Origin of the sequence: Gordonia sp. 852002-50395_SCH5434458, assembly GCF_001665905.1 — a bacterium.
GTDB lineage: Bacteria > Actinomycetota > Actinomycetes > Mycobacteriales > Mycobacteriaceae > Gordonia > Gordonia jacobaea.
Genome location: NZ_LZTC01000031.1, coordinates 1 through 55451 on the forward strand (window position 1 = coordinate 1; position 55451 = coordinate 55451).

Below are 55451 nucleotides of genomic sequence, written 5' to 3' on the forward strand. Positions count from 1 at the left end.
ATGCGATCGTCGGCAGCGTCAGATGTGTATAAGAGACAGCCCCTGTTTTCGCTGGTCAGAGGCGATGGACCCAAAAACAACGATGGACCCCCCGAAAAAACAGAAAGTCAGGCGTCTGTGGCTCACCCACACGAGCCGCAGACGCTCCACGTCCTCGCGAACACTAAGGCGGCGAAACCGACCGTGAAGAAGACCCGACGATGCGTCGAATGCACCATCGAACTTCCGGCCGCCCGAATCGGTGACCGCTGCGAAGACTGCGCCGACGGACGGCCTCCCGCGCCCGACCCAGAACCACCGAAACGGACCGTCACGATCTACAGCGAGAACCAGCGCGTCGCCCGCGACCGCTCGACCCGCCGCGCCGGAGGGGAGACATCACGATGAGCGACGACCACGATCGCACCCACCAACAGTTGGTCGACGAACACACACGCGTCGACCTCGAGCCCTACGGACTGCCCGGCATCGAGGTCGCCGAGGCCGTCGACCAAGCGGGCCGCAGACACGCATGGCTCGTCGAGACCGACCGACTAGGCGAGCCCGACGTCGACCACGGCGACCCGAACCAAAGCCACGAATGCGTCTGCCCTCTGTCGGACGAGTGGCGCGCCCGCATCGACAACACGCCTCTGCGCTGCAGCCGCCCCACCCGGTCAGGGCGTCCGTGCCGCATCGTCGTGCACCACCCCGGTGACGCGTGCGCAACACACCGCACCCGCGACGACGCCACCCGATGAGATTCCACGGGATCACCGAACGCGCGCGGGTACGCCGCGTCGACGACACCGACCGGCCGGTGCAACTGCGAGTCGGGCCCCACCTGATGAGCATGTCCGACATCGAAGCCCAGGAGCTGGCCGACCAACTGCACGACGCCGTCGAACAAGAGGAGAAATCGCAATGAGCCGTAACCAATCTCGAACTGAACGCCCGCACACGTGCTCGCGGTGTGGTGGCCCGTGCCGCGTGTGGGCCGGATCGACCCACGGGTGGACATGCCGCGCCTGCCTCGAGCAGTACCTGTCGAACCAGCGGGATCAGAAGTGACCGCCGCCGAGCGTGACCCCCGCGAGGTCAGGCGTGAACTCCGCATCCAGCGTGCCGTCGTGGGTCTCGTGCTTCACGGATACCGCGGAGACACCGTCGGATTCAACAGCGCGGCAACCGAACTCGCGCGCGTCGAACAGGCCGCGCCAGATGAACTGTTCCGGCCGCTGCTGTGGGCGCTGTCCCGTCTGCCCCGCAGCCTCGATGAACCTGCCGCACTACACGACCACCTCGCCGCGCTCTATACGGTCCGCGACGCCGACGAGGACGACTGAGCGATGTCGATAGAACCTGTGACGGGCGTCCTCCTGGGCGCCGACGACGCCCGCGAGGTGCTGCGCGTCATCGCAGCCTACGAACGAGCGCTCGCCGAGACCCGCCGCCAACCCTCGCTGCGTCTGACGTCGTTGCGTAACAAGCTCTCTCGCGCCACATCTCGCGTCCCGACCCGCGACACACACGTGGACGCGAGAAAACAGGCAGCTCAACCGGATTCGGGTGTAGACCTCGCTCATGAACTGTTCGACACCGCCCAGGCCGCCGCGGTCCTCGGGATCACATCCGACGCGGTCCGCGACCTTGCGCGCCGGGGGCGTCTACCGGCTCGAAAAGCCGGCGGTCGGTGGCTACTTGCGGCGCGAGCCGTTGTCGACCGCGCCGAACGGCGTCACACCTGACAGCGAGGCCCATCGTGGCTGATACCAGCACCCTGCGCGGTGTCGAACTGGTCAAGGTCGGCACCCACGACATTTCCACTGGCCGGTGGCAGGTCGACACCGACGATCTGCGCTCAGTCGTCGACGCATTCCGCGCTGGCGTGCTCCGCAAACCCGTGGTGAAACTCGGCCACGTCGACGACCGATTCGACGGCACCCCGTCATTCGGGTACGTCGACAACCTCCGCATCGCATCCGCCGGCCGAACCCTGCTTGGGGACCTCGTCCTGCCCCGTTGGCTCGCCGACGCGGCACCCATGCACTGGCCCGACCGCAGTGTCGAAGCGCTGCAAGGGTTCCGCGACACCACCGGCCGCGAATGGCCCCTCGTCCTCACCGGTGTCGCGCTACTCGGCTCCACCAACCCCGGCATCGACGACCTCGCGAGCCTCCAGGAGCTCGTCGCCGCATCCAGCGGACGCGTGACGCTCCGCACCCCTACGCCTGCCAGGAACAACCACTCCACCATCGTGCTCGTCGCGGCCGCCCGCCGACGTCGCGCCCACCGAAAGCTGAGGTAACTCGTGTCCACTGTCCTACCCAATGCGCGCGTCTACGCCCCTGGCGGCGACGTGACCGCCCAACCGACCGCAGCCGTCACCGGCCGCCGCTTCGTCGCGATCTCCGGCAGCCGCACCAGCGACGGCAGCCTGTCCGTCGCCCACCCGGCAGCCGGAGCCCGCGCATTCGGTGTCGCCAAGCACGACGCCGGAGTCGGTGAACTCGTCGGTGTCGCGCGCGACGGCGTCGTGAAGGTTCGCGCTGGCGCTGCGATCGCCGCCGGCGTCGACGTCGAAGTCGGTACCAACGGCCAAGCCGTCACCCGCACCACTGGTGTCGTCGTCGGCTACACCATCACTGCCGCCGCGTCGGGCACCGACGCCGAAATCGCCCTGATCTGACGAGGAGCCACAACCCATGCCCAGCGCACTCATTCCCGAACTGTCCGGCCGGCGACTGTCCGTCGACGTCGCCCTCAAAGACCCCACCAGAATCCTGCGGGAACGCATCGCGAAGCTCGCCGACGACCAGACTCTGCTACCGAAGTTCTTTCACCAGCTCGGCAAGCCCGTCGAAGGTGGCGGCATGCTCTACAGCGTGATCCAGGCGTCCGACTTCTACAGCAGCGACGTCGAAAAGCGTTCACCTGGAGGCGAATACAAGGTTGTCGAGGGTGTCGATCCCGACCCGCAACTCGCAGTCGTCGAGGACTGGGGCGGCAAATTCCAGATCACCGACGAGCAGATCCGCCGCAACGACGTGTCCTACCTCGATCAACAGACCACCCAGCTGGCCAACACCATCGCCCGCAAGATCGACACCCGCGCCTACGCCGAACTCAACGCGAAGGTCACGAGCCCCAACAACAGCGTCGTCATCGACGGCAACTGGGAGAACCTCGTATTCGTCGGACCCGCCGACAGCCTCACCCCATCCGGTGACCGGCCCTCGGCCCACCTGTCCGAAGCGCAACTCGTCGCCGACCTCCAGGAACTCGGCGTGCGCCACGACCTCGTCGCAGTCAACCCCGAGCAAGCCCACGAGCTACGCACCGCCTACGGCGACGGCCTCGACGCCATGCTCAAGAGCGCCGGCGTCACCCTCTACAGCAACCCACGGATCACCGCCGGAACCGTATGGGCACTCGCAGCCGGACAGGTCGGCACCGTCGGATTCGAAGCCCCCCTGACCGTCGAGGTGTACGACGACCGCGCCACCCGATCGAAATGGGTGCAGGCCTACGCCGTACCCGCGTTCGCCGTCGACAAGCCCTACGCGGCCAAGAAGATCAGCCTCACGGCCTGACAGGAGAACAACGCCATGGCACTCACATTCACCAAAGACCAGACGGCCCAACTGTTCGAGCTGCTCGGCATACCCGCCGACACCGACACCAGCGACGTCGACGCGATCCTCGCAGTCATCGAGAACCTCGCCAGCGAAGCAGTCGACGACACCGCCAAACCCAGCGCCGTCGCCGCCGCAGCCAAACGCCTCGGCCTAGAAGCCGTCGACACCGACACCCTCTCGACGCTGCGCGCAGACGCCGCAGAAGGCCGACGACTCACCGCAGCAGCCGCCAAACAACAGGTCGAGACCAAAGTCGACGACGCAATCCGCAAAGGCAAGATCGCCGCATCCCGCCGCGGCCACTGGGTCAACCTCATCAGCGCAGACCCCGGCATGGCCGACGTCCTCGCCTCCGTCCCCGACGAAACAGCCGTACCCATGACCGAGGTCGGCCACGCAACCGAACCCAACCTCGACGAACCAGCCGCCTGGTTCTACTGACTCGGCGTCAAACTCACCGCACCCCCGCACTCCATTCCGGGACACGCGGACAGCATGGCGGCCAGGGCCGGCCACGGGCCACACCTTGAGAGAAGCCCCACGACACCGCCAGCGCCGACACCGACGCCCCCGACCCGCCACTCCGGGCCGGGGGCGTCACCGCTCCACCCACCCCCCCGAAAATCCTAGAAAGGGGGCGGGCACCCCACTCGCCGGTGAGTGGAAATATTTTTTTGCGGGAACCGCGCAGAAACGTGCAGGACAGGCGCTTCGTGCGTGCGATCCTCGTCCGATGAGCGATGAATTCGACATCACGGTCCCCGATGGTGAGCCGATCCCGACGGTCCCGGAGATGGTTGCGCACGAGCTCGATCGGTTGAATGCGAAAGCGAACCCGATCGGCCACACCGTCGAGTACGACGGCGAGTTCTATCGAGTCCGACCCACCGGTTCTGATCCTGGTCATTCGTGCCTGTGCGTCGAACTCGAGGCGGAGCGAGTGGAGGACTACCTCAAGTCGCGTGGCGAACGCTCGGAATGGCATCTGGACATGGAGGACTCGTCGATTCGAGTCGAGCCAGTACACCCCGGGATCAACACGTCCGTTCGGCTCGTCGACGCGAGCAGCGACGAGACCCTCGCAGTTCTTGACGCTGGCGTAACGGGCGACTCTCATACAGGCCTAGTGTCATCGGTGTACGTGGTCGCCGATGTGCCGCCGGCGGTCGGCCGCTGGTACCGCTGACGACCGAGTCAGAAGCTAACGCCGCGGCGAACTGCCGTCAGAAACTCATCCGATTGCTCACGCTCACGAGTGTCGTGAAGACGTCCTTGGTCCGGTAATTCGATCTGCTTTCCGTCATCGAGAATGAGTTTCATTCCAGCGACCCGATACCACTTCTGTCGATCGATCTCGCCAGACACGTCTGCGATCGAGATCTCGCGCACGGAAGCGAGCGGACGTGTCCACGCTTCCGTCAGTGTCATGGCTGGGGCGTTGTACCGGAATTGTTGTTGGGACTCTTCCTCGCGGTCGAAGTGCTCGGCGTCGAACGAGGCTGAGACGCGACAGAGTGCGGTATCCGTGACGAGTACGGACGTCCAGACAGTCGGCCCTGCGAGGTCGACGGTGGTCACTGCTCCGCGGATGGCGTCGGCGTCGACGAGCGATGCGATAGCGAGGATGAATCGTGTCGGGGCGTACGACCGCGTGGTGGCGGTGAGTTGGGTCAGCCGCTCCCACGTCGGCTCGTCGGGTGTCTGCATGTGGTTCTCCTGGTGATAGGAAATGGTGCTCGCACGGTAGCCGTGACCTACGACAGACTGACTGCCGTGGGCACAATTTGGGCACAGTTCGTCAGTGTTGAGCACGGTTGGACTGGTTGATAGTGGTCGAATCTGTGCTGGTGAAAGCGATTCGGGAGGACATCCTTGTCATCTGCGCAGGGTTCAAATCCCTCCGCCACCGCCAAGAAATACCCCCTCACCTACGCGGGTGAGGGGGTATTTCGCTGTCTGGGACCGAGCGGCGCCGCTCGGCTCTCCCGTTTTCAGTCATTTCCGAACAGTCTCGGCGATCCGAACTGGGCTTTTGCCGCCGGGCGCCTCTGAAAATGACTGAAAACGGGAGAGGTCTGGAGCCTCTTCGGATAGAGCACGTCCCCACGCCCTGTCAGGCGGGAAACGACGGCCTCAGTGCTCCGTCGAGAACCCCACGCGCCGACGGTGTGCGTCCAGCGCGAGCGTGACGAGGCGGTCGATGAGGTCGGGGTAGGCGATCCCGGTGGCCTGCCACAGCTTCGGGTACATCGACCCCGGGGTGAATCCGGGGATCGTGTTCACCTCGTTGAGCAGCCAACCGCGGCCGTCCTCCTCGTAGAAGAAGTCGACACGCGCCATGCCCGCGCACCGCATGGCGAGGAACGTCTTCGCTGCGAGCTCGCGGACCTCGCGCACCGCCTCGTCGCTCAGCGGCGCCGGGATCACCAGCTTGGCCGCGCCGGTGATGTATTTGTCCTCGTAGTCGTAGAACTCGCTGCCGGAGATGATCTCGCCCGGCACCGACGTCTCGGGGCTCTCGTTGCCGAGCACAGCAACCTCGACCTCACGCCCGGACACGAACTCCTCGATCACCACGACGTCGTCGTAGCGCAGCGCCAGGTTGATCGCGTCGTCGAGTTCTGTTGCGTTGTGCGCCTTGGTGATTCCCACGGACGATCCGAGGTTGGCAGGCTTGACGAACAGCGGCAGGCCCAGCTCCTCGATGGCGCGGAACGCCACGGTGCGCGGGTCGTCGACGCCGTCGCGGTATTCGATCCACCGGCACTGCGGGATTCCCGCCTGCGCGGCAACGACCTTGGCCATGCCCTTGTCCATGCACGCCGCCGAGCTGAGCACACCGGCGCCGACGTAGGGGAGTTTGAACAGCTCGAGCATCCCCTGGATGGTGCCGTCCTCGCCGTGTGGCCCGTGCAGTAGCGGCAGCACGACGGTGATCGCGCCCTCGGCGTCGGCCTGCAGTTCGCGTAGCGGGTCGATGACGGTGCCCGCGATGTCGAGTGCATCGGGCAGCGGCGTGTTGTCGGCCAGCGAGGCGATCACCTTGTCGTTGCGTACCCAGGTGCCGTTCTTCGCGATACCGATCGGGACGACGCTGTACTTGGCCGGGTCGGCTGCTGCCAGCACGTGCGCCGCGGTCACGCGGGACACATCGTGCTCGGCGGAGACACCGCCGTAGAGAACAACCAGGCGAAGCAGGGGAGTCGACATGGGTCACACGATACGTCGACGCTCCCCCGCGCTCTCCCCGGCGTGCGGGGTGTTTCGCGCGTTCCTCTAGCGTTGAGGCGTGCACATGCAGGCAACTGAGCTGGCGGACGCGGTTGGCGGTCAACTCGTCGGAAACGACGTGACGGTCGACGGCGCGACGATCGACTCGCGCGCGGTGCGGTCCGGGCAACTGTTTGTCCCGATCGTCGCTGCTCGCGACGGACACGACTTCATCAAGGGCGCGGTGTCGGCGGGCGCGGGCGCCTACCTCACCGCGACCGGTCCTGTCGATGGCGTCGACGCTCCGGCCATCACCGTCGACGACACCGCGCTCGCACTCGCCGACCTCGGCCGCGCAGCTCGGCGTCGACTTCCCGAGCGAGTGGTCGGGATCACGGGGTCGGTGGGCAAGACGTCGACCAAGGATCTGCTGGCCGGACTGCTCTCCACCACGTTCCGCACAGCCGCGAGCGAGAAGTCGTTCAACAACGAACTCGGCCTCCCGCTGACGCTCTTCAACGCCCCAGACGACACCGAGGCAGCAGTCGTCGAGATGGGTGCGCGCGGGGTCGGGCACATCGAGCTGCTGTGCTCGATCGCGCGCCCGACCGTCGGCATCATCACCCGGGTCGAGGGTGTACACCTCGAACTCTTCGGCAGCATCGAGGCCGTCGCACGTGCGAAAGGCGAACTGGTCGAAGCACTTCCGGCCGACGGCATCGCCGTGCTCAACGCCGACCACGAGCGCGTCGCGGCAATGGCATCCCGCACGTCCGCCCAGGTGCTGACCTACGGACTCACTCCCTCGGCCGACGTCGTGGCCACCGACATCGTCGTCGACGATCAGCTCCGTGCATCGTTCCGCCTGCACACGCCGTGGGGCAGCACGCAGGTGTCGCTCGCGGCGCGCGGCGAGCATCAGGTGTCCAACGCGCTCGCCGCCGCGGCGGCCGCGGGCGGACTCGGCGTACCCGTCGAGTCGATGCCCGCCGGGTTCCTCGGGGCCGCGCTGTCGGGCCTGCGCATGGAACTCTCCACCACGGCAGACGGCGTCGTCGTGCTCAACGACGCCTACAACGCCAACCCGACGTCGATGTCGGCCGCGCTGCGCTCCCTGGCGGCCCTTGATGCTCGACGACGCTTCGCCGTGCTGGGAACGATGGCAGAACTCGGACACGACTCAGCTGCCGAGCACGAGGCGATCGCGCTCCAGGCAGAGTCGCTCGGCATCGCGGTGATAGCCGTCGACGAGCCCTTCTACGGCTCGACAGCCACCCATGTCGCCGACATCGACGCCGCCGTCGCGGCACTCGCCGGACTCGGCAACGGCGACGCGGTGCTGGTCAAGGGCAGCCGCGTCGCCGCGCTCGAGCGGGTAGCCGAGAAACTGGGCTGAGCTACTTACCGTCGGCGTTCGCGCGGATCACGTCGCGCAAAAACACCGCGAGACCAGGCGCGACGTCGTCGTAGTGCTTGGCGAACCGCGGATCGGCGACGTACATGTCGCCGAGACAGACCTGCATCTCATAGCTGCAGTCGTAGAACTTCTCGATACTCGCCCGATGTTGCTCGGCGAGGTCGTCGGCCTCGGCAGAACCGGGTTCGACGCCGCGCCCCAACGCGTCGGCGAGGCGTGCCTCGAAGGCGTCGGCGTCGGCTTTGATCTGGCGCCAGTCGTCCTTGCTGAACTGCGCCGTTCGCTGCTGGCTCTGCGTCCACTGCTCGGTCTCACCCCAGCGCTGCTGCGCCTCGGCTGAGTACTCCTCGGGTAGCCAATCGTCGCCGAAGATCTCGCTCTGTTCGGCGGCTGACAATTGAATCCCTGACTTCTTCGCGTCCATCATGTCCTCCACTGCTGCAACCATCCGGTGCAAGCGAGCGATCCGCTCATTGAGCAGATCGCGCTGGGTGGTCAAGTGGCCCAGCGCATCTGCGTGCGGATCGTCGAGCAGGGTCGCGATCTGCTCGAGTGGAAAGCCCAACTCCCGGTAGGTCAGCACCTGGTGCAGGCGCTCGACGTCACCGTCGTCGTACACGCGATATCCCGCGGGCGTGCGGCCCGTCGGGGTGACCAGACCGATCTGGTCGTAATGGTGCAACGTCCGCACACTGACACCGACGAGACCGGCGACCACACCGACGGTGAGGTCGCCCGACGACGGGGCATTTCCTTCGCTCACGCCGATGACTCTGCTGCCTGACGTCGCGTGAGGGTCAAGTCGGCGGGGGCCCTACGGCGCGAAGCCAACTCTGTCCGAGCCCTTCTCGCACGCGGCGAGCAGGCCGTTTCCGGTAGCCGGGGCACACGACCAGCCGTCGACGTCCTGCGGCTCACCACTGGAAATCTTGGGTCCGTACGACTTGGCGAGCGTCATGGCGTCGGCACAACTCACGTCGCCGGCGAGAATCTGTACGGTCAGCGCGCCGTCGGGTCCGGAGATCTTGTCGCACTCCTTGGTGCCTGCGGCGGTCTCGGGGGGTAGGGAGGTGGTCGGTGTTCCGGGGCGGGGGCCGCCGACCACGACGGGGCTCGTCGAACTGCTCGCCTGCGTCGCCGCTGTGCTCGACGTGTCGGCTTGTTGTTCGGTGCCACAGCCGGTCAGCACCAGAGACGCAGCTCCGAGGGCGCCGCAGCAGGCCAGCACGATACGGGTGGGTACCTTGAGGTTCGTTCCGCGCGTCATGGACTCACCGTAGCGAATCCGCGCTTCGCGTCAGCACGCCTCGTCGGAAGCTGGTTTGAGCTCAGGCCGCTCGACCTGCGAAGATCGGTCGGTGACCCCGCCCGACATCGACGCTCCCGACACCAACCCGACCGGTCTGCACCTGCGTCCCGACCATTCCTACGCGGTGGGCACGCGACTCGACGGTTCGCTCGGCCGCACCGGAGTCATCACGACGCCGCACGGCGAGATCCACACACCCGCATTCGTGCCGGTCGGAACCAAGGCGACGGTCAAGACGGTCCTACCCGAGGCGGTCGCCGCGCTCGGCGCGCAGGCCGTGCTCGCAAACGCCTATCACCTCTATCTGCAGCCGGGACCCGAGATCGTCGACGCCGCGGGCGGCCTCGGCGCCTTCATGAACTGGTCGGGTCCCACCTATACCGACAGCGGCGGGTTCCAGGTCATGTCGCTCGGCACAGGTTTCAAGAAGGTCATCTCGATGGACGTGACCGGCGAGCAGGACGACGAGAAGATCGCCGAAGGGCGCGAACGACTTTCCCGCGTCGACGACGACGGCGTCACCTTCAAATCGCATCTCGACGGGTCGTCGCATCGGTTCACGCCCGAACTGTCGATGCAGATCCAGCACCAACTCGGTGCCGACATCATCTTCGCGTTCGACGAGCTGACCACGCTGATGAACACCCGTGGCTACCAGGAAAATTCGCTGGAACGCACTCGGCAGTGGGCGATTCGCTGTCTGGCAGAACACAATCGGCTTTCCGTCGAGCGTGGCCATCGACCTCAGCAGTCGCTGTGGGGTGTGCTGCAGGGCGCTCAGTACGAGGACCTGCGACGTAAGGCGGCCCGCGACCTGACCGAACTCTCGCGGCGCGACCAGGATTCCGGCGGAAAGGGCTTCGGCGGCTTCGGAATCGGTGGCGCTTTGGAGAAGGCCAATCTCGGCACGATCGTCGGCTGGGTGAATTCCGAACTGCCAGAAGACAAGCCGAAGCATCTACTGGGCATCAGTGAACCCGACGACATCTTCACCGCGATCGAGAACGGCGCCGATACGTTCGATTGCGTCTCGCCGACGCGGGTCGCGCGCAACGGCGCCATCTACTCGCTCGACGGCCGCTACAACATCACCAACGCGCGATACCGCAGCGACTTCCGATCGCTCGATCCCGAGGTCACCAACTACACCTCGCAGTACTCGCGCGCCTACCTGCACCACCTGTTCAAGGCGAAGGAGGGGCTCGGCGCGACGCTGGCGACACTGCACAACGTCGCCTTCGTCGTGCAGATGGTCGACGGCGCGCGCAGAGCCATCGAGTCCGGCGACTACTACGCCTACCGCGACGAATTCCTCGGCCGGTACTACGCGGGGAATCGCAACGACTGAGCTGCGCGATGGCTAGGTGATCAGGCCGTTTGCGACTCGAGGACCGTGTGTTCCGGCGTGATGCGTTCCCAGAAGACTGCACCGACGCATGCGATGACCACCCATCCGACACCGATCACCCCGCACCACAGGATCAGCGTCATGGCGACCCCGATCGGGCCGAATCCGTTCCAGCCGGAAAGCAGTGCCGGAAACGCTACTCGCGAGGCGAGTGGCAGGACGACACCATCGACGGCAACCCCGGCTAACCCGGCCAGGAGAAGATAGCGCAGACCTCGACCCCCGTCGCGGACCAAGAGCGGTGGGGTCAGCGACCAGAAGATCCACACCGGTAGCAGCCCGACGACGAACATCAGCGCGTGCGTGGTCGTGCCGGTGCCGACGGTGTAGGTCAGCCATTCGCGCGTAGCGAGCATCACGAGGTACAGCAGGAACCAGATGGCGCCGCGGAGGAGACGTTGGCCGATTCCGAATTGTTCCCGACGCCACGCCTTTCCGAAGATGGCGGCGATGGTGATCGACATGGGGATTCCCCAGACCAGGAAACCCGCGACGCCGAATATGGTCCAACTCGATCGCAATCCTGCGGAGTTACCGAAGGCCTCGCGCACCTGGTCGTCGAGCGGGTGATGTAGCCCGGTTTCCCGGATGAACACCGTTCCCGGGCTGGCGTTGGAGGCGAACCCGGAAAAGTATCCGAATCCGAGGATGATCAACGGGATCACCGTGGTGAACAGCTCGACCGACACGAGGGTGCCCGCGGTACCGCCGTCGATCTCGGTGAATCGATCAGCGATCGCGGTCGTGATCCGACCCGACCGGGCCTCATGAAGTCGACGACGGCGCTCCGCGAATCGACTCTGTGGATCGATCCGCTCGCGATCCGTCCGCTCGCGCTGCTCACTCACTGGTGCATATCGATATCACTCCGTACGCAGTCGGTGCTTCCCGTCGGTCGCTACTTCTCGTCCAGCTGTGTCTCTTCGTCCAGTTTTGTCTTGTCGTCCCACTGTGCTTTTTTGTCAGCGGCCAATCGGGCGATCACTGCCGCCCGCGACACCGGGTCGAGTCCGCTCATCGCGTCCTGGATCTCCATGGTGGTCGCATCGACCGTGCGCCGCTTGCTGTTGAAGATCACCGCGCCGACCACGAGTGCGATACCCACGGCAGCGATGACAATTCTATTCATACTCATGATGTCCTTCCAGGAATCCTCAGGCGTCCTTGCCCACCGGGGTGGCTGATGGGTCCGTGAGATCTTTGGCATAGAGCGCGGCGTCGATGGCGTCGAGTACGGCCACCCATGCGTTCTGAATCGCGATCCGTGCAACGCTCACCGAGTCGTCGGCAATGCGTTCGGCTTTATCCGCAGCCTCCTGCGCACGGCGGACGTCACGCTCCTGAGCGCGCTCGGTGATCTGCGCGTCAACCTCAGCCTTCTTGGCCGACAATGCATCTGTGAATGACTGCCAATGCGAGGTCACCGCGGCGGTGGCCGCATCACTCTTCACCTTCAGGTCCCCGGCTACCCTCTCGGTTGCTTCGGCGGCCTCGGCAATGCGGGCTTGCACCTGCTCATGATTCTCCCTCTCGGCTGAGGCCACGGAGTCGAGAAATCTGTTGATGAAATTTCGCAGGTCGTCCAGGCGTACATCAACCAACGTGTCACTGTTGACCTCGCTGGCAGTTGTAGATTCTGAATTCGTTGACATGTCTTACCTTTCGACTTCGCAGGTTGGTCAAAACTCGATCGAACCCCGATCCGGGTTCTCGATCGTCGGTTGCTGTCGTCGGTGAGTGCGTAACTCCCATGCACTAGTGAAACTACGCTCGTCGGACTTTGTCGCGGTAGGTCAAAGGTCCTAAAGATCATCAGATTCCCTTGTCCGCCAATACAAATCACATGCCGACGATCGGCTCATATCACCCATTGCCGACCAAGCGGGTATCTTGCTTGGGGCCGAGTCGGCCGACAAGTATCTGCTCCTACTGCGGTGACTTCGCGGGCCGGTCGTCGACAGGGAAGTGGTACGCCGCCTGAAGCCGGTTTATCTGAGCGCGCACGTTGAACAGCTCGGTGAGCAGTGCCCGCCTCTCGCTCGCCGGCACATCGACGGCGTCGAGTTGCTTGATCAACGCTGCGGCAAGCATTTCGAACTCGCCCAGGAACACTCTCGCTTGCAGGGTGGACGGATTCTCCGACTGTGCATCCATGATCGACAGCCTTTCCGTAGTGCAGATCGCACTTCTTGAATCGATCGTGTCGAGGGTTTCCCCTACGACGGTTCGGTGGTACCAGTCAAGAGCGAATGGCAAGATCATCACCGCCAGCGGAGCCAATACCACTGCAGCAGCAGTCACTTTCAATCGTGCCTTCCGCGGGTCGTGAAAATGTTCGTAGCGCAAGACCGAAACAGAGTTCTCGATTTGTCAGCGCGGCGGCTTTGTCTCAGCAGCCAAGTGCACGCACGCGGAGCGTCGGCTGCCACAGAATGCTAACGACCGCCATCCAGCGTCGTATACGTCCGCGAATCCGAAATCCCTGGATCTATATTGTCTTCAGCCACAACGGAAGATGCAGCTGTCCGCGCCGCGTGGGCACGCCTCGATCGTGCCCGCGACTTCTCGACACGACCGCTCGTATCAGAGTCGGTCCGCAATTTCGAATGCCAGACACAACTCCGTCAATTCCTTTGGCACGCGAAGAGATCTCTGCGTCACCTGCTCGATCCGGCGCAGACGATAACGGACCGTGTTCGGATGACACGAGAGCGCTTCCGCCGCGTCATCAACAGAGCCGTTGGCGAGCATCCATGCGCGGAACGTGGCTGCCAACAACTCCTTGTCGGCGTCCTGAAGCGAGTCGTACTTGCCCAGGACCACCTCGGCGATCTTGCGCGTCACATCCGGTGCGCTGACCGCAGCAACACCGAGCACCGAGTCGTCGAACTCCTTGACCAGCATTCCCGAGGGAACTGACTGCATGGCCAGCCGTGCGTAGCGCATGCTGACGGCGGTGTCGGTGAGATCGTCGAACTGTGGGCTCACCCCCACCGGGGTGTTCGCCACCCGACCGAGTAGTTCGACAACCTTGCGATATGCGTTCCGCGAGCCGACGTGCACCAGCCCGATGTGTACGTCCGGCAGCAGCCTCCACGCCGAGTAGACGTCGACCGTTCGCAGACGTCCGGCAATATCGGGTAGCGGCATCCGGCCCGGCATCGGCGGTTGCGCCGCGACGACGACATACGGTCCCTGCGCCGGGATCGCCAGCATGCGCGCGATGTCCCAGCGTGTGTAATCCGCGAGGTGGTGTCCCTCGAGCAGCGCCTCGACCAGCGCAGCGCGTTCTGCTTCGTCGTCGATCGCACGGGCTGTTGCGTGATCGCGATATGCCCCCGACATCGCTTCCGTGTAGGAGTCCTGGGCAGACCAGATCTTCTCGGTCGCAGCAAGTGCCAAGGCTGCGTCGGCTGACATACCTGCGATCGCTCCACTCAGGGATTGCCAAATCTGGTGAGCGGCAATTCGGAAACTGTCCATCACGGACGCCAACGGCACCCCCTGCTCCGCCCGGAGCCGACCGATCTCGACGGCCGACGACAGATCGGGCCCCGTGGTGCCTTCCAGCGAGCGGAAAACGTGACTCAAATTGTCGCGGGCGGAAGCAAACAGCGAGTCGCCGGAAACGGCGTTGTCTGCGTGATAGAACTCGACCTCAGCGTGGATCGCGGCAACGATGAGTAGGGCAAGGTCATCCACCTGAGCCTGTAGAAGTCCACCGAGTTCGGCGATCTGGTTGTCGATTTCACGCGACGCCACGACACAAACGTTAACGCTGCAGCGCCGCGACTGTAGGAGACCGAAGTGGGATTGGGGCTCGGCCTCGAGGACGGTCCTGCAGACCGGGAACCATCGCGATGTCCGTTTCGTTGACATTGACGTATCCTGAACTCTGACGTTCCAGCTTCGAATCCTCCCGACAGAAAGACACGATGAACCGCGCTCGGCGCAAAAAACGGAAACCTCGACGATCCAGCCCCCACTCGGGGGCATTCACAACTCCTGACACGTCGGTTCATGTTCCGACGGTCCGCGACGAGGTGATCGCATGATGATCCTCCTCGGAATCGTGATCGGAATTCTCGTCGTCTTCGCCATCACCGCGTTGACCGGCTACTTCGTGGCGCAGGAGTTCGCGTACATGGCCGTCGACCGGTCGCGACTCAAGGCCCGCGCCGCAGACGGCGACGCCGCGGCAGCCCGCGCACTCTCGGTGACGCGCAGAACCTCTTTCATGCTCTCGGGTGCACAGCTCGGCATCACCGTGACCGGACTACTCGTCGGCTACGTCGCCGAGCCGCTGATCGGCAGTGGCGTCGGCGAACTGTTGGGCGACGTCGGCATCCCGGTAGCCGTTGGCGTGGCCATCGGCACCGTGCTCGCCGTGCTGTTCTCGACGGTCGTGCAGATGGTGTTCGGCGAACTGTTCCCCAAGAACCTCTCGATCGCGCGCCCCGAGCCGGTTGCGCGTCGACTCGCACTCTCGACGTCGATCTACCTGAAGGTGTTCGGTCCGGTCATCTCGCTGTTCGACGCCGCGTCGAACCTTCTGCTCAAAGCGCTGCGCATCGAGCCGGTGCACGACGTCGAGCACTCCGCGTCGCCGCGCGACCTCGAGCACATCGTCGCCGAGTCGCGCGAGGTCGGGGAGTTGCCTGCCGAACTGTCGACCCTCCTCGATCGTGTCCTCGACTTTCCCACTCGCACAGCGGAGCACGCGATGGTGCCCCGGCCCCTCGTCGACTTCGTCGCAGCAGATACCTCGCTGTCGGAGGTTCGCGACCTGATGGCGGTGGGGCACACGCGATATCCCGTCGTGGGAACGAACCCCGACGACGTCGTCGGGATCGTGCACCTGCACGATCTGCTCGAACGACTCGACGAAACGAGCCTTACCGCAGCCGATCTCGCGCGTCCCGCCGCGATCGTGCCCACCACGCTGCCGCTTCCGGCGGTGCTCGAACGCCTCGACACCAGCTCAGATGACGAGATGGCTGTCGTGATCGACGAATACGGCGGAATCGCGGGCATCATCACCGTCGAAGACATCGCCGAGGAGATCACCGGCGAGATCGACGACGAGCACGATACGACGTCGTCGGAACCGATCGAGCTGACGGACGACGGCTGGCTCGCACGTGGCGACACGCACCTCGACGAGGTGTCGCGAGTGATCGGACACGAGGTGGCCGAAGGCGACTACGAGACCCTGAGCGGACTCGTGATCTCGACGTCGGGCGGACTGCCGCAGGTCGGTGACAGCGTCGAATTGCCGCTTGCCGACGCCACTTTCGCTGTCGCTGCTCCGACGGTGACCGCAACGGTGACGCAGGTCAGGCGCCGCGTGCCCGCGACCGTCCACCTCGTCATCACCGAGTCCGGAGACGCCGATGAGTAACCCCTGGGTCGTACTCGCGGTCACGGTCGCGTTGATCGCGGCGAGCGCGTTCTTCGTCGCTGTCGAGTTCGCGCTGATCGCCGCTCGTCGGCACCGTATCGAAGATGCCGCGCAGACCAGTCGTGCCGCGCGAGCCGCGCTACGCAGCTCGTCGGAACTGTCTGTGCTGCTGGCCGGTTCGCAGTTGGGTATCACCGTCTGCACGCTTGCGCTCGGCGCGGTGACCAAACCCGCTGTGCATCACTGGATCACGCCGGGGATCGAAGCACTCGGCGCGCCGCTGTGGATCGCCGACGTCGCGGGATTCATACTCGCGCTGATCATCGTGACCTTCCTTCACCTGGTCGTCGGCGAGATGGCACCCAAGTCGTGGGCCATCGCACACCCGGAGAAATCGGCTGTGCTGCTGGCGATTCCGATGCGCGCCTTCATGTGGGTGGTGCGCCCGGTGCTCGTCGTGCTCAACCAACTCGCCAACTGGTGCCTGCGTCGCGTTGGCGTGCAGCCAGTCGACCAGGTGTCGTCCGGACAGGATTCGGCCACGTTGCGACAGCTGGTCGACCACTCCGCCGAGACCGGGATGCTCGACGACGAGTATCACAACAGGCTCAGTGCGGCGTTGGCCACGGAGGCGCTCGCGGTGGGCGACGTCGTAGGCGACGGCGCACTCGACGGTGTTCCCGCGGATGCTTCTCCTGCTGGGATTCAAGAGGTTTCGCGTCAGACGGGGCACTCTCGACTGCTCGTCGTGCGCGCAGGGGCAGAAGAGAACCTGACCCGCGACTCGGTGATCGGTGTGGTGCACGTCCGAGACAGTCTCAATGCGGCTGCCGATGTCACGGCAGCCAACCTTGCCCGAGACGTGTTGATCCTGCCTGCCGAGCTGCCGGCCTACGAGGGTATGGCGCGCATGCGCGACAAGCGCGCACATATCGCGCTGGTATCTGCGGGCGACGAGGTTCTCGGCGTGCTGACTCTCGACGATCTGCTCGACAGGCTGTTGACGACCGCGTCCTGAGCGCGGATGTGAGTGCCTCTCAGGTCCATTCGTCTTCGGTGAGGATCCACGGCTGCGTCGGGAGCTTCGTCGGATCGAAGCGTTGAGCGAGGTCGTCGAGGGTGACATGTTCGCCGGGCTCGGCCAGCTGTAGCGATGCCGCAATGTGGTCGAGAACCGTTGCGGTGCCGACGCCGCGCGCGGCGAGGTCGGCTAGCGTGACAGCCCCGTCGCGCTTCGACAAGCGAATCTGCTTGTCGTTGAGCACCATCGGGACATGCGCGTAGACGGGAGGGGTATGCCCGAGCAGCGTCGTGAGGTACGACTGGCGTGGGGCGGACGACAGGAGGTCGTCGCCGCGGACCACCTGGTCGACACCCTGCTCGGCGTCGTCGACGACCACCGCGAGGTTGTATGCGGGCGTGCCGTCGCCACGTTGGATGACGAAATCGTCGACGGCGCCGGTGTATTCGCCGTGCAGGATGTCGACGACGCTGAACTCGTCGACGTCGGAGACGATCCGGATAGCGGGCGGACGCCCGGCCGCGCGCTTGCTCTCGCGCTGCTCTGCGGTGAGGTGTCGGCAGGTTCCGGGATAAGCGCCCGGTGGGGAGTGCGGCGCCGACGGGGCTTCGAGGATCTCACGTCTGGTGCAGAAGCATTCGAAGGTGCGGCCACGCATGGTCAGGTCGTCGATCACCGCGCGGTACCGATCGAGCCGGTCGGTCTGGTACACGACCGGCGGCTCCCAGTCGATCCCGAGGGCGTGCAGGTCGTCGATCTGTCGCTGATCGGATCCCACCGCGGTGCGGTCGAGGTTCTCCATCCGCAGCAGAAACCGGCGGCCCGAGGTGTGGGCGAAGAGCCACGCCAGCACGGCCGTGCGCAGGTTGCCGACGTGCAGGTCGCCCGACGGCGACGGCGCGTACCGCCCGGCAGCAAGCGCCGGCTGCGCAGCGGGTTCGTGTGCGGACATCGGAGACGACACTACCGCCGCGGGTGGGTGGTCCTCTCCGCTGATTGAGCGGCCGCGAGCGCAGCGAGCAGCCGAGTCGAAATCACTAGCGGTGGTCTCGACAGGCTCGACCAGCGAATGGAGCTCGCGGAGCGACCTGCCGAGTCGAAATCAGTAGTTGGCGGTGCACGTGGGAGTTGCTGGGTCTTCTGTGCCCCGCGCGGGTCGTAGCGTTGTTGCGGTAGCCACCGTTGCGTGAGCATGTATTGGCACGCAACCCTAATTCGCCCGGTGAGTCAAACAGTTGGAATTCTGCTCGGCAGCCCCCCTATGAGTCCAGAAGGCGTCTTGAAAACAAACCCGCCGCGACCGCCGAATGACACTCGAACCTTCAGGCGCATCTTGACTAGCTGTTTGGTGGGCACGCGACAGACATTTTCTAAGTGCCAGGACAGCGTTCCCCTATATGGGGGAACTTTTGCGTTGGCGCGCGTTCTACCGCGACGCAGGTGCGCAGGCGGCTGGTACTTTTTGTGCGTCCCGACTCGAGTAAAGAGGTCGTATGTCCAGGCACGCCATTAAGCACATCGGTAACACCCGACGAGTTGCCGTCGCATTGGGATTCAGCGCAGCGGTACTGACCGCCGCCGCTCCCGGCATTGCCTCCGCCGACGAAACTCAGAGTGAGTCACCAAACAGTGCCTCTTCGAGCAGTGACGATTCCGACCCCTCGGAGGGTACGGAAATTTCCGACGGCGATCCTCCCGCAACGGATTCCAGAAATATAGCGGGGTCGTCGCCGATCGATTCCGAACCCGATTTGAACCCCTCCAGCGTGACCGTGCCGAGCGAAGTCGCTACTGGTGCTAGTCCCGCCGGGTCGATTCCCAGAGATGCCGCACCGGCACCAACTACCGAGACGGGCATGGGGCCAGTCGGACTCACCGACGAGAGCGAGTCCCATGAGGCCGAGGCCAAGTCCGGACCTGAAACCAGCCAGAACGACCCTTACGATCGCCACGCCTCGGCCTCTACGCTTACTGGGCGCGCATTAAGCGCTGGCGGCCGAATAGGCTCGGAATTCACTGCATCTTCAAATCAAGTTGCAGCAGAACGACAGTCAGCTTCGGAGTCAGTGCCTCTGCCAGCCGCATCCGGGGACCCCGTGGATGTCGTGTCGGGACTAGATCAGCCAATCGGGCACACGGAATGGCGTACTGAATCTGAAATAGACAGTCTTGCGTCCATTTCTGGACAAGATGTCGTGGTCTCCGCGGTCGATCCGAGCGCATCTGCTGACGGCGCCTCTGTGCCTACCGTGACCGAAACGGCTCTCGCGCTGGGAACCATCACACTGGGAGCCCGCGCATCACGGCAACCAATGCGCTTGGACGTGACGCAGGAAGAGGCCGGATACTACTACGCGGAATCATCAACTCTCACCACCAACGAACAGGCCGCAGACCCCGACAACCGGTTCTGGAACTATGGCGACAACGATTGGGGCTCCGGGTTTGAAGGTAGCCCGCCGCCACCTGGACTGACCTACAGCGTTCCGGATGACGGCTCTGGTGCCTTTACGTTGCATAACAATAGCGCCGTTGACGTCGCAATCGTAAACTTGTACTTCCCCACCTACTCCAGCCAGGGCCTGGTGGTCATCAAGTCCGGCGAGAGTTACAAGATGCCTCGCGCGAGCGAGGCCAGTCCGCTGGGATTTACCGCTTACACGGTGCAGACGCCTCGAACTGACGGCGCACCCACGGTCGTCGGCCGCATCACCGTCAGCCCGTCAACCTTGCTCGGCGACACTATAGCCGTCGGCAGCGCAACAGAATCCCCCCTCGACTACATCCCGCTTAGCGGCTCGTCCATACCCGACTATCACGCCGAAGATCCCGACAACCGATTCGTCGACGCTGGCGATAACAGCGTGTTCACCGCGGTTACCTACGCGAATCCGGTCAGCGCAGGCGTAAGCTACGCCGTTGTCGACGGCAGAGTGAAGGTCTTTAACGACGGCACCGCATCGATCGCCATCACCAGGTCGACTCCCGGAGGCCAGATATTGAGCTTCGACGTGCTCGCAGCTGGCGAATCCGGCACTTACAGTTCAGTTCCCGGCAGCTGGCAGATGGTCACCGTCCAGGCGCCCAAAGCTGACGATGGGTCGGTGGTGCTCCTTGGCTCGATCATGCGCATGCCGGCAGGCCCGAGGTCGAACTCCCCCGCCGAAGGGATACCGGCGATCCCACTGCGTGATGCTCCCGCGGTGACCAATCAGGCACCTACTGGAAAGCTGCTGGAAGTTTCGCGCTCCGCCGACGGTCGGTCGGTGACGTTCCGTCCGGCGGTAACCGATGCCGATCACGACCTGATCAGTTACTCAGTACTGACGCAACCTTCGCGCGGAATGATCACTCACAACGCCGACGACACGTTCACCTACACCGTCACCGACCGCTACTACCTTCACTACGGTAAGGTGTCGGACTTGTTCGTGGTGGGCGCTTCCGACGGTAAAGGCACCCCAACCGGCCTCGCCGGTCAGATCGACATCGACTTCATTCAGGTGAACAACGCACCGCAGGTCCAGGTCAGCGAGACGGAAGACCCGCGCGGCGCTCTCGGGTATCGCACCTATCTCGTCACTGCATCGGACATAGATTGGGGCCAGTACTCGGGATGGATCGGGTTCGACCAGGTCCGGTACAGCGCCACTACGCCTTCAGCGGGCGCAGTCGAAGTCGCTCGGCCTGAAAGTGGGCCAACGGTGGTGCGTTATATCCCCGATCTCGTTCTCGCACATGAGGGCGCTTACGACGCCGCGTTCGATATCATCGTCGACGACGGGCAGGATGGCGGGTCCGTGAAGGTACCGGTCAGCCTCCACGTTCCGTTCTACAACCAGAACCCGGTGGCCACTATTACCTCTGTCCCCGGTTCCGAAGGAGAGTTCGTCGCAGATGCCGAGTTCATCCTGACCCTTGCCGACGATGACTTCGATGACGTGTCGGTGGTCTCGCTCACCGCCTCAAACGGAGGGAGCGCAGTGCTCCAGGACGGTGTGATCGTCTACACGCCAGTCGGTTACGCCAGCTACGGATCTATAAAGTATTACGCCTACTCAGAGCGGATAACCGTTGTTGTCGACGACGGCCACGGTGGTCGGGCAACCCAGATTCAGGACGTTTATGTGCGTAACACCGAGGCATTGACATGGTTGGAACCTGGACAAGCACGCACACTCATATTCGCCACCGGGTCGAATCCGACGGCCGTGATTGCGGCCGAACTCGTCAAGAACGACTCGTCCATTTATGCGCGCGGTTACAAGGATAAGGTCGCGGCACTCGAAGCCGATTTCGCTCCGGAGCTGAATGGCTACAACAGCACCCTGCAGCGCTACCTCGTGCGTACCTACGCAATGCACGTGGTAGCCGACGCCCTGGTCACCGTCAGCAAGTCCATCGCTCAAATTGAGAATATCGTCAGGCAACTTGACGCAGCTCTAGAGCGTCAGGGCTTCAGCGGTGTTCGAATCGGCACACAGATTGCACTCGAGTTCCTTAACGGCTATCAGCGAACCTTGTTCGGCCAGATCGTGGAGATCACCGGTACTCCCGCCCCAAGGCCTTCTCGGGCTGGTGAAGACAATTCCGGTTCGAGCACTCCGAAGACCGTGCCACCGAAGTCGACATCTGAGTTATTCAAGACGCTATGGGACAAAACCAGTAAGTACGCGCCGATTTACGTCCAGGAGGTCCTGAGTGATGTCGACCACGACAGGCGGTTGATCGTGTATGTCGCTGGCACCGATTTCGCATCTGATGCGCAACAGTCGGCGGCGGAGAACGTTGGAGCATCGCTGTTCGTGCCCGACATTGATGTACTCGCAGCCATCGACAACGCCATTTCCGAAACCGGTAACCCAGACGTAGAAATCCTGCTCGTCGGATACAGCCAAGGCGGAATCGATGTTATCAACGCGGCTCGTATCAAGCGGAGAAACGTCATCGGAATTGTCACGTTTGGCTCACCATTGTCGACAGCTGTCTGGTCGGATACCCCGTCGATTCACATCCGTGACACTCGCGATCGTGTACCTAAACTGGATTGGGGCTACGGAGAATCGCTGCAGCAAATTAGCGGGCGAGTGTTCGAGGGTAAGGCCGAGACCGAGCACCAATGGTGGAATCTCGTCGACGTCCACACCAACCCGGAAACGTACATAAAAATGGGTTCAAAATTTGATGCTGTCGTAACCAAGTCAGCAATGTACACCCGGATGGCATCTGTGCTACGTAAATTGACCGGAAAAGTCATACGCAACGAGAGCTACGGCCTTGCGGAGGGCAACTACACCTGGCTATGAATCGTGCGCGCCACCATACGCTGGTCGAGCGGCGACTCGAGAGCGCAGTACCTCAACGCGTATTGAGGCTGCGTAGGCCGGGCTCTCGATATACCTGCGCCACGCGGCTCGGGGAGCTCGACCAGCGCGGGACGCGCGGCTCATTGCGGGATCGTCGTGCAATGGGGAGTATGGGGTGGTGGACCTACCGGTCATGCCTCCCGTCGCGCCGATGCTCGCCAAGGCTGTCTCAGCGGTGCCGGAACAACCAGACGGTGAGCCGTCGTGGTCCTACGAACCCAAGTGGGATGGCTTTCGTGCGTTGGTCTTTCGCGACGGCGACGAGGTCTACATCGGTTCGCGCGGAGGCAAAGACCTCGCGCGCTACTTCCCCGAGATCGTCGACGCCGCGCGCGCCGAACTCCCCGACAAGGTGGTCCTCGACGGCGAGGTCGGCGTCCCGTCCGTGATCGACGGCGTGCACCGCCTCGACTGGGACTCGCTCGCGCAGCGCATTCACCCCGCCGACTCACGCGTGCGGATGCTCGCCGAGAAGACACCAGCGATCTTCATCGGATTCGACGCGCTCGCACTCGGCGACCGCAGCGTCGTCGACGAGCCCTTCGCCGTACGCCGCGACACGCTCGTGGAGGCGGTGGGTGCGCACAAGCCGGGCAGGCGGTTCAACGTCAGCCGCGTCACCGCCGACGCCGACACCGCGCGCACCTGGTTCTCCGCATTCGAGGGCGCGGGCCTCGACGGCGTGGTCGCCAAGCGGCTCGGCTCGGCATACGTCGAGGGCAAGCGCGAGATGCTGAAGGTCAAACATAAGCGCACAGCCGACTGTGTGGTCATCGGCTACCGAGTGCACAAGAGCGGAACCGGTCTGGGCTCGATGTTGTTGGGCCTCTTCACCGATTCGGGAGACCTTCACATGGTCGGCGGCGCCGGTGCGTTCACCGACAAGAAGCGAATCGAACTCGAAGAGATGTTCGCGCCGATGCGTACCGATCCCGACAAGCCGGCACCGGGCGAGCCGACGCGGTGGCGATCGGAGAAGTCGGGCGAGTGGATACCCATCAGACCAGAGCTCGTCGCCGAGGTCGCCTACGACCAGATGGAAAACCACCGATTCCGGCACACCGTCAAGTTCCTGCGGTGGCGTCCCGACCGCGATCCCGAGAGCTGCGGCTACGACCAACTCGACGTCCCGCTGACCTACGACCTTCACGATGTGCTCGAAGGAGACGGCTGATATGGCATCCCGCTCGCCCGCCGAGGAACTCGACGTCGACGGTGTTGCCGTCCGGATGAGCAACCCCGACAAGATCTACTTTCCCGAGCTCGGCGAAAACGGTGGCCGCAAAAGAGATCTCGTCGGCTACTACCAGCGAATCGCACAGGCGCGCGACGACGGTGCCGACGGTCCATTCCTCGTCGCCCTCCGTGATCGACCGACATTCCTGCAGCGCTTCCCCGACGGCATCGACGGCGACGAGATCTACCAGAAGCATCTACCGAAGAAGCGGCCCGACTTCGTCGAGTCGACGCGAATCACGTTCCCCTCTGGCCGAACCGGCGACGCGTTGCGTCCGACGAGCCCGGCGTCGATCGTCTGGGCGGCCAACCTCGGAACCGTGACGTTCCATACCTGGCCGACCGTCGCGGCCGACAACGACCATCCCGACCAACTGCGCATCGATCTGGACCCGCAGCCCGGCACCGACTTCGACGACGTTCGACGCGTCGCCGTCGACCTCCTTGCTCCGCTACTCGACGAGCTCGGCTACGTCGGATACCCAAAGACGTCTGGCGGCAGGGGAATTCACGTGTTCATCCCCATCGAGCCGCGCTGGGATTTCATTGCGACCCGACGCTGCGGCATCGCGCTCGCGCGCGAACTGGAGCGTCGAGACCCTGACGCCGTGACCACCTCGTGGTGGAAAGAGGATCGCGGCGAGCGGATCTTCGTCGACTTCAATCAGAACGCGCGCGACCGGTCCATGGCCGCGCCGTATTCGGTGCGACGCAACGCAATCGCGCGCGTATCGACTCCCGTGACCTGGGCCGAGCTCGCCGACGTCGATCCCGACGACTGCACCATGCGCAGCGTCCCGGAACTCGTTGCCCGACGGGGTGATCCGATGGCCGACATCTCCGCGCATCGTCGTGGTCTCGAGCCGCTGCTGGAGATGGTCGAACGCGACGACGCTCAGGGTCTCGGCGACATGCCCTACCCGCCGAGCTACCCGAAGATGCCGGGTGAGCCTCCGCGCGTGCAGCCCAGCAAGAAGGTGGGTGCCCACTGGGACGAGAAGGGAAACAGGATCGGTCCGAACTGAGCATCGACATCTGGCGTCGTGCAGTCGAAACGCGGCGTCGCACAAGGGAATGAGTAGCGAATGACCACAACCGCAACGTTCGAATCATGGCCGGAGCTTCGTGTGTCCGACTGGGAGCAGACCCGCGACACAGTGCACATGTGGAGTCAGATCGTCGGAAAGACCCGAATGGCGCTGGCCCCGAATGAGAATCATTGGTGGCAGGTCGCGCTGTATGTGAACTCGGTGGGTCTCACGACGTCGTTGATGCCCTACGACGGCTACGGCGTCGAGGTCGTCTTCGACTTCGCCGACCACGTCCTCGACATCACGACGACGAAAGGCGAACGGCGACAGGTACGTCTCGAGCCACGCACCACCGCCGACTTCTACGCGGACTATCTGGCACAATTGGAATCGCTCGGCATCAGCGTTCCCATCTACGACCGCCCCGTCGAAGTGGCCGAGTCAATTCCGTTTCCGCAAGATACGACCCACGCCTCGTACGACGCCGACGCCGTGAAGCTCTTCTGGCACCAATTGGTCAGCGCGCAGCGCGTTTTCGCGGAGTTCCGTGGGAAGTGGCGCGGTAAGTGCAGCCCAGTTCACTTCTTCTGGGGCTCATTCGATCTCGCGGTCACCAGATTCTCCGGCCGTCCCGCTCCGCTGTTCTCCGGCGTCGTCCCCAACTGTCCGGAGCGGGTGATGGTCGAATCCTATTGCGAGGAGGTCTCCAGCGCCGGGTTCTGGCCCGGTGGGGCCGACGAGGGGGCCTTCTACTCCTACTCGTATCCCGTCTACGAGGGCTACCCGGACGCGAAGGTGCACCCCGCCGCGGCGTCGTACGACACGACGCTCGGCGAATTCGTGTTGCCGTACACCGCCGTTCGAACCGCCGACGACTCCGATGCAAGCCTCCGGGGGTTCCTGCAGTCGACGTTCGACGTCGAATCCAGCCTGGGGGAGTGGCCCTAGAGAGTGAACGTGTGTCGTATCGAAGGATGTGTGTGCTGCAGTACCCACATCCTTCGATACGACACACATTCTCGGGTCAGCCGAGGGCGTGCTGCGCCCAATCTGCGAACGACTCCCACTCGATCTGCGGATAGGCCGCGTGCAGCGCCGCGATGTCGACGCTGTACCCCTTGGTCGCCAAGAACGTGAACATCGCCCGCATGTCCGGCGACGAAATACGTTCGGGGTCATACGATTCCGCGTGAACCTCCTGGCCGGTCGCGGCAGTCACTGCGGCGGCCATCGCGTTCGAGGTGATTTCGTCGGAGGCCAGGTCGATGCGTCGGCCTGCGAAACCGGACGGGGCGTCGAACAGCATCGCGACGAATCGGCCGAAGTCCCGGCGCGAGAGTTGTTGCAGTGGTTTCTCCGCGGGGAGGGCGAGCGGCATCACGCCGGCTTTGAGTGCGTCGAGGCTGCCGAGCAGGTTGTCGTAGAAGTACGTCGGGCCGACGATCGTGTGCGGGATGCTCGACGCGGCGAGCTTCGTCTCCACCTCGTACTTCGAGTCGAAGTGCGGGATACCGGTGTTGTGATCGGCATCGGCGACCGACGAGAACACCAGGTACGGCACGGCTGCGGCTTCAGCTGCCGCGATGATGTTCTCGCCCTGACCGACCTCGGCGTCGGCTCCCGACTCGAACGGCGTCGTCAGGGCGAAGACCCCGGCGGCCCCGGCGAAGGCGTCGGCGAGCCCCTTTCCGGTCGCGATGTCGGCGACGGCGAGCGGGATGCCGCGGTCCGCGAGCTCCAGCGACCTGTCCGAATCCAGAAACCGTACGACGCCGCGCACGGGTTTACCTGCGTCGCGCAGCGCGTGCAACACCGCGCCGCCCTGATTGCCGGTCGCGCCGAGAACGACGTAGGGGGATTCGGATGTGGGCATGGCGTCGACCTTTCCGTGGCGAGGGAGCACCTCCGACGCTACCGATCGACGCCCGGTGACGACCGCACGAATTTGGGTCTGGGGTGGATTGGCCGTTATTATCGCCAAGCCTGGAGGATTCGCCTAGTGGCCTATGGCGCTCGCCTGGAACGCGGGTTGGGTTAATAGCCCTCAGGAGTTCGAATCTCCTATCCTCCGCAGCAGAAACGAGCCCGGCGCTTACGTCAGCGTCGGGCTCGTTTCGTTTCCGCAGGTCACTGCTCTGAATCCGGTTGGCGTTCACTCCGCGGACACCTGCGCCTGGGATGGTTACGCGCGTTCAGCCGGAACGCTGCTCGCGGCGACGGTCGAACATACCCACCCCGTCCATGGCAGGAGCGACACGATGGCAGCGTTCAGAGCGACCAACCGCCCGCATCCGCATCGCCCGCGGCCGGCACGTCCATTGCAACCGAGTCGTCGGTTAGCGCTGGCGGCGTCGACGATCGCCCTGGCCCTGATGGCGTCGTTGGTCGCTTTCGCCCCGGCGCACGCATCGCCACAGCGTGGCGTTGATCCCGTGCACACCCCGACGCGCGCAGCGGGCGACTTCAGCCTGCTCATCGCGTACAGCTTCGGCAACCGCATCGCGCCCGGCGTCGACCCGACGCGCACGGTCGGCGAACCCGGCCCCGTCAACGAAGCGTTAGCCGAAACCGCGATCCGCACGCGCGGCAATCGCGCCATCCCGATCTACGCGCAGACCGAGATCGCCCGCGTACTGCACGCGAAGTTCCATGCCGCAGGCGTCGTCGAGATCCCGCCGAATCGCAAGCCTGACGGCACGCTGGTCTACCTTTCCACCGACGGCGTCGCAGCCAAGGTCGCACAACTCCGCGGACCGTCGGCGCGCGTCGACGTCGCCGGGATCATCGCGTTCTCCGACCATCTGTGGCGCGCCGTCTACACGACGCGAGCCAACGGACTCGACGCCTATGCGCCCGCAGGTATCGCGATGCCCTCGACCTATGACGGACTCTCCGGGCAGGACTGGACCCGCAGCCGCGCCGCCTACCTGCCGCGCGACTACGCGGCCCGCCTCGCTCTGCTCCCGCGACTCCTGCGCTGATCGGCTTCCGGGCGACAGCCACGCCGACCCCCTGACACATCACGGCGAAGGCTCGCTACAATTGACGACGGATCCCGCGCGGCGTGCATCCTGTGAACTCCCCCAGGGCCGGAAGGCAGCAAGGGTCAACGGGCTCTCTCGGGTGCGCGGGGTCCTCTAACTTTGTTCAGATCCGCAAGCGTGCCGAAAGCCGCCATCGAGCCTGGCGCCGGTTCGGCGAGAGGTCTCCGTTGAACTACCACTCGATGAGTGCAGACGAACTTCGCGCCACCCAGGACGACCTGCAAAAACTGTACGAGGGTTTGCTCTCCGCAGGGCTGAAGCTGGATCTCACCCGTGGTAAGCCTGCGCCGGAACAACTAGACCTCTCCAACGAGCTGCTGTCGTTGCCCGGCCTCGGCGACTACCGCGACGCCTCCGGCACGGACTGCCGCAACTACGGCGGCGTCAGCGGACTGCCGGAACTCCGCGCGATCTTCGCCGAACTGCTCGCCGTCGACGCCGACAACCTGATCGCCTTCGGTAACGCGAGCCTCGACCTGATGCACCAGGTGGTGGTGTCCTCGCTGCTCAAGGGCACCCCCGACTCGCCCGCTCCCTGGTCGTCGACCGGCGAGACCGTCAAGTTCCTCTGCCCGTCGCCCGGATACGACCGTCACTTCGCGATCACCGAGCACTACGGCATCGAGATGATCCCGGTTCCGATGCTCCCGAACGGCCCCGACGTCGACGTCTGCGCGCAGTTGGTTGCCGACGATCCGTCGATCAAGGGTCTGTGGGCGGTGCCCACCTACTCCAACCCCACCGGCGCCACCTACAGCGAAGACGTCGCACGCGCCCTGATGGCGATGCCCGCGGCGCCGGACTTCCGTGTCTTCTGGGACAACGCCTACGCCGTCCACACGCTTGTCGACGCCCCGCCCACCCCGCTGCCGATCGTCGACATCGCCGCGCAGGAGGGCCACCCCAACCGGGTCTACGTGTTCGGCTCGACGTCGAAGATCACCTTCGCCGGAGCGGGCGTTGCGTTCTTCGGGTCGTCGGCGGCCAACGTGAAGTGGCTGACCGACAATCTGGCGTTCACAACGATCGGCCCGGACAAGATCAACCAGCTTCGCCACCTGAGGTTCTTCGGTGATGCCGACGGCGTGCGCGCGCACATGGCCAAGCACCGCGAGATCCTCGCCCCCAAGTTCCGCCTGGTGCTCGAGATTCTCCAAGACCGGCTCTCCGACTCCAAGGTCGCGGCATGGTCGGAGCCCGAGGGCGGCTACTTCATCAGCCTCGACGTCCTCGACGGCGCCGCCAAGCGGACCATCGAGCTTGCGAAGGAAGCCGGGATCGCGTTGACGGCCGCGGGTTCGACCTACCCGTACAAGCACGATCCCTATGACCGCAACATCCGGCTCGCACCGACCTTCCCCAGCACCGACGACCTGCGCGTCGCGATGGACGGCGTTGCGACCTGTGCACTTCTTGCCGCGACGGAGAAGCTCCTCGCCGACGTCGAATCCTGACGAGACGGCGCGCGTGTGACAGTCCGGCAATGGTGAGGGCCTCACGACGTTGGGTCGTGGCTGTCGGCTTCCTGCTCGTCGCCGCCGTGGCCGTGTGGTTGCAAGATGTGATCGTTCCCTTCACGACGCCGTTCTGGGGACTCTTCGACAACCAGCTCGACCTCGACGTGTACCGCGCGGGAACGCAAACCGTGCTCGACGGCGGCAGCCTGTACGACGCCAAACTGCTCGGCCAGATGGACTACACGTACGCACCCATCTCGGCCATCATCTTCATCCCGTTCGCGCTGATGTCGTTCGAAGCGGCCCGAATCGTCTGGACCGCAGGCATTTTCATCGCGCTGTACCTGGTGATCATGCTGTGCTTCCGCTCGCTCGGCAGGCAGGCGACGTGGCCGTTGCGGCTCATCGCGCTCTCGCTGATCGCCGTCGCGCTGCTGCTCGAACCGGTCCGCACGACGGTCTGGTACGGCCAGATCAACATTTTTCTGTTGCTCATCATCCTGGCCGACCTGCTGCGTGTCGACGGACCCAAGGGCGACAACAGCCGCGGCATGGGCATCGGCACCGGAATCGCCGCGGGTATCAAGCTCACCCCGCTGATCTTCATCCTCTACCTGGCAATTCTGCGTCGATGGCGCGCGATGTTCGGGGTCATCGCAGGCTTCGTCGGCACCATCATCGTCGGATTCATCGTGCTGCCCAGTGAATCCTGGGCCTACTGGACCGACAAGCTCTTCGATTCCAACCGAGTCGGAGCACCGCAAACCGTTGGTAACCAGTCGATCCGCGGGTGGTTGGCCAACCTCATCCACACCGACGCGCCGAACTCGTTGCTGTGGGGTGTCCTAGCCCTCGCAGCGCTCGCGCTGGGTATGTATGCGGCCGTACTCGCGCACCGTCACGGCCAGGAACTGCTCGCACTGAGCATGGTCGGCATGACGGCATGCGCGATCTCGCCGATGTCGTGGGGACATCACTGGGTGTGGTTCGTGCCGATCATGGTGATCTGCGTGAATCTGGTGCTCCGCGTTGATCTGTCACCGCTGCGTCGAACATTGGCGGGTGCGGCGTGCATAGGCCTGATCCTGGTGGCGTTCTCATGGCGCACCTATCTCGCGCATCCGATCTGGTTCGTCAACAAGACCGTTCCCGACGCCTATCTCATCGGACTGTTTTTCAAACACGGAATCAGTTGGCTCGAATGGTTCACGGTATATCCCTACAACGCGGTCTTCCTCGGCACGGCAATCGCGACAATCGTCGTCTATCGGGCGTCGAATACCGCCGAAAAGGCTAGCGCCGATAACGTTCGCGACACGGTCGGCTAGTCGCGCTAACGAGTTGTCGCTGCAATTCGACGTGAATCATGACGGGGCCGACGTCCACGGCCCCACATTCTCGAGGAGGCACACCATGATTCGACGTTCGATGACACGCAGAATGACCACAGGGCTCGTCGGTGCCTGCGCGGTAGCCGCAGCCACGATCGGGGCTGGGCACGCCGCGGCTGATGAAGTGGTCGTCGGCCAGGTCGGGATGCAGTGTTTCAGCCTCAACCCCAACATCATCGATCTCCCCTCCAATGCGGGCGTAACCGTCCAGCGGCGACAGGGCGAGAACACATTCACCCTGTGGGGCGACAGCAAGAGCTTCTTTCTCTACACCTCCGACACGAGAGTCGTCGTAACCCAACTGTCCAATGGTGCGACGCACACCTACTACGCCCACTCGTATCACACGCTCGGTGACAACAGCGGCTATCGGATCGACGACATCCCGGGCCGCGGCAAGGTGAAGATCACGATCAGTGCCGTCAACCACGGACTGCTGACGCTGCGCGCACCCGAATGCTCCGGCGTCACCGATCTGCAGTAGCACTACTCGGTTATTGCCAATTCACTGAACTCGGACACGGGTGGGCAATAAGCTGTCGCCAACTTCGGCGGAGTCTCGAGCATGCTCCGCCCTCGATGGCGGGAGTCAGTGATGGCAGGACGAGTGGTGGTACCCGATTCGATGGATCTCGGTTCGTGGATTGCGCGGCGTGCAGCGATCATCCCGGATCACCCAGCACTGACCTTCGACGGCGAGACGCTGACGTTCGCCGGGTTCCAGCGTCGAATCGACCTGCTTGCCGAGCGACTGGTCGACGGCGGAGTCGCGCACGGCGATCGCGTTGCCTACCTCGGACCGAACCATTCGGCCTTTTTGGTCGCGCTGTTCGCCTGCGCGCGAGCGGGCGCGACGTTCGTCCCGCTCAACTTCCGGCTCACCGGACCCGAGCTCGCGTACATCCTCGATGACTGCGGCGCAACAACTCTCATCGCCGACGCCTCGCTGACCGGCGTCGTCGACGACGTACGCGCAGACATCGACGTGCAGCGGTTCATCGCGGTCGGCGGAGCCCACGGATGGGAGAACTTCGACGACGTGCTGGCGTCGGGTGAGCCGATCGCCGATCCGGTGTTCGCCGACGCCGAAGATGTCGCGGTCATCATGTACACCTCGGGCACCACGGGTCGTCCCAAGGGCGCCATGCTCACGCACGGAAACCTGTTCTGGAACAACATCAATGCGCTGCTCAGCTTCGACACCGTCTCCACGGACATCACCTACACCGCGGCGCCGCTGTTCCACATCGGCGGCCTCAACGTCACCACATTGGTCACGCTCCAGAAGGGCGGCCACGTGATCCTGTCGGGAGCGTTCGACCCGACACAGACACTCGCCGACATCGAAAAATGCCGTGTCACAACGATGTTCGGCGTGCCCGCGATGTTCCTGTTCATGAGTCAGGTGCCTGCCTTTGCCACCGCCGATCTCTCGTCCCTGCGATACCTCATCTGCGGCGGCGCTCCGGTACCCGAGCCATTGATGCGCACCTACGCAGACCGCGGTGTCACGTTCGCGCAGGGCTACGGCCTCACCGAAACGGCTCCACTCGCACTCGTGATGGGCATCGACGAGTCGGAGAAGAAGATCGGAGCCGCGGGCAACAGGGTGTTGCCGCTCTCGGACGTGCGACTCGTCGACGCCACCAACGCCGAGGTTGCGCCGGGGCAGCCGGGCGAGATCTGTGTTCGTGGACCCCAGGTGATGGTGGGCTACTGGGACAATCCCGGCGCCACCGATGCCGCGATCGACGACGACGGGTGGTTCCATACCGGCGACGTCGGACGTGAGGACGAGGACGGTTACGTCTACGTCATCGACCGCGTGAAGGACATGGTCATCAGCGGCGGCGAGAACGTGTACCCCGCCGAGGTCGAGAGCGTGCTGTACAGCCACCCCGCGGTCGCCGAGGTCGCGATCGTCGGACTCCCGGACGCCAAGTGGGGCGAGGCCGTTACCGCGGTCGTCGCGACGGCGCCCGGCGAGACCGTGACCCTGGAAGAACTGCGCGAGTTCGCGGCCGACCGCCTTGCCCGCTACAAGCTCCCGCTGCGTCTGGAGTTCATCGACGCGCTGCCGCGCAACCCGTCCGGCAAGGTGCTCAAGTTCGCGCTGCGCGACCGGTTCGGTGCGGAAGCTCCCGCCACGAGCCCGGCGGTCTGACCTGCCGCGACAGGTTGCTGTGCACAGCTATAGGGGAGGCGGCTGCGCTGTCGGTGATCGCCGGTAGTCTCGACGCGTGGCTCTGTATCGCACCTATCGTCCGGCAACGTTCGCCGAAGTCGTCGGGCAGGAGCACGTCACCGATCCGCTCAGCCGCGCCCTCGACGGAAACCGCATCAATCACGCGTATCTGTTCTCGGGACCGCGCGGATGCGGCAAGACGTCGTCGGCCCGCATCCTGGCGCGCTCACTGAACTGCGAGCAGGGCCCGACGTCGATGCCGTGCGGCGTCTGCTCGTCGTGCGTGGCCCTTGCTCCGGGCGGGCCGGGCAACCTCGACGTGATCGAACTCGACGCCGCCAGCCACGGAGGCGTCGACGACACACGTGAACTGCGCGACCGCGCCTTCTACGCACCGTCGGAGTCGCGATATCGCGTGTTCATCGTCGACGAGGCGCACATGGTCACCAACGCGGGGTTCAACGCGTTGCTGAAGATCGTCGAGGAGCCGCCGGAGCACCTCATCTTCGTCTTCGCCACCACCGAGCCCGAGAAGGTCTTGCCGACCATCCGCTCGCGCACCCACCACTACCCGTTCCGCCTCCTCGCGCCGCCGGTCATGCGCGGGCTGCTCGAGAACATCTGCGCCAAAGAGGGCGTCGTCGTGGCGCCGGATGTCTATCCGTTGGTCATCCGCGCGGGCGGCGGCTCGCCCCGCGACTCGCTGTCGATCCTCGACCAGCTACTCGCCGGTGCATCCGACGAGGGCGTCACCTACGACCGCGCCCTCGCACTGCTCGGCGTCACCGACATCGCACTCATCGACGACGCCATCGACGCACTCGCCGCCTCCGACGGCGCAGCGCTGTTCGCGACGGTCGAGAAGGTCGTCGACGCCGGGCATGATCCTCGACGCTTCGCCGTCGACCTCCTCGAACGGTTGCGCGATCTCATTCTGCTGCAAGCAGTTCCGGACGCTGCCGAACGTGGACTGGTTGAAGCACCGGGCGACCAACTCGCGCGGATGCAGGGTCAGATCGAGCACCTCGGACCGGGCGGACTCACCCGCTTCGCCGAGATCGTGCACGAAGCGCTCGGCGAGATGCGCGGCACCACGTCGCCGCGCCTGCTGCTCGAAGTGATGTGCGCGCGGATGCTGCTGCCATCGGTCTCCGCCGACGACGCCGCGCTGCTCCAGCGCCTCGAACGACTCGAGTCGGGCGTCGCTCCCGCCGGAGGGAACGCCGGCGGTGCAACGCCTTCGCCGTCCGCACGCGACGAGGGTGCCCCCACCGCGGCCCCCGCCCCACCGCCCGTCGACCCGCCCAAGTACGTGCGCCCCTCGCAGCGCAAGACGGCCGACGAGCCCGCCGCCCGGGCCGATGCGGCTCCCGCCGCCCAGGCTGATGCGGCTCCCATCGAGGCCGTGGCGCTCCCCGCTCCGCGCGAGGAGGCTGCCCCGGCCGGCGGCGGCGCTGATTCCTCCGCTGGTCGAGCAGACCGGAGCGCCAGCGAAGGTGATTCCTCCGCTGGTCGAGCAGACCGGAGCGCTAGCGAAGGTCGTGTCGAGACCACCCCGCCCGAGCCCGTTCCCGCCGCGGCAGCACCCGCCGAGCCAACGCGCCCGATGCCGAAGCGCGGAGCGCAGGCGACGCCCGAACCTGCCCCGACGCCGGAACCGGCCGCGGTGGTAGCCGCAGACGACGACATCCCGCTGCCCGACGAGCCAGTCGACGACTACGACGCGCCCGTCCCCGACGACGGCCGACCGTCCACGCCGCGCAGCGTCGAACCCGAACCCGAACCCGAACCAGAACCCGAGCCCCAGACCGGCCTTGACGTCGAGACCGCTCGCAAGCGTTTCCAGGAAGTGCGCGCCGCGGTGCGTGAGCGGTCGAAGAGTCTCGAGCCGATGCTGTCGAACGCCGTCGTCGACGAGATCCGCGACAACGTCGTGGTCTTGGCGCATCCCGTCGAGGTGTTGGTCGGCAGGTTGTCGGCGCCGCACGCGGTGAACATCATGCGCGAGGCGCTGCACGAGGTCTTCGGAACCGAACTCGACGTGCAGACCATCCACAAGATCGTCGACGTGAGCGCGCCCGCGAAAAACGCAGCGGGCCAACCGGATCGGCAGCAGCGTCGTGCTCAGACCTTCTCACGGCCGAGCCGCGCTCGGGGCAGCTCGGGTGAGCAGTCCGACGCCGCCGCGGCACCAGAGGCCCCGGCCGAGCCCGAGGAGCCTGAACCGCCACGCCAAGACGACGACATCCCCGACGCCGAGCGTGCGGAGATGGTCGCCGAGGTGCAGAACGCCACCCCCGAGGGACGCTTCGACCCGAACAAGGTCGCGATGGAACTGCTCAAGACCGAGCTGGGCGCCCGGCCGCTGGAGTAGCGCGAACCTCGCGCCGCTACCAGCGGATCCGAGTCGCCTCTATGCGTCCCACCACGGGCGCAGCGGGAGATCGCTCTGACCGTACTCGTCGAGCTTGGTCGCGAGGACATGGTGGAGCTGAACGATGTTGCGCTCGAAGCCGATTCGGCATCCGGCCATGTAGAGGCCCCACAGTCGGGCGGTGCCCTCGGTGACCTCTTCGACGGCCTCGTCCCAGTGCTCTACGAGGTTGCGGTTCCAGTCGCGCAGTGTCATGGCGTAGTGCGGGCGGAAGTCCTCCTCGTGCAGCACCTCGAGTCCGCCGATGTCCTGGATCTTCGAGATGATCTTGCCGGAGCCGGTGAGCTCGCCGTCGGGAAAGACGTACCGGTCGATGAACGATCCGGCGCGTGCGTTCTTGAAGTTGTCGGGTCGAGTGATGCAGTGGTTCAACATCATTCCGCCGACCCGCAGCTTGTCGCGGATGAACGAGAAGTACGCCGGGTAGTTGTGGACCCCGATGTGCTCGGTGAGTCCGATCGACGAGACGGCGTCGAAGTCGCTCTCGGTCACGTCGCGGTAGTCGCTGAACCGCACCTCGGCGAGGTCGCTGAGCCCCTCGTCGACGATCTTCTTCTGCGCCCACTCGGCCTGTTCCGCGGAGAGGGTGACGCCGAGTGTCTTGACTCCGCGCGACGCTGCGTAGCGCACCATTCCGCCCCAGCCGCAACCGATGTCGAGGAGGCGATCACCCGGCTTGAGCCGCAGTTTGTCGAAGATCAGACGGTACTTGTTCTCCTGGGCGGTCTCCAACGACGCCTCGAGGTCGGGGTAGACCGCGCAGGTGTAGGTCATCGACGGCCCGAGGACCCACTCGTAGAATGTATTCGACACGTCGTAGTGATGGTGGATCACCTCGGCGTCGCGAGTCTTGCTGTGCCGCAGTCCTTCCGCGAAGCGTCGCCAGCGCGGCAGCGCCTCCTGGGGCGGCGGCGCGATCGGCTTGAAATGCTCGATGCCCAGCGAGCGCGCGACGTGTGCCAACGTCAGCGGAGACGGACGCTTGAATTCGAGGTCGGCGGCCAGAGCGCGCAGCGCCTCGTAGGGGTCACCGGGGTGGGCACCGATCAACTCGAGGTCGCCCGAGACGTATGCGCGCGCCAACCCGAGGTCGCCGGGTGCGGTGACGAGATACGTTGTGCCACGGGCGTTCTTGAGGTTCAATCCGTACTCGGCGTCGGCGGGACCTGCCGAGCTGCCGTCGTACGCCGTGACCCTGATGCTGAGATTTCCGCCGACGAGTGACTCGAAGATCTGCGCCAGAGTCATTTTGCCCTGCGAGGTGTCCGAGGGAGAGGGAGACGCGGGTACGTTGTCCTTGAACGTGGTCATTGCCGTTTCACCGCTTTCGCATAGAGGTCGAGAAGCCGGCCGCGAGGGTCGTACCGCTTCTTCAGGAGTCGATAGTGTTCGCCACCGTAGAGTTCGTCGAACTCTTCGGGGGAGTAGAAGGATTCCGAATACAGCGATTTGTGGCCGTCGAGATCGGCCACCTCTCGCTCGATGAGCTTGTTGGCGTGTCCCGGGTCGTCGGGCGTCACGGGCACCGCAGACCAGAACCCGACGTTGACGTAGGTGCGCTTGGGCTCGAGTGGGTAGAGCGGCCAGGGGCGTGCGGCGTCGGCGACAGCCAGTGCCGGCTCGCGTAAACGCAACGGGCACAACCACACCGGCTCGATCGGAATGTTCTCGAGGAACCACTCGAGGTACGCGGTGGTGTTCTCGATGGGAACCTCGATGTCTTGCACCACCCGCTCGTTGGCGGGCAAACCCTTGCGCTTGTTGAGTCTGTCGGCGATGTCGAAGCGCTGGTCGTAGCCGATCAACTTCCAGTAGAAGCTGCTGCGCAGCAACTTCTTTGGCCAGAGGCGTCGAATCTTGGGGTTCTGGGCACCGAAGGCTCGTGAGCACCAGAACCAGTCGGTGTCCCAGCGCCAGAGGTAGTCGTGGATGGTCAGGCGGTCGCGCTTGATCCCCGAGGCGTGCTGGATGGACCGGTAGTAGATGTCCATCCCCGTGTAATCGCTGACCGGACCGGCCTCGTCGGTTTGGCGGCCGACGGTCAGGTAGGCCTCGTCGGCGGTGAAAACCACACCATCGAGGTAGTCGACGCGCTCGCCGTCGTAGCTACGCTCGTCCGCGATGGTGTTCATCGTCGACTGCAGTGCCGCAAGATCGTGAAAACGTATGTGGCGCAACGCGACGTACGGCTCAACGGTTTCGAGCTCGATCTTCAGTCTGACCGAATACCCCAGCGTCCCATATGAATTGGGGAAGCCGAAGAAGAGTTCGGAGTTCTCGTTGGTCGGGGTTGCGGTGACGATGGAGCCGTCGCCGGTCAGAATGTCGATCTCGAGCACCGACTCGTGCGGCAAGCCGTTGCGGAAGGATGTGCTCTCGATGCCGAGACCCGTGACCGCCCCGCCGAGGGTGATGGTCTTGAGCTGCGGCACCACCAGCGGCGCCAGCCCGTACGGCAACGTTGCGGCGACCAGATTCTCGTAGGTGCACATCCCCGCGACGTCGGCGGTCTTGGCCACCGGGTCGACGGAAATCGCCCTGTCGAGACCCGATACGTCGAGGCCGGGATGCGGATTCTTGGCGCGTGCACGAAACAGGTTCGACGTCTTTTTCGCGAGACGGACCGTTGCTCCCGGCGGAATTGCCCGATAGCTGGCCAGAAGGGTGGCAACCCCGTCGTCGAATGCCTGTGCCCCCATCTCCAACCGTCCAGAAGTCACTTGGCTAGCCTAGGACCTGATCAGCACGCCCGCCAATCTGCCATGAAGGAGTGCCCGTCGTGGGTGAGATTTCCGCCAGTCAATCGATCGACATCGCCGCAAGTGCCGACCAGGTGATCGGGGTGCTTGCCGACTACGTCGACGCGCGTCCGGCGATCCTTCCCGAGCAGTACCGCGACTACAAGGTCATCAGCGGCGGCCAGGGCGACGGCACGGTGGTGCATTGGATTCTGCAGGCGACCTCGAAGCGTCAGCGCGACGTCAAGGCGACCGTCAGCGTCGTGCCGGACACCATCACCGAACGCGACGAGAACTCGTCGATGGTCACCACCTACAAGGTCACCCCGGCCGGCAGCGGTTCCAAGGTCACCACGACCACCACGTGGAACTCCAACGCCAGCGGCATCGGCGGCTTCTTCGAGAAGACGTTCGCGCCCAAGGGTCTCGCGAAGATCCAGGCACAGTTGCTCGCGAACCTGAAGGCGCGGGTCGAGAAGTAAAGGCCAGTTCTGCGGACCGGTTCGCACGATGAGTCCGCAGGACGACGCCCGGACGCCACGACGTCGCGGTCGCGCCCGGCCCTCGCCGCTGCCGGTGCGCGACGGGGTCGACGCGACGCGCGTCGTGGTGCGCCACGGCGAGGAGCGGACCGTCGGGGAGTCGCTGCTGGCCAGCCCGTCGCTGGCCGACCTGACCGTCGACGGCCTGCGCGAGCGGACTGCCGCCGGTGAAGTGGTCGACGCAGATGGCAATCGCGCCGACCTCGACGCTCCCGCCCGTGCCAATACGTCGTACTACCTGTATCGGGATCTGCCCGACGAGATCGAGATCCCATTCGAGCTGCCGATCCTGTACCGCGACGAGAACATCGTCGTCGTCGACAAACCGCCGTTCCTCGCGACCATGCCGCGCGGGCGGCACGTCACCCAGACCGCTTTGGTGCGGCTGCGGCGTGAACTCGGCAACGACGCGCTCGCGCCAGCTCACCGGCTCGACCGCCTGACGTCCGGGGTGCTGTTGTTCACGGCCCGCCCGCAGGTGCGCGCGGCGTATCAAGATCTGTTCGCCCGACGTCTCGCGCGCAAGGAATACCGTGCGCTGGCACCGCTCGACGATGCGCTGTGTACCCCTGCAACCGTGCGCAACCGCATCGAGAAAACCGCTGGTGACCTGCGGGCTCTGGTCGTCGACGGCGAGGTCAACGCGGTCAGCGAGATCACTCTGCTCGAGGATGCCGGGTCTGGTCACGGCCTCTACCGTCTGCGCCCGCACACCGGACGCACCCACCAACTCCGCCTGCACATGGCGTTGCTCGGGGTGCCCATCGTCGACGATCCGCTGTACCCCGACGTACGCCCCGACCTCGCCGAACTGCCCGATCGAGGCGACTTCACCCGACCTTTGCGCCTACTCGCGCACAGCCTGGAGTTCGACGACCCGCTGACCGGCGAATCGCGCAGATTCGTCAGCGGTCGGCACCCGGAACAGTCGCCCGTCCGGGGCGAGTGAGCGAGTGCGTACACAATCGTGTCGTCAGCGGAGGACCATCGAAATTATTGTCGCGGCCCCTCGCTCAGGTACGAGTTGTGTACGTAGTGGTGGCCGTTGCGGGCCCGGGCATGGGCTCGATCAGCCGCGAATGCGTCGCTAGGCTGACATTCGTGACCATCCACGCCTCCTACGAGCGACACCCCGATCTCGGGTGCGAGGCCGTCGTCTTCATCGACGACGAATCGATGGGCTGCTTCCAGATTCAGCGCGACCTGGTCGTCGACGCCGAAACGGGTGGCCGTGTGGGCCCTGGAGGTGCAGGCTCCGGCCGCGAAGGCTATTGCGTCACCACCGGAGCCAGTGCGCCCGTCTACGGCGGGGTGGTCGAGTGGCGTCGCGTCGACGACGACCGGATCGAGTTCGCGCTCACCCCGAAGGCGGGCAGGCTTTTCGGCGACAACGTGCTCTCCTTCCAGATCACGCCGGTCGGTGACGAGAGCGTCGACGAGATCATCGAGCATGTCGAGCGACTGCTGCGGTGAGCGCACCGACTACCCTGGTGAACGTGACTCAACCTTTTGACCCCAGTTCCCTGTTCGGCGGCGGTGACGGCGGCGAGAATCCGATGGCGGGCCTGCTCGCTCAGGCGCAGCAGATGCAGGAGAAGTTGCTCGCGGCGCAGGAGGAGATCGCGGCAACCGAGGTCACCGGTTCGGCCGGCAACGGGCTGGTCACCGTGACCGGAACCGGTACCGGCGAGGTCACCGCGGTGACCATCGATCCCAAGGTCGTCGACGCAGACGACGTCGAGACGCTGCAGGATCTGGTCCTCGGCGCACTGTCGGATCTCGCGTCCAAGCGCGACGAGCTGACCAGCCAAAAGATGGGACCGCTCGCAGGCGGACTCGGCGGCGGACTTCCCGGCCTCGGCTGACACTTCATGTACGAGGGCCCCATCCAGGATCTGATCGACGAGCTGGCCAAACAGCCAGGGCTCGGCCCCAAGGGTGCGCAGCGCATCGCCTTCCACCTGCTCGCCGGTGAGAAGTCAGACATCGACCGACTCATCGCTGCCCTCGGCCACGTCCGCGACGATGTCACCTTCTGCGCGGAGTGCGGCAATGTCTCCGCGGATCGGCTCTGCCGCATCTGTTCCGACGCGCGCCGCGACGCCACCAAGATCTGCGTCGTAGAGGAGCCCAAGGATGTCCACGCGATCGAGCGGACCAAGGAGTTCCACGGTCGCTATCACGTGCTCGGCGGTGCGCTCGATCCGCTGTCGGGGATCGGGCCGGACCAACTGCGCATCCGCGAACTGCTTCGACGCCTCGCCAATCAGCCCGACGGGGTCGACGTCAGCGAGATCATCGTCGCGACCGACCCCAACACGGAGGGCGAGGCCACCGCGACCTACCTCCTGCGCATGCTCAAGGACTTCCCGGGGCTGTCGGTGACTCGCCTGGCGTCGGGCCTGCCGATGGGTGGCGACCTTGAATTCGCCGACGAACTCACACTCGGCCGGGCGCTGTCGGGGCGGCGGGTGCTGGCCTGACCGCCATGACACCTGAACTCGATATCCAGCTCGACGAACTCGCCGCGGAAATGGTGTCAGGCATCGTCGCCATCGACGGGCCATCCGGATCGGGAAAGACCACCGTGGCCGACGCGCTCGTCGAGAAGTTACGCGCTCGCGGCACCGGCGTCGTGCTCGTCCGCACCGACGATTTCGCCACCTGGGACGACCCCGTGGCGTGGTGGCCGGAGATGGAATCCGATGTGCTGCATGCCTTTGTCCGACGTCGCGACTACCGATATCGCCCACGGGAGTGGGTTGACGGTGAGCCACGCGTCGGCAAAAGGGTCTGGTATCGCTGGGAGCCCCTGCTGATCATCGAAGGGGTGTCGGCGGCGCGGCGTCGTATCGCCGACCGCTTGACGTACTCGCTGTGGCTCGATGGCGGCGCTCCCGATGAGCGACTCGAACGCGCTATTGCGCGCGACGGCGAGGCATCCCGGCCTCACCTCGAGAAGTGGCAGCAGTTCGAGCGCGGCTGGTTCGCCGTCGACCGCACGCGCGAGCGGTGCCGGGTGTTGGACTGACCCGCGTACCGTGAGCTCATGGCCTACCGCAGCATCGCGACACTCGACGCGGCGCTGATCCAATGCCGCGCGTGCCCGCGGCTCGTCGCGTGGCGGGAACAGGTCGCCAGGGAGAAGCGTGCAGCCTTCGCCGACCAAACCTATTGGGGCAAGCCGATTCCCGGCTTCGGTCCGGCCGACGCCGCCATGCTCATCCTCGGACTGGCGCCCGCGGCGCACGGCGCCAATCGGACCGGCCGAATGTTCACCGGCGACCAGAGCGGCGACGTGCTCTACCGCGCGCTCTACGACGTCGGGCTGGCCAACAAACCCACTGCGGTCTCGATCGACGACGGCCTGGAACTGACCGGCGTGCGGATCACCGCGCCCGTCCACTGCGCGCCACCGCAGAACAAGCCGACTCCGGCTGAGCGCGACCAGTGCGCGCACTGGCTACACAACGAAATCGACCTTCTCGCACAGACTTTGCGATCGGTTTTCGTACTTGGCGCATTCGGTTGGCAGGCGGCGCTGACCGGGTTCGCAGGTCTCGGGTGGGAGGTTTCGCGACCCCGACCGAAGTTCGGGCACGGTGCGCAGACCGTGATTCGACGCGGCGACCGCGAACTCACCTTGTTCGCGAGTTATCATGTGAGCCAACACAATACGTTCACCGGACGCCTGACGCCCGCCATGCTGCGCGAGGTACTACGCGCCGCGGGCCGCCACGCGGGGTTGCCCGTTGTCGACGACGCGAGCGCGTGACTGATCGAGCCGCTGAGGTGAGCCTTTGTATCGGAGCCTATGGCCGAGTGGATACGATCGGCGTCAACAACGGTGTCCGCGTCGAAGCGGTGTGCAGCAGAACGGAAGTGACGGCGTCCATGAGCGAGAAGATGCGACGGCTCGCAGGTCGCGATCCCGACTCGACGTGCCGCTGCGGCCATCCCCGCGCAGCCCACGAACACTTCCGATCGGGCACCGATTGCGCCATCTGCGGGCCGGAGAAGTGCCCGCGCTTCCGCCGGGCGTGGTCTCGACAGGCTCGACCAGCGGAGTAGCGCTCGGCCGGCGGGTGGTCTCGACAAGCTCGACCAGCGGGGTAGGCGCTCGGCAGGCGGTGGTCTCGACAGGCTCGACCAGCGGGGTAGCGCTCGACCAGCGGAGGAAGCGGCCGGGAGCTCAGCCTCGACGCCCGGCGGCGAGCCGTTCGCGGCGCAGCCGGTCCACTTCGGGCAGGTCCAGCGGTGCCAGCGAGTCGACGCCCATCGCGCGTGCCAAGAGCAGGTCGGCGAGCTGCGGGTTCCTTGCCAGCGCCGGACCGTGCATGTACGTCCCGAGCACCGAGCCCTGCACGACGCCCTCGGTCCCGTCGCCGACACCGTTGCCGACGCCGTGGCGGACCTTCGCGAGCGGCGCGGCGTCGGACCCCAGCGTTGTACCCCCGCGGTGGTTCTCGAATCCGGTGAGTTGATCGGTCAGTTCGGGCATCACCGGGTCGGTGACCACCTCGCCGATACTGCGTGTGGCCTGCGGCGACGTGGTCAGGTCGAAGAGCGAGATGCCGTCGACGCGTTCGCCTGCCGACGTCTCGTACCAGTGGCCGAGCACCTGGATCGCGGCGCAGATGGCGAGCACGGGACGTCCGGCGGCGGCGGCCCGCTGCAGACCCGGGTACCGCGTGAGGTGCCGCGTGGCCAGCCGCTGCGCATAGTCTTCAGCGCCGCCGAGGGTGTAGACGTCGAGCGAGTCGGGCACCTCGTCGTCGAGGGTGATCTGCACGATCTCGGCGTCGACCCCGCGCATGCGCGCCCGCTGACGCAGGATCAATGCGTTGCCGCCGTCGCCGTAGGTGCCCATGACGTCGGGCAGGACGAGGCCGATGCGCAGAGTCGACGTACTCATTGCTGTCCCTTCCGTGCGCGCTCGGCGCGTTCGATTGCGACGCCGAGGTCGCGGAACGCCGTGTAATTGGCCAACACCTCGACGCGTCCGGGCGGGCACGAGGCGATGGCTTTCATGGTGTCGGGGATGGTGGTGTGCTCTGCGCCCGCGTAGAGCAGTCGGACCGACAGGTCGGCGGCGCGTTCGCCGGCCGCGACCACCTGCATCGTCTCGAACGCCTCGAAGCGCACGTCCCACAGCCAGGAGAGATCCTCGCCGTCGGGGACCTGACCGTTGACCGCAATGACAAGGCCGTCGGCGTCCTGATCGATCATCGAGAGCGCTTCCTGCCAACCCGCGGGATTCTTGGCGAGCAGCGTGCGCACGGAATGGTTGCCCACCTGGTGGATGCCGTAGCGTCCGGCCACCTCGCCGACGGTGCTGACGGCGGCAACGGCCTTCGCGGGATCGGCACCCATCGCGACGGCAGCGGCCACGGCCTGCGCGGCGTTGCCACGGTTGGCGCGGCCGGGCACGCTCAGCGTCATCGGGGCCTCGAATCCGTCAGGGCCATAGATCTTTTCGTCGTCGACCCACCACTGGGGTGTCGGGCGGCGGAACGTCGGATCGCCCGTCGAATACCAGTCGACGCCGCTCTGAATCGACGGGTCGGTGGGGTCGCCGGAGGTGCGCGCGATCGGCTCGCCGGTGCGCGGGCAGCTCACCGAGTCGCCGACCCAGCTCGCGCCCGCAGCCACCCAGACGATCTTCGGAGCGTCGAACGCGGCAGAGGTGATCAGGACGTCGTCGCAGTTGGCGATCACCGTCGTATCGGGGTGGCGTGCCAGGCCTTCGCGGAGCCGTCGTTCGATCATGTTGATCTCTCCGACGCGGTCGAGCTGGTCGCGTGAGAGGTTGAGCATCACCACGACCTCGGGGTCGACGGCGTCGCTCACGTGCGGAACGTGCAACTCGTCGACCTCGAGTGCGGCGACGGGCGCCGTCCGCTGCAAGCTGAGCGTCGCGATGATGCCCGCGTCCATGTTGGCGCCGTCGGCCTGGGTGGCGACCTCGCCGAGTTCGGCCAGGGCCGCGGCGGTCATGCGTGTGGTCGTCGACTTTCCGTTCGTCCCGGTGATCAGCGCGGTCCGTTTTCCGGCGGCGAGACGCCCCATGATGTTCGGGTCGATCTTTTCGGCGACCAGGCCGCCGATCATCGATCCCTTGCCACGCCCCGCGGTGCGCGACGCCCAGCGGGCAGCCGACGCAGCTCCGAGGGCTAGCGACGTACGAAGGGGGACACGGGTGGTCGAGCCACCCGGAGCGGGGACGCGGTCGGGCATGGGGAGAGTCTTTCACAGCGCCCCACGCCGTGCCGTCGGGGCGCAGCGCCCGCGCTGGTCGGGCCGCATCGCGCTGGTCGAGCTGCCCTTCGCTGGTCGAGCTTGTCGAGACCACCCCCACTGGCCGAGCCGCCCCCCGCTGGTCGGGCTTGTCGAGACCACCCCCGGCTGGTCGAGCCGCCCCCTCGCTGGTCGAGCTTGTCGAGACCACCCCCGCTGGTTGAGCTGTCTCTTCGCTGGTTGAGCTTGTCGAGACCACGCCCTCGTGCGGGTAGTCTCGCGGCCGTGAGTCGCGCCTCCAATCCCACGCTGTCCCCGCCGCTACGACCCGTTCGCTCGCTGTTGCGAGTCATCGGCCACGTACCACCGCAGGTGTTCGGTGCAGTGTCGCGATGGTGTCCGGTCAACGCAGACGGCGACCACGTCAGCGTCGAGATGCTGGCCGCGGCGGTGGCCACCGCAGTCCTCCCGGATGCCGACATGGGAGGCCCGACGATCGGCAGGGCGCGCAGCGGTTTGGCGCGGGTCGCCGCGCTCACCGCAGAAAAACTCCCGGTGCTTGCAGTCGAGGAGGATTTGGAGTTCGACGGCCCGGCAGGCCCGATCCCGGTGACGCGCTACCGCGCGGGTGTCGAGAGCCGCGGGTTGATCCTGTTCTTCCACGGCGGAGGGTTCACCACGGGCAGTCGCAGGAGTCACGACCCGCTGGCGCGCAGGCTCGCCCTCGACACCGGCGCCGACGTCGTCTCGGTCGAGTATCGGCTCGCGCCGGAGAATCCCTTCCCCGCAGCGGTCGACGACGCTCTCGCCGCCTGGCGCGGTGTGGTCGCCGCCGCCCCGGGCTGGGGTATCCCCAGCGACCGGATCGTCGTGGCGGGCGACAGCGCAGGCGGCAACCTCGCGGCGGTCATCGCGCAGCAAGTTCGTGGCGAGCAGGTGACGCCGCTCCTGCAACTCTTGCTCTACCCGAAGACCGATTCCGTCGGCGAATACGGCTCAACCCGCGAGTTCTCGAAGGGCTACTTCTTGACCGCCGAGCGCATCGCTGACTTCACAGACATCTACGTGCCCGATCCTGCCCAGCGAGCCGATCCACGCGTCTCTCCGCTACTGGCACAAGACCTTTCAGGACTACCGCCTGCACACGTGGTAGTTGCTGGATTCGATCCTCTGCGCGACGAGGGCATCGCATACGCCGACGCTCTCGGTGCCGCGGGGGTGCCCGTCACGCTGCAGCGCGAGGGGGCGCTGATCCACGGGTTCGCCAACATGGCTGCGTTCAGTTCTGTTGCAGATCAAGCGATCTCGCGGTTCACCGCCGTGGCTTCCGACGCCCTGCGCTGACGCGGACCGTGCATCAGTAGAGTGGTCGACGGTTCGGGGCGAGTTCAGCTGTTTTTACATGGGGGATGTGGCGTGAGGATGCCGAAAAGTGGACGCTCGGTGATCGGGGCAACGGGGATCAGGACGACGGGGATCAGGGCAATGCTGATCCCTGCGGCGGCCGCGGTGGTCGTCGGACTCGCGGGATGCGGCGGAGGCGAGAGCGATTCGACGCCGCCGAGCTCCTCGACTCCCGACGCCGCGAAAGCGTCACCGCTGCAAGGTGATCAGCTCTACCTCGCGGGGCTGAAGCAGCTCAACGTGCGCTTCGCCGACGACGCCGCCGCGGTTGCAGCGGGCAAGCAGGTGTGCGCGAATCTGAAGGCGGGCGACGGTCTCCTCGACGCCATACGCAAGGTGGGCAACGGACTCGACGACGCCGAGTCCGGCCAGGTCGTCGGCCTCGCGGCACAGACCTATTGCCCCGATCAGCTCGGAAAGCTCAGCGGCGTCCAGTCGGAGAGCTGACTCAGAAGCGTTCGTCGGCCTGCGGGATCGATCCCGGTGGTGCCGGCTCGTAATGACTCTGCGCCGCAGCCGGATACGGCTGCGGCGGGGTGGTGGACTCCCCGGTCGGATACCCCTGTGCGCCCGCCGGAGGCTGGTATCCAGGCGGGGGACCCTGATACCCGGCAGGAGGCGCTTGATAGCCGGGCGGTGTTCCTTGGAATCCGGGTGGAGGTGCTTGATACCCGGCAGGAGGCGCCTGGTAGCCGGGTGGAGGTGCTTGGTATCCGGGCGGAGGTGCTTGATATCCGGGCGGCGGTCCTTGGAATCCCGGGATTCCGGCACCAGCGGGAGGCATGCCCGGGTTGAACGAATCAGACACTGTCGCAGCGAGTTCAAGGAACGCATTGCGGGTGTCGCGATTCATCTGGTCGAGGTCGATCTGCGCACCGGTCGCGAGATGGTCGTCGAACGGGATGATCTGCACCGCCCGCGTGCGGCCGAGGAAGCGCTGCGTCAGCATGTCCAGATCGATCGGCGCACCTCCCGGCTTCGACGCAGAGATCACCACGACAGCTTGCTGGACGAGTCGCTGATAGCCGTGAGCGTTGAGCCAATCGAGTGTCGCTGCGGCACTTTCGGCACCGTCGACGGCCGGTGACGTGACCAGGACGATAGCGGTCGCCGAACTCAGGACCCCCTCCATCGCCGAGTGCAACAGACCGGTACCGCAGTCGGTCATGATGATGTTGTAGTAGTTCTCCAGAATTCCGATGACGTCGAGGTAGTCGTCGGCGCTGAAAGATTCCGATACTGCCGGATCACGTTCGGATGCAAGCACTTCCAGACGGCTCGCGGACTGCGACGTATGGCGCCGAACGTCGCCGTATCGGGTGACGTTCGGATCGTTCAGTAGTGAGCGCACAGTCGAACCGGTTTGCTGCGGGACACGTCGGCCGAGCGTCCCGAAGTCGGGATTCGCATCGACCGCGATCACCCGGTCGCCGCGCAGCGACGCGAACGCCGACCCGAGACCGATTGTGGTCGTGGTCTTTCCGACGCCACCCTTGAGGGAGAGCACCGCCAGGCGGAAATCGCCGGCCATCGGCCGACGGATGCGTGCGACCATTTCGTCGAGTTGTTGCTGCGACTTGCTTTGGCCCAGATTGATCAGACCGCCCGACACGGTACTCAGTGCACGACGCCATCCGGTTCCGCGCGCCGAAAACGGTATCGCTGCCTGTTGATTCGGATTGCCGGCACCGGGCCCTCCGGGGAATTGAGCACCCGGGTGCATTCCCGGCTGTTGCGCGCCACCCACGTAGAGGCCGCCGTACTGACCGGGCTCGGGATGGTGGGGCCACGGGGGAGTGGGCTGCTGTGCAGGCGCATTCGGGTAGGACGTGCCGGGCGCAGTCGGGTTGGGAGCGGCTGGTGCGGGGCTCGGCTGCTGTGGTTCGAAATGCTGATCGGGCGGGAGGTACTGCGCGACCGGCGGTGCTGGCGTCTGTGGCGTCTCGCCCGAGCGGCCCGTGTACCAGTTGACCTGCGCGGCGGGTGGCGCGAACTGCGCTTGCGGCGGTTGGGGAGCGTCTGACGGATGCTGACCCGCACCGACCGGCGCGTCGAGACGGCTTTCGTCGTCTTCGTGGCTATCGGACTTCGGCCACGATGACGGCTGTGAGCCTTCGGCGTGCGACATCTCGTTGATCATCCCCTCGTGCGTCCCTCGGCGGGCTCATCGCCCACCCCCTGATGCTGGTTCGACCACTGAATACTAGGGCGTCTAACAGTTGCGGTCGTGACGACGTCCTGCGACGACGCCATGTGCAGCGGGGCGGCTATCGATGGCAACGTATCGATCGCGCCGGAGCTTTCGGATGGGGAGCTAGTTGCCGCGCCCCGTTTTCAGTCATTTTCGGCGGCGCTGCCTACTCCGACCTGGTCTTTTGCGGCGGAGTCGCCGTGGGAATGACTGAAAACGGGAGGGGGTGTGGTGTGGGCGCGTGATCGTGGGGCGGCGAGCGCTCCTGCCGCGCATCCGGCGATGACCAGCGCGGCTCCGCCGATCTCGACGTAGGTAGGTTGCTCGCCGAGGAAGAGCCACGCTGCGGTGATCCCCACGACGGGAACCAGCAGCGACATCGGCGCGACTCGGCTGGCCGGGTAGCGCTGCATCAGCGACGTCCACAGACCTGACCCGGCGATGGTCCCGAGCAGCACCACATATGCCAGCCCAGCCAGCGCGATGAGACCTGACGTGGAGCCGAGTGTGGCCATGGCGTGGAAGCCCGCGGATGGTCCATCGACAGCGAGACTCAGCAAATACAGCGGGATCGGCGGCACCACCGACATCCACAGCGTCATCCGCAGCGCATCACCGGAGTTCGGCGGCAACGCGAGGCGGTTTCCGATGTTGCCGAATGCCCAGGACAGTCCCGCCAGAACGGTGAGAAGGATCGGAACGACGATGCCGACTCCGAGCGAACTGTGGCCCGCGCGGTCGACTCCGATCAGAACGATTCCGCCAACTGCGACTGCGATTCCGACCACCTGCGCCGGCACGAGTCGCTCCCGCAAGAACACGACGCCGAGCAGCACCGTGAACGGGGCCGACGTCTGCAGCACCAGCGACGCGAGGCCTGTCGGCATTCCGATGTTCATCGCGAGAAAAAGGAATGCGAACTGTCCGACGCCGAATCCGAACGCGTACAACAGAAACCATTTGATCTGCATTCGCGGGAACCGCACGAACAGCACCACCGGCACGGCCATGCCCGCGAACCGGAGTGCGGCGAAGAAGAACGGAGGGAAGTGGTTGAGGCCCAGGCGAATCGCGATGAAGTTCAAACCCCACAGCACGACGACGGTGAGTGCCAGCATGCGGTCGCGCGTTGTCATGTACTCATGTTCGAGGCTTCGGGAGTGAAGCACAATCGAAATAAAGTGCACTAAAGATGTAGGACAGCTTCATAAAATCGCCGCGCCGGCGCGCTGACGGCGTCGAAGGATCGCAGCCCACAACGCAAAACGCCGACGGCACCGGAAGTCGGTGCCGTCGGCGTTGGGTCAGAGGCGTATTGCCGCCAGCGGAGCGTTACCGCCAGCCGAGTGCGGGAGCGACGTCGTTGAGGATCGACTCCATCACGTGGGCGTTGTATTCGACGCCGAGCTGGTTGGGGATCGTCAGCAGCAGCGTGTCGGCGGCCGCGATGGCCTCGTCTTCGCGCAGCTCCTCGATGAGCTTGTCGGGCTCTGCGGCGTAGCTACGTCCGAACCGTGCCAGTCCGCCTTCGAGGTGACCGACCTGATCCTGGTCGTTGCGATCACGTCCGAAGTAGGCGCGGTCCATGTCGGTGGTCAGCGGGAAGATGCTGCGGCTCACTGAAACTCGTGGCTCGCGAGTGTGGCCGGCCTTCTCCCACGCGTCGCGGAAGCGCTCGATCTGCTCGGCCTGCAACTTGTGGAACGGGATGCCCGTGTCCTCGGTCAGCAGCGTCGAACTCATGAGGTTCATGCCCTTCTCGGCCGTCCACTTTGCGGTGGCCCGGCTGCCCGCGCCCCACCAGATGCGGTCGCGCAGACCCTCGGAGTAGGGCTCGATGCGAAGCATGCCCGGCGGGTGGGGGAACATCGGCCGCGGGTTCGGCTGTGCGAACTCCGCGCCCTCGATCACCTTGAGGAAGACGTCGGTGTGCTGGCGTGCCATGTCGGCGTCGGTTTCACCCTCGGCCGGGACGTACCCGAAGTACTTGTACCCGTCGATCACCTGCTCGGGGGATCCCCTGCTGATGCCGAGTTGGAGTCGACCGTCGGAGATGAGGTCGGCTGCGCCCGCGTCCTCGGCCATGTACATGGGATTTTCGTAGCGCATGTCGATCACGCCGGTGCCGATCTCGATGCTGTTGGTCTTTGCGCCAACCGCTGCGAGCAGCGGAAATGGTGAGCCGAGCTGGCGTGCGAAGTGGTGCACGCGGAAGTACGCGCCGTCTGCGCCGAGCTCTTCGGCGGCAACGGCGAGGTCGATGGATTGATGCAAGACATCTGACGCCGTCTGGGCTTGCGAACCCGGAGACGCCGACCAGTGTCCAAAGGACAGGAAGCCGATTTTCTTGGTCATGTCAGATATAACCGGACCGTGGTCCATTTATTCCGTGACGGACGCCAGAAACAGAGGTGCTACGTGTCGCGGAATCGTTAAGCATCAAGGCCGCATGACCAAGCGTCGTCGTAGCATCGCTTCATGGACGTCAAGCGCCTGCGGCTGCTGAGGGAGTTCGCCGACCGCGGTTCCGTTGGGGCGGTCGCCGACGCGATGCACATGACGCCGTCGGCCGTCTCGCAGCAGTTCAAGGTGCTCACCAAGGAGGCGGGCGTCGAGTTGCTCGAGGCCGATGGTCGGCGGGTGCGACTGACTTCGGCGGGGCAGGCTCTCGTGCTGCGCGCCGACGAGGTGATCGCTGCGGTCGAGCGAGCACAGGAGGAGATGGCCGCGTACCGCTCGGGTCGATCGCGGGTCCGGCTCGCGATGTTCCCCTCTGGCGCGACACTCCTCTTGCCGACCGTCCTCGACCGTGCGGCCTCCGATGCGATCGAGATCGACGCGTCGCACCTCGACGTCGGCTACCCCGACGCTCCGCCCGCTCTCGCCGACTTCGACGTCGTGGTGACACACCGAGACGAGCGCACGCCACCTGTCAGTTCGCCGCGTGTGCGCGTCACCGAGTTGATGCGCGAGCCGCTCGACGTCGTCGTATCGCGCAACTCGTCTCTTGCAGAGCGTGATTCGGTCGCGGTCACCGAGCTTGCAGACCATGACTGGATCAGCGTCGAGGGCGGCTTTCCCGTCGACGATGTGCTGCTGTCGATCTCGGCCATCACAGGCGTTGCGCCGAGAGTCACGCAGCGAATGCTCGACTTCACGACCATCGAGGCACTCGTCGCGGCTGGTCAGGGAATCGCCTTGATGCCGCGTCACGCATCACGCCATCCCGGAGTGAAACCACTTGAATTGCAGGGTGTTCGGGCGGCGCGCGTGTACGAGGCGCTGACCAGGCCGCGACCGCGTCGCGCGGTGACTTCGGTGGTCGACGCCCTCGCTGCCGCGGCTGCTCGGTACGGCGCCTGAGCGCATTACGCCGAACGTCGACGGCGCGGAAGCGCCGCGAGCAGAACCCCTGCGGCGGTGAGCGTTCCGACGTACACCGCGACCCCCGCCCAGCCGAATGCCGAGTACATCAGGCCGCCGAGCGCACCGACCACGGAGCTGCCGAGGTAGTAGTGGAAGAGATACAGCGACGACGCCTCGGCGCGATGCTCGGTCGCCCGTGCGGACACCCAACCGCTTGCCACCGAGTGCGCGGCGAAAAACCCTGCGGTGAACAGGAATAGCCCGACGATCACCGACCACAGATGATCCGGAATCGTGATCAACAATCCCACAAGCATGATCGACGTCGCAGTCACGAGTACCCGGCGTCGACCGAGCCGGTCGGCCAGTCTGCCGCCCCACGCCGACGACACCGTACCCGCCAGATACATGAAGAAGATTGCCGCGACGATTCCCGCCGGCAGTCCGAAAGGTCCACCCAGAAGCCGATATCCGATGAAGTTGTAGACGGTGACAAAGCCGCCCATCAGCACGAAGGCCAGGGCGAAGAGCGACAGCAGACCCGGATCACGAAGGTGCGCAACCAGATTGCGCCCGGTCGTGCGCAGCGAGACTGGCTGTGGAGTGAAGAACTGTGAGCCGGGCACCATGCGCCAGAACGCAATCGCGAATGCAAGAGACACCAGCGCGGCGATCTCGAGTGCCCACTGCCAGGACACAAAGTCGACAGCAAAACCCGGAATGAGCCGTCCGACGAGACCGCCGATCGTAGTGCCCGCGACGTAGCGCCCCATCGCACCGCCGAGCGACATGCCGTCGACTTCTTCGGCCAGATACGCCATGGCGACGGCGGGCACTCCGGCGCACAGCAGTCCCTGCAGGGCGCGGCCGGCCAGGAGTAACTCGATCGACGGCGCCCACGGAAGCAGGAGTCCGATGACCGAGGCGGCAACTGCGGACCCGACCATGAGTCGCACCCGGCCATAACGCTCCGACAGCGCGCTGGCCGGGATGATCGCAACTGCGAGCAGGCCGGTCGTGAGCGAGACGGCCAGAGCCGACGTCGTCGGCGAGACGTCGAAGTGCGACGAGAGTTGCGGCAGCAGGCCCTGCACGTAGTACAGCGCCATGAACGTCGTCATCCCGGCGGCGAACAGCGAGAGTGTGGCACGTCGGTATCCGGGCGAGCCGGGGGAGTGTTTGACGGGCGCGCGGTCGGGGGTCGCGGGGAGGACGGTTGCTGTCACTCCATCGAGTCTGAGCCGCGCAGTGGTCATTAGGAAATGAATGTTTGACCACTGAGTCATTCAGTAATGAATAACCACAGCTAGAATGGCCAGATGTACGACGACCTGCGGTGGTTCATCGCCATCGCCGAGGCAGAGAACCTGACCGCGGCCGCCGACCGGGTCCATTCGTCGCAGCCGACGCTCTCGCGCTTCCTGGGTCGTCTGGAACGCGACCTCGGCGTGCCGCTCTTCGACCGCGATGGTCGACGCCTCGTGCTGAACCGGTTCGGACGCGCCTACCTCGACAGGGCGCGTCGCGCGGCGTCGCAGTTGGAAGCCGGACGTCGGGAGATCGAGGAGATGCGCGCTCCAGCCCGCGGTGCGGTGCGGTTGGCGTTCCTGCATTCGTTCGGACTGGGGTTGGTGCCCGACCTCATCAGCCGGTTCCGGGTGGAGAACCCATCGGCACGTTTCACGCTGACCCAAGATGCGGCGGCGACCGTCGTCGGGCATGTGGTCGACGGCGACGCCGACCTCGCGATCGTCGCCCCCCGCCCTATGCGCACCGACATGGCCTGGGCGCGCGTCGCCGAACAAGAACTCGCGCTCGTGGTACCCCGCGATCACCGCTTCTCGGGCCGGGAGACCATAGGTATCGCTGAGGCCGCAGACGAGGAGTTCATCGTGATGCAGCACGGCTACGGCATGCGGCGGATCTTCGACGAGATCTGCGCCGCACACGATCTCACGCCGACGATCGCCTTCGAATCGTCGGAGCTCGCGACGGTGTCCGGCCTCGTCGCCGCGGGGCTCGGCGTCGGACTGGTGCCGGTCGAGGAGTCGGCGCGCCATCCCGGCGTCGAACTCATCCCACTCGCGGGTGAAACGCGCGAGATCGGGCTGACGTGGTTTCGCGGTCGGCCACTGAGCGACGTCGCGTCGCGCTTTCGGGACTTCGTGCTCGCGGGGAGCACGTCCGACGGATGAATCGCGCTGCCGTGCGGGCTCCCGCTCACCCGTTTCCCTCCCGCTTATTGAAATCAATAAGCGGGAAGTAAGCCGGTGAGCGCGAACCGTGGTGGGGCGGGATGATCTCGTAGGTGACGAGCCACGGGCGCAGAAGGTCGGCGAGCAGACGTCGCTCGAGGGTGGCCCAGATCCAGCGGACCACCATGGTGTCGAGGCCGCGGAGTTCGTCCTCGCGGACCACCGCGTCCTCGGGCGACTCGCCCTCGCGGAGCAGACGGCCGTACTTGGCCAGACCGTCGAACTCGCCGATCAGTTTGCCGTCCCAATCGAAGTCCGTCTCGTACGTGCCGGACGGGCAGACGAAGCGGTGCTGCTGACGCGGAACGGGTAGGTCCGCCTCGTACATCTGCGCACTGCTCCATGATTCGCCGACGCTCTGGGAGAGACCGTTCGCGAGGGGAAGTGCCCGCCGAGCGTGTTGCGCACCGCGTCGACGTCGAGAGCCCAGGATCTCCGACATCTTCGCCCGGTCGGCGCCCAATGCCAGAGCCGCCTCGAGGACGGTCAGTGCCTGCGCGAAGTCGCCGCTCGACGCGACGTCGACCGCTGTCCGCTCGATAGACGTGACCCGGATGCCGTCGACCTCGGTGACCTCGTCGTCGCTGAGCGGCGCCCCGTGCAGGGGGCGCAGGCTGCGAATCGAACCCCCCGATGCGCGGCCGGTCGTCATGTGCACGTGCGAGAGATTCGGTTTGAGCATGCGCAGCCCGTGCATCGTCGCCGCCGACGCATGGCTGAGTACATGCGGCGTGTCGCCGCTCAACTCCGACGTGACGACTGCGATCGAGGTGAGCCGGTGCAACGCCTGCGCGCCCGCATGGCCGTCGAATTGGGCTGTGCGCGGGACCAATACACCGGGTACCAGCCTGATCAGCTGGCCACGATCGACTGCGGCGCAGAGCTCATTGTCGCTGAATGCCGCTGTCTTTGCGGTGCCGCGTCGGATCAGGCCGAACTCATCGAGCGGGTAGCCGGGGAGACCGAGAGTGGAGGGGAGCGCCGAATCCGTCATGCAGCTTCGACGCCGCGCCGGGCCGCGCGGTTCCACTCCGCACCGATTCAGATCGACGTCGACCTTCCCGCTCACCCATTTCCCTCGCGCTTATTGAATTCAATAAGCCGCAAGGAAATCGGTGAGCGGGAAGCGGCCCCCCGGGGTCAGATCCGTTCGGACACCCGCCGAGAGGCCAATTGCACTGCCTCCCAGAC

The 55451-nt window shown here is 65.3% G+C and carries 54 protein-coding genes, 1 tRNA gene and 1 other RNA gene; 36 read left to right on the top strand and 20 right to left on the bottom strand.

Going from position 1 to position 55451, the window contains the following annotated elements:
- The first annotated feature begins 383 nt into the window (after positions 1 to 383).
- The 9 genes from A5785_RS05830 (at position 384) to A5785_RS05865 (ending at position 4803) form a co-directional block, all read left to right on the top strand.
- Entirely contained in the window at positions 384 to 740 is a 357-nt protein-coding gene (locus A5785_RS05830) for a hypothetical protein (protein WP_064865069.1), read from the top strand.
- The gene (locus A5785_RS23230; protein ID WP_156525440.1) at positions 737 to 907 is read left to right on the top strand and encodes a hypothetical protein; all 171 of its coding nucleotides are present in this window, start codon (positions 737 to 739) and stop codon (positions 905 to 907) included. Before A5785_RS05830 ends, A5785_RS23230 begins: the two co-directional genes overlap by 4 nt.
- Before the next feature lie 139 nt (positions 908 to 1046).
- Positions 1047 to 1325, top strand: a complete 279-nt coding sequence (locus tag A5785_RS05835; RefSeq protein ID WP_231894223.1) for a hypothetical protein — start codon at positions 1047 to 1049, stop codon at positions 1323 to 1325.
- A 3-nt stretch (positions 1326 to 1328) separates the two neighbouring features.
- Positions 1329 to 1727, top strand: coding sequence for a helix-turn-helix domain-containing protein (locus A5785_RS05840; protein ID WP_064865072.1), 399 nt, complete (start codon positions 1329 to 1331; stop codon positions 1725 to 1727).
- 14 nt (positions 1728 to 1741) lie between these two features.
- Complete coding sequence (locus tag A5785_RS05845) at positions 1742 to 2287, top strand: hypothetical protein (RefSeq protein ID WP_197494538.1); 546 nt, start codon at positions 1742 to 1744, stop codon at positions 2285 to 2287.
- A gap of 3 nt (positions 2288 to 2290) precedes the next feature.
- Positions 2291 to 2668 carry a capsid cement protein gene (locus tag A5785_RS05850; protein WP_064865075.1) on the top strand — a complete coding sequence of 126 codons (378 nt, stop codon included), beginning with the start codon at positions 2291 to 2293 and terminating at the stop codon, positions 2666 to 2668.
- Between the two features lie 16 nt (positions 2669 to 2684).
- Positions 2685 to 3572, top strand: a complete 888-nt coding sequence (locus A5785_RS05855) for a major capsid protein (protein ID WP_064865078.1) — start codon at positions 2685 to 2687, stop codon at positions 3570 to 3572.
- A 15-nt stretch (positions 3573 to 3587) separates the two neighbouring features.
- Complete coding sequence (locus tag A5785_RS05860) at positions 3588 to 4058, top strand: phage protease (RefSeq protein ID WP_064865081.1); 471 nt, start codon at positions 3588 to 3590, stop codon at positions 4056 to 4058.
- Positions 4059 to 4350: 292 nt separating this feature from the next.
- The gene (locus A5785_RS05865) at positions 4351 to 4803 is read left to right on the top strand and encodes a hypothetical protein (RefSeq protein ID WP_064865085.1); all 453 of its coding nucleotides are present in this window, start codon (positions 4351 to 4353) and stop codon (positions 4801 to 4803) included.
- Between the two features lie 8 nt (positions 4804 to 4811).
- On the opposite strand, the gene A5785_RS05870 is transcribed toward A5785_RS05865, so the two are convergent.
- Positions 4812 to 5324: a hypothetical protein gene (locus A5785_RS05870; protein WP_064865088.1), complete on the bottom strand. Its 513-nt coding sequence runs from the start codon at positions 5322 to 5324 to the stop codon at positions 4812 to 4814.
- A gap of 426 nt (positions 5325 to 5750) precedes the next feature.
- On the bottom strand, positions 5751 to 6827 hold the full coding sequence (locus tag A5785_RS05875) for a D-alanine--D-alanine ligase family protein (RefSeq protein WP_064865091.1): 1077 nt from the start codon (positions 6825 to 6827) through the stop codon (positions 5751 to 5753).
- An 85-nt stretch (positions 6828 to 6912) separates the two neighbouring features.
- On the opposite strand from A5785_RS05875, the gene A5785_RS05880 reads away from it, so the two are divergent.
- Positions 6913 to 8223, top strand: coding sequence for a UDP-N-acetylmuramoyl-tripeptide--D-alanyl-D-alanine ligase (locus A5785_RS05880; protein WP_049700146.1), 1311 nt, complete (start codon positions 6913 to 6915; stop codon positions 8221 to 8223).
- Between the two features lies 1 nt (position 8224).
- Here A5785_RS05880 and A5785_RS05885 read toward each other — a convergent pair whose 3' ends face one another.
- Entirely contained in the window at positions 8225 to 9007 is a 783-nt protein-coding gene (locus A5785_RS05885; protein WP_049700145.1) for a MerR family transcriptional regulator, read from the bottom strand.
- A 51-nt stretch (positions 9008 to 9058) separates the two neighbouring features.
- On the bottom strand, positions 9059 to 9511 hold the full coding sequence (locus A5785_RS05890; protein ID WP_049700144.1) for a hypothetical protein: 453 nt from the start codon (positions 9509 to 9511) through the stop codon (positions 9059 to 9061).
- A 91-nt stretch (positions 9512 to 9602) separates the two neighbouring features.
- On the opposite strand from A5785_RS05890, the gene tgt reads away from it, so the two are divergent.
- A complete protein-coding gene (tgt, locus tag A5785_RS05895) occupies positions 9603 to 10901 on the top strand; it encodes a tRNA guanosine(34) transglycosylase Tgt (protein ID WP_420841306.1) in 1299 nt (432 codons plus the stop codon).
- A 20-nt stretch (positions 10902 to 10921) separates the two neighbouring features.
- Here the strand turns inward: tgt and A5785_RS05900 are convergent, their stop codons facing one another.
- From A5785_RS05900 to A5785_RS05920, 5 genes are all read right to left on the bottom strand, one after another.
- Positions 10922 to 11809: a hypothetical protein gene (locus tag A5785_RS05900; RefSeq protein ID WP_049700143.1), complete on the bottom strand. Its 888-nt coding sequence runs from the start codon at positions 11807 to 11809 to the stop codon at positions 10922 to 10924.
- Positions 11810 to 11859: 50 nt separating this feature from the next.
- Positions 11860 to 12096 carry a hypothetical protein gene (locus A5785_RS05905; protein WP_152930121.1) on the bottom strand — a complete coding sequence of 79 codons (237 nt, stop codon included), beginning with the start codon at positions 12094 to 12096 and terminating at the stop codon, positions 11860 to 11862.
- A gap of 19 nt (positions 12097 to 12115) precedes the next feature.
- Complete coding sequence (locus tag A5785_RS05910; RefSeq protein WP_049700141.1) at positions 12116 to 12613, bottom strand: hypothetical protein; 498 nt, start codon at positions 12611 to 12613, stop codon at positions 12116 to 12118.
- Positions 12614 to 12887: 274 nt separating this feature from the next.
- Positions 12888 to 13307, bottom strand: a complete 420-nt coding sequence (locus A5785_RS05915) for a hypothetical protein (RefSeq protein WP_152930119.1) — start codon at positions 13305 to 13307, stop codon at positions 12888 to 12890.
- A 237-nt stretch (positions 13308 to 13544) separates the two neighbouring features.
- On the bottom strand, positions 13545 to 14723 hold the full coding sequence (locus tag A5785_RS05920; protein ID WP_064865093.1) for a PucR family transcriptional regulator: 1179 nt from the start codon (positions 14721 to 14723) through the stop codon (positions 13545 to 13547).
- Between the two features lie 289 nt (positions 14724 to 15012).
- Here A5785_RS05920 and A5785_RS05925 point away from each other — a divergent pair, with 289 nt between their 5' ends.
- A complete protein-coding gene (locus tag A5785_RS05925; protein ID WP_049700139.1) occupies positions 15013 to 16362 on the top strand; it encodes a hemolysin family protein in 1350 nt (449 codons plus the stop codon).
- Entirely contained in the window at positions 16355 to 17380 is a 1026-nt protein-coding gene (locus tag A5785_RS05930; RefSeq protein ID WP_049700138.1) for a hemolysin family protein, read from the top strand. The genes A5785_RS05925 and A5785_RS05930 overlap by 8 nt, the downstream gene beginning before the upstream one ends.
- A gap of 19 nt (positions 17381 to 17399) precedes the next feature.
- Here A5785_RS05930 and gluQRS read toward each other — a convergent pair whose 3' ends face one another.
- Complete coding sequence (gene gluQRS, locus A5785_RS05935) at positions 17400 to 18335, bottom strand: tRNA glutamyl-Q(34) synthetase GluQRS (RefSeq protein WP_049700137.1); 936 nt, start codon at positions 18333 to 18335, stop codon at positions 17400 to 17402.
- 1144 nt (positions 18336 to 19479) lie between these two features.
- Here gluQRS and A5785_RS05940 point away from each other — a divergent pair.
- From A5785_RS05940 to A5785_RS05955, 4 genes are all read left to right on the top strand, one after another.
- Entirely contained in the window at positions 19480 to 22689 is a 3210-nt protein-coding gene (locus A5785_RS05940) for an Ig-like domain-containing protein (RefSeq protein ID WP_156525441.1), read from the top strand.
- A 178-nt stretch (positions 22690 to 22867) separates the two neighbouring features.
- The gene (locus A5785_RS05945; protein ID WP_064865102.1) at positions 22868 to 23923 is read left to right on the top strand and encodes an ATP-dependent DNA ligase; all 1056 of its coding nucleotides are present in this window, start codon (positions 22868 to 22870) and stop codon (positions 23921 to 23923) included.
- A gap of 1 nt (position 23924) precedes the next feature.
- Entirely contained in the window at positions 23925 to 25010 is a 1086-nt protein-coding gene (locus tag A5785_RS05950; RefSeq protein ID WP_064865104.1) for a DNA polymerase domain-containing protein, read from the top strand.
- Positions 25011 to 25070: 60 nt separating this feature from the next.
- Positions 25071 to 25964, top strand: a complete 894-nt coding sequence (locus A5785_RS05955) for a DUF5996 family protein (protein ID WP_064865106.1) — start codon at positions 25071 to 25073, stop codon at positions 25962 to 25964.
- A gap of 76 nt (positions 25965 to 26040) precedes the next feature.
- On the opposite strand, the gene A5785_RS05960 is transcribed toward A5785_RS05955, so the two are convergent.
- A complete protein-coding gene (locus A5785_RS05960; protein ID WP_064865178.1) occupies positions 26041 to 26889 on the bottom strand; it encodes an NmrA family NAD(P)-binding protein in 849 nt (282 codons plus the stop codon).
- A gap of 112 nt (positions 26890 to 27001) precedes the next feature.
- Here A5785_RS05960 and A5785_RS05965 point away from each other — a divergent pair.
- The 8 genes from A5785_RS05965 (at position 27002) to A5785_RS06000 (ending at position 35467) form a co-directional block, all read left to right on the top strand.
- A tRNA-Ser gene (locus A5785_RS05965) sits at positions 27002 to 27087 on the top strand.
- Between the two features lie 187 nt (positions 27088 to 27274).
- Positions 27275 to 27997 (top strand): hypothetical protein, encoded by a 723-nt coding sequence (locus A5785_RS05970; protein ID WP_231894222.1) that lies wholly within the window; start codon positions 27275 to 27277, stop codon positions 27995 to 27997.
- A gap of 66 nt (positions 27998 to 28063) precedes the next feature.
- Positions 28064 to 28158: signal recognition particle sRNA small type (gene ffs / locus A5785_RS05975), an RNA gene on the top strand.
- A 69-nt stretch (positions 28159 to 28227) separates the two neighbouring features.
- Positions 28228 to 29514, top strand: a complete 1287-nt coding sequence (locus A5785_RS05980) for an aminotransferase class I/II-fold pyridoxal phosphate-dependent enzyme (protein WP_064865112.1) — start codon at positions 28228 to 28230, stop codon at positions 29512 to 29514.
- A 29-nt stretch (positions 29515 to 29543) separates the two neighbouring features.
- Positions 29544 to 30845, top strand: coding sequence for a glycosyltransferase 87 family protein (locus A5785_RS05985; protein WP_197494537.1), 1302 nt, complete (start codon positions 29544 to 29546; stop codon positions 30843 to 30845).
- Between the two features lie 112 nt (positions 30846 to 30957).
- Positions 30958 to 31392: a hypothetical protein gene (locus A5785_RS05990; RefSeq protein WP_231894221.1), complete on the top strand. Its 435-nt coding sequence runs from the start codon at positions 30958 to 30960 to the stop codon at positions 31390 to 31392.
- Positions 31393 to 31503: 111 nt separating this feature from the next.
- Positions 31504 to 33072: an acyl-CoA synthetase gene (locus A5785_RS05995; RefSeq protein ID WP_064865121.1), complete on the top strand. Its 1569-nt coding sequence runs from the start codon at positions 31504 to 31506 to the stop codon at positions 33070 to 33072.
- Between the two features lie 76 nt (positions 33073 to 33148).
- Positions 33149 to 35467 carry a DNA polymerase III subunit gamma and tau gene (locus tag A5785_RS06000; protein WP_064865125.1) on the top strand — a complete coding sequence of 773 codons (2319 nt, stop codon included), beginning with the start codon at positions 33149 to 33151 and terminating at the stop codon, positions 35465 to 35467.
- A 39-nt stretch (positions 35468 to 35506) separates the two neighbouring features.
- Here the strand turns inward: A5785_RS06000 and A5785_RS06005 are convergent, their stop codons facing one another.
- Positions 35507 to 36838, bottom strand: a complete 1332-nt coding sequence (locus A5785_RS06005; RefSeq protein ID WP_064865129.1) for a class I SAM-dependent methyltransferase — start codon at positions 36836 to 36838, stop codon at positions 35507 to 35509.
- Complete coding sequence (locus A5785_RS06010) at positions 36835 to 38226, bottom strand: FAD-binding oxidoreductase (RefSeq protein WP_064865132.1); 1392 nt, start codon at positions 38224 to 38226, stop codon at positions 36835 to 36837. The genes A5785_RS06005 and A5785_RS06010 overlap by 4 nt, the downstream gene beginning before the upstream one ends.
- Before the next feature lie 80 nt (positions 38227 to 38306).
- On the opposite strand from A5785_RS06010, the gene A5785_RS06015 reads away from it, so the two are divergent.
- From A5785_RS06015 to A5785_RS06045, 7 genes are all read left to right on the top strand, one after another.
- Entirely contained in the window at positions 38307 to 38747 is a 441-nt protein-coding gene (locus A5785_RS06015; protein WP_049700628.1) for an SRPBCC family protein, read from the top strand.
- A 28-nt stretch (positions 38748 to 38775) separates the two neighbouring features.
- A complete protein-coding gene (locus tag A5785_RS06020; protein WP_064865136.1) occupies positions 38776 to 39756 on the top strand; it encodes a pseudouridine synthase in 981 nt (326 codons plus the stop codon).
- 152 nt (positions 39757 to 39908) lie between these two features.
- Complete coding sequence (locus A5785_RS06025) at positions 39909 to 40280, top strand: hypothetical protein (protein ID WP_064865181.1); 372 nt, start codon at positions 39909 to 39911, stop codon at positions 40278 to 40280.
- 23 nt (positions 40281 to 40303) lie between these two features.
- Complete coding sequence (locus tag A5785_RS06030) at positions 40304 to 40672, top strand: YbaB/EbfC family nucleoid-associated protein (protein WP_064863322.1); 369 nt, start codon at positions 40304 to 40306, stop codon at positions 40670 to 40672.
- 6 nt (positions 40673 to 40678) lie between these two features.
- On the top strand, positions 40679 to 41290 hold the full coding sequence (gene recR, locus A5785_RS06035; protein WP_005208030.1) for a recombination mediator RecR: 612 nt from the start codon (positions 40679 to 40681) through the stop codon (positions 41288 to 41290).
- A 5-nt stretch (positions 41291 to 41295) separates the two neighbouring features.
- The gene (locus A5785_RS06040) at positions 41296 to 41838 is read left to right on the top strand and encodes a uridine kinase family protein (RefSeq protein ID WP_049700507.1); all 543 of its coding nucleotides are present in this window, start codon (positions 41296 to 41298) and stop codon (positions 41836 to 41838) included.
- Between the two features lie 18 nt (positions 41839 to 41856).
- Positions 41857 to 42582, top strand: coding sequence for a uracil-DNA glycosylase (locus A5785_RS06045; RefSeq protein ID WP_064865139.1), 726 nt, complete (start codon positions 41857 to 41859; stop codon positions 42580 to 42582).
- A 417-nt stretch (positions 42583 to 42999) separates the two neighbouring features.
- On the opposite strand, the gene A5785_RS06050 is transcribed toward A5785_RS06045, so the two are convergent.
- Positions 43000 to 43722 carry a type 1 glutamine amidotransferase gene (locus tag A5785_RS06050; RefSeq protein WP_064865141.1) on the bottom strand — a complete coding sequence of 241 codons (723 nt, stop codon included), beginning with the start codon at positions 43720 to 43722 and terminating at the stop codon, positions 43000 to 43002.
- Positions 43719 to 45044 carry a MurT ligase domain-containing protein gene (locus tag A5785_RS06055; protein WP_064865145.1) on the bottom strand — a complete coding sequence of 442 codons (1326 nt, stop codon included), beginning with the start codon at positions 45042 to 45044 and terminating at the stop codon, positions 43719 to 43721. The genes A5785_RS06050 and A5785_RS06055 overlap by 4 nt, the downstream gene beginning before the upstream one ends.
- Positions 45045 to 45329: 285 nt before the next feature.
- On the opposite strand from A5785_RS06055, the gene A5785_RS06060 reads away from it, so the two are divergent.
- Positions 45330 to 46388, top strand: a complete 1059-nt coding sequence (locus tag A5785_RS06060; protein ID WP_064865148.1) for an alpha/beta hydrolase — start codon at positions 45330 to 45332, stop codon at positions 46386 to 46388.
- A 78-nt stretch (positions 46389 to 46466) separates the two neighbouring features.
- A complete protein-coding gene (locus A5785_RS06065; protein ID WP_231894118.1) occupies positions 46467 to 46895 on the top strand; it encodes a DUF732 domain-containing protein in 429 nt (142 codons plus the stop codon).
- Between the two features lies 1 nt (position 46896).
- Here the strand turns inward: A5785_RS06065 and A5785_RS06070 are convergent, their stop codons facing one another.
- The 3 genes from A5785_RS06070 to A5785_RS06080 form a co-directional block, all read right to left on the bottom strand.
- Positions 46897 to 48576: a MinD/ParA family ATP-binding protein gene (locus A5785_RS06070; protein ID WP_231894110.1), complete on the bottom strand. Its 1680-nt coding sequence runs from the start codon at positions 48574 to 48576 to the stop codon at positions 46897 to 46899.
- Between the two features lie 206 nt (positions 48577 to 48782).
- The gene (locus A5785_RS06075) at positions 48783 to 49775 is read right to left on the bottom strand and encodes an EamA family transporter (protein WP_049700515.1); all 993 of its coding nucleotides are present in this window, start codon (positions 49773 to 49775) and stop codon (positions 48783 to 48785) included.
- A 196-nt stretch (positions 49776 to 49971) separates the two neighbouring features.
- A complete protein-coding gene (locus A5785_RS06080) occupies positions 49972 to 50994 on the bottom strand; it encodes an LLM class flavin-dependent oxidoreductase (RefSeq protein WP_049700516.1) in 1023 nt (340 codons plus the stop codon).
- A gap of 123 nt (positions 50995 to 51117) precedes the next feature.
- Here A5785_RS06080 and A5785_RS06085 point away from each other — a divergent pair, with 123 nt between their 5' ends.
- Positions 51118 to 52002: a LysR family transcriptional regulator gene (locus tag A5785_RS06085; protein WP_064865157.1), complete on the top strand. Its 885-nt coding sequence runs from the start codon at positions 51118 to 51120 to the stop codon at positions 52000 to 52002.
- Between the two features lie 5 nt (positions 52003 to 52007).
- Here A5785_RS06085 and A5785_RS06090 read toward each other — a convergent pair whose 3' ends face one another.
- A complete protein-coding gene (locus A5785_RS06090) occupies positions 52008 to 53261 on the bottom strand; it encodes an MFS transporter (RefSeq protein WP_064865160.1) in 1254 nt (417 codons plus the stop codon).
- Between the two features lie 63 nt (positions 53262 to 53324).
- Here A5785_RS06090 and A5785_RS06095 point away from each other — a divergent pair, with 63 nt between their 5' ends.
- On the top strand, positions 53325 to 54200 hold the full coding sequence (locus A5785_RS06095; RefSeq protein ID WP_064865164.1) for a LysR family transcriptional regulator: 876 nt from the start codon (positions 53325 to 53327) through the stop codon (positions 54198 to 54200).
- Positions 54201 to 54225: 25 nt separating this feature from the next.
- Here the strand turns inward: A5785_RS06095 and A5785_RS06100 are convergent, their stop codons facing one another.
- Complete coding sequence (locus tag A5785_RS06100) at positions 54226 to 55254, bottom strand: hypothetical protein (protein WP_064865168.1); 1029 nt, start codon at positions 55252 to 55254, stop codon at positions 54226 to 54228.
- Between the last annotated feature and the right edge of the window lie 197 nt (positions 55255 to 55451).

Excerpts from the sequence above, each read along its gene's own strand:
- A5785_RS05830 (WP_064865069.1), top strand. The coding sequence starts at position 384 with ATGAGCGACGACCACGATCGCACCCACCAACAGTTGGTCGACGAACAC.
- A5785_RS23230 (WP_156525440.1), top strand. The coding sequence starts at position 737 with ATGAGATTCCACGGGATCACCGAACGCGCGCGGGTACGCCGCGTCGAC.
- A5785_RS05840 (WP_064865072.1), top strand. The coding sequence starts at position 1,329 with ATGTCGATAGAACCTGTGACGGGCGTCCTCCTGGGCGCCGACGACGCC.
- A5785_RS05855 (WP_064865078.1), top strand. The coding sequence starts at position 2,685 with ATGCCCAGCGCACTCATTCCCGAACTGTCCGGCCGGCGACTGTCCGTC.
- A5785_RS05860 (WP_064865081.1), top strand. The coding sequence starts at position 3,588 with ATGGCACTCACATTCACCAAAGACCAGACGGCCCAACTGTTCGAGCTG.
- A5785_RS05865 (WP_064865085.1), top strand. The coding sequence starts at position 4,351 with ATGAGCGATGAATTCGACATCACGGTCCCCGATGGTGAGCCGATCCCG.
- A5785_RS05870 (WP_064865088.1), bottom strand. The coding sequence starts at position 5,324 with ATGCAGACACCCGACGAGCCGACGTGGGAGCGGCTGACCCAACTCACC.
- A5785_RS05875 (WP_064865091.1), bottom strand. The coding sequence starts at position 6,827 with ATGTCGACTCCCCTGCTTCGCCTGGTTGTTCTCTACGGCGGTGTCTCC.
- A5785_RS05880 (WP_049700146.1), top strand. The coding sequence starts at position 6,913 with ATGCAGGCAACTGAGCTGGCGGACGCGGTTGGCGGTCAACTCGTCGGA.
- A5785_RS05890 (WP_049700144.1), bottom strand. The coding sequence starts at position 9,511 with ATGACGCGCGGAACGAACCTCAAGGTACCCACCCGTATCGTGCTGGCC.
- A5785_RS05905 (WP_152930121.1), bottom strand. The coding sequence starts at position 12,096 with ATGAGTATGAATAGAATTGTCATCGCTGCCGTGGGTATCGCACTCGTG.
- A5785_RS05910 (WP_049700141.1), bottom strand. The coding sequence starts at position 12,613 with ATGTCAACGAATTCAGAATCTACAACTGCCAGCGAGGTCAACAGTGAC.
- A5785_RS05925 (WP_049700139.1), top strand. The coding sequence starts at position 15,013 with ATGATGATCCTCCTCGGAATCGTGATCGGAATTCTCGTCGTCTTCGCC.
- A5785_RS05930 (WP_049700138.1), top strand. The coding sequence starts at position 16,355 with ATGAGTAACCCCTGGGTCGTACTCGCGGTCACGGTCGCGTTGATCGCG.
- gluQRS (WP_049700137.1), bottom strand. The coding sequence starts at position 18,335 with ATGTCCGCACACGAACCCGCTGCGCAGCCGGCGCTTGCTGCCGGGCGG.
- A5785_RS05950 (WP_064865104.1), top strand. The coding sequence starts at position 23,925 with ATGGCATCCCGCTCGCCCGCCGAGGAACTCGACGTCGACGGTGTTGCC.
- A5785_RS05955 (WP_064865106.1), top strand. The coding sequence starts at position 25,071 with ATGACCACAACCGCAACGTTCGAATCATGGCCGGAGCTTCGTGTGTCC.
- A5785_RS05960 (WP_064865178.1), bottom strand. The coding sequence starts at position 26,889 with ATGCCCACATCCGAATCCCCCTACGTCGTTCTCGGCGCGACCGGCAAT.
- A5785_RS05970 (WP_231894222.1), top strand. The coding sequence starts at position 27,275 with ATGGCAGCGTTCAGAGCGACCAACCGCCCGCATCCGCATCGCCCGCGG.
- A5785_RS05985 (WP_197494537.1), top strand. The coding sequence starts at position 29,544 with ATGGTGAGGGCCTCACGACGTTGGGTCGTGGCTGTCGGCTTCCTGCTC.
- A5785_RS05990 (WP_231894221.1), top strand. The coding sequence starts at position 30,958 with ATGACCACAGGGCTCGTCGGTGCCTGCGCGGTAGCCGCAGCCACGATC.
- A5785_RS05995 (WP_064865121.1), top strand. The coding sequence starts at position 31,504 with ATGGCAGGACGAGTGGTGGTACCCGATTCGATGGATCTCGGTTCGTGG.
- A5785_RS06005 (WP_064865129.1), bottom strand. The coding sequence starts at position 36,838 with ATGACCACGTTCAAGGACAACGTACCCGCGTCTCCCTCTCCCTCGGAC.
- A5785_RS06010 (WP_064865132.1), bottom strand. The coding sequence starts at position 38,226 with ATGGGGGCACAGGCATTCGACGACGGGGTTGCCACCCTTCTGGCCAGC.
- A5785_RS06020 (WP_064865136.1), top strand. The coding sequence starts at position 38,776 with ATGAGTCCGCAGGACGACGCCCGGACGCCACGACGTCGCGGTCGCGCC.
- recR (WP_005208030.1), top strand. The coding sequence starts at position 40,679 with ATGTACGAGGGCCCCATCCAGGATCTGATCGACGAGCTGGCCAAACAG.
- A5785_RS06040 (WP_049700507.1), top strand. The coding sequence starts at position 41,296 with ATGACACCTGAACTCGATATCCAGCTCGACGAACTCGCCGCGGAAATG.
- A5785_RS06045 (WP_064865139.1), top strand. The coding sequence starts at position 41,857 with ATGGCCTACCGCAGCATCGCGACACTCGACGCGGCGCTGATCCAATGC.
- A5785_RS06050 (WP_064865141.1), bottom strand. The coding sequence starts at position 43,722 with ATGAGTACGTCGACTCTGCGCATCGGCCTCGTCCTGCCCGACGTCATG.
- A5785_RS06055 (WP_064865145.1), bottom strand. The coding sequence starts at position 45,044 with ATGCCCGACCGCGTCCCCGCTCCGGGTGGCTCGACCACCCGTGTCCCC.
- A5785_RS06065 (WP_231894118.1), top strand. The coding sequence starts at position 46,467 with ATGCCGAAAAGTGGACGCTCGGTGATCGGGGCAACGGGGATCAGGACG.
- A5785_RS06070 (WP_231894110.1), bottom strand. The coding sequence starts at position 48,576 with ATGTCGCACGCCGAAGGCTCACAGCCGTCATCGTGGCCGAAGTCCGAT.
- A5785_RS06075 (WP_049700515.1), bottom strand. The coding sequence starts at position 49,775 with ATGACAACGCGCGACCGCATGCTGGCACTCACCGTCGTCGTGCTGTGG.
- A5785_RS06080 (WP_049700516.1), bottom strand. The coding sequence starts at position 50,994 with ATGACCAAGAAAATCGGCTTCCTGTCCTTTGGACACTGGTCGGCGTCT.
- A5785_RS06085 (WP_064865157.1), top strand. The coding sequence starts at position 51,118 with ATGGACGTCAAGCGCCTGCGGCTGCTGAGGGAGTTCGCCGACCGCGGT.
- A5785_RS06090 (WP_064865160.1), bottom strand. The coding sequence starts at position 53,261 with ATGACCACTGCGCGGCTCAGACTCGATGGAGTGACAGCAACCGTCCTC.
- A5785_RS06095 (WP_064865164.1), top strand. The coding sequence starts at position 53,325 with ATGTACGACGACCTGCGGTGGTTCATCGCCATCGCCGAGGCAGAGAAC.
- A5785_RS06100 (WP_064865168.1), bottom strand. The coding sequence starts at position 55,254 with ATGACGGATTCGGCGCTCCCCTCCACTCTCGGTCTCCCCGGCTACCCG.